Here is a 57671-nt window from a genome sequence, read left to right as displayed (position 1 = left end):
ACTCCGCCTTTCCCAATTGATGCGGATATTACAGTAAAAGACGAACTTCGCCTGAAATATCGTTTTCTTGATTTAAGACGTCCAAATATCCAGAAGAATCTTATGATGCGAAGCAAGGTAGCAACACTTACAAGACAGTTCCTTGCGAATGAGGGATTTTTAGAAATTGAGACTCCGATGCTTACAAGAAGTACGCCGGAGGGAGCAAGAGATTATCTTGTACCAAGTCGAGTGCATCCAGGTAGTTTTTATGCGCTTCCACAGTCTCCACAGCTTTTTAAGCAGTTGTTAATGTGTTCCGGTTATGATCGCTATTTTCAGCTTGCAAGATGTTTCCGAGATGAAGATTTACGTGCGGATCGTCAGCCGGAGTTTACACAGGTTGATATGGAATTATCTTTTGTAGATGTAGATGATGTTATTGATGTGAATGAAAGACTGCTTGCATATTTATTCAAATTATGTCTGAATGTAGAAGTGACTCTTCCAATTCAGCGCATGACATGGCAGGATGCAATGGATTACTATGGATCTGATAAACCAGATCTTCGCTTTGACATGAAGATTCAGGATGTATCCAAACTTGTAAAAGACTGTGGATTTGGTGTGTTCTCCGGTGCGATCAAAGATGGTGGTATGGTTCGCGGACTTTGTGCAAAAGGACTTGGAGATGTTTCTAGTAAGAAGATGAAACATATCGAGAAGACAGCAAAAGACTACGGTGCAAAAGGATTAGCATATATTCAGCTCAAATCAGATGGAACAGTAAAATGCCCATTCTCTAAATTTATGTCTGAAGAAGAGCTTCAGTCACTTATTCAGGCTATGGGTGGTGAAACCGGTGATTTATTAGTATTTGCAGCAGACAAATTTAAAGTAGTATGTGATGTACTCGGTGCACTTCGTCTGAAGTTTGCAGAGGAACTGAATCTTCTTGATAAATCAGATTATCGTTTTGTGTGGATTACAGAATTCCCATTACTGGAGTGGTCAGAGGAAGAAAATCGCTATACTGCAATGCACCATCCATTCACTATGCCAATGGAAGAAGATTTAGATATGATTGACACAGAACCAGGAAAAGTACGTGCAAAAGCATATGATATTGTTTTAAATGGTACAGAAATCGGCGGCGGCAGTGTCAGAATTCATCAGAATGATATTCAGGAAAAAATGTTTGAATGTCTTGGAATTTCTAAAGAACAGGCACAGGAAAAGTTTGGATTCCTTTTAGAAGCATTTAAATATGGTGTTCCACCGCATGCAGGACTTGCATATGGTCTTGACCGCCTTGTAATGCTTATGACAAAAGAAGATAGTATCAGAGACGTTATTGCATTCCCTAAGGTGAAGGATGCTTCCTGTCTGCTTACAGATGCGCCAAATACAGTAGATGATAAGCAGTTAGAGGAACTTTGTCTCGAAATTGAGATTCCGGAAAAGGAATAATAATTTCGTCTGATAGACTGACAGACGAACCCCAGAAATAAAAAAATCCCTATTTGTGACTTTCGTCGCGGCGTGTTGAATGTTCGCTTAAGCGTTCGCATCCAATAATTGCTCCCGGGTTACAAATAGGGATTCTTTTATTTCTTTTTTTTAATGATTTGGTTACAGAAGACTACAATAAGGTTAATTGCTGGTGTGGAAAGATGGATTTCAAGGGTAGCGGCCTTCCAAAAACATTGGAAGAATATATCAGATTTATAGAGTTTGAAATGGATTTTCTAGAAAAAAGAAATTGTAGAATTAAAGAATTTTGTGGGAACGAAAGATGAATTAAGACAGTGTGAAAATGTAAATAAAAACATAGAATGATTCAGAATTATGAGAGTAGCGTTAGCTATGAAGTAATTCTCGCGCCATTATAGAATAGATATAATATCCGGCGCTTTTTGCAAAAAAGAAAAAATATTAAAAAAAAGCTTGACGTAATTATGTTGTTGTGATAAGATAATATACATTGCACATGAGAACACATTGATTTGAAAGAAATCGGAAAGAAAATCTTCAGATAAATGAAAAAAGTTCTTGACAAGATAAAACATGTGTGATAAGATATAAAAGTTGCACGACATAAAAGAACAACTTCTTCTGAAAGAGATAGAAGAAGAAAGTAAGATGGCTTCGAAAAAGAAGTTGAAAAAACTTGAAAAAAGTTCTTGACAAACAAAAGTCGATGTGATAAAATATAAAAGCTTTCGCATGAAAGCAAAACCTTGATAACTGAATAACAAAACAACCTTGAACGTTAATTCAAATTTCATTCGGGTTTTCCTGAGAGTGATGTCTGCAGGAAAGTCCATGGAACAGAACGAAAGTTCAAAACCTAAATAAACAGTAAAGACAGGAAAAGAACCAGTGGTTCTGGACCTGGATCTGACATCTTAAACATTTTATTTGAGAGTTTGATCCTGGCTCAGGATGAACGCTGGCGGCGTGCCTAACACATGCAAGTCGAACGAAGCACCTTTTAAGATTCTTCGGATGATTGATCGGTGACTGAGTGGCGGACGGGTGAGTAACGCGTGGGTAACCTGCCCTGTACAGGGGGATAACAGTTGGAAACGGCTGCTAATACCGCATAAGCGCACGAGAGGACATCCTTTCGTGTGAAAAACTCCGGTGGTACAGGATGGGCCCGCGTCTGATTAGCTGGTTGGCAGGGTAACGGCCTACCAAGGCGACGATCAGTAGCCGGTCTGAGAGGATGAACGGCCACATTGGAACTGAGACACGGTCCAAACTCCTACGGGAGGCAGCAGTGGGGAATATTGCACAATGGGGGAAACCCTGATGCAGCAACGCCGCGTGAGTGAAGAAGTATTTCGGTATGTAAAGCTCTATCAGCAGGGAAGATAATGACGGTACCTGACTAAGAAGCTCCGGCTAAATACGTGCCAGCAGCCGCGGTAATACGTATGGAGCAAGCGTTATCCGGATTTACTGGGTGTAAAGGGTGCGTAGGTGGCAGTGCAAGTCAGATGTGAAAGGCCGGGGCTCAACCCCGGAGCTGCATTTGAAACTGCATAGCTAGAGTACAGGAGAGGCAGGCGGAATTCCTAGTGTAGCGGTGAAATGCGTAGATATTAGGAGGAACACCAGTGGCGAAGGCGGCCTGCTGGACTGTTACTGACACTGAGGCACGAAAGCGTGGGGAGCAAACAGGATTAGATACCCTGGTAGTCCACGCCGTAAACGATGAATACTAGGTGTCGGGGCCGTATAGGCTTCGGTGCCGTCGCAAACGCAGTAAGTATTCCACCTGGGGAGTACGTTCGCAAGAATGAAACTCAAAGGAATTGACGGGGACCCGCACAAGCGGTGGAGCATGTGGTTTAATTCGAAGCAACGCGAAGAACCTTACCAGGTCTTGACATCCTTCTGACCACTCCGTAATGGGAGTCTTCCTTCGGGACAGAAGAGACAGGTGGTGCATGGTTGTCGTCAGCTCGTGTCGTGAGATGTTGGGTTAAGTCCCGCAACGAGCGCAACCCCTATCTTCAGTAGCCAGCAGGTAAGGCTGGGCACTCTGGAGAGACTGCCAGGGATAACCTGGAGGAAGGTGGGGACGACGTCAAATCATCATGCCCCTTATGATCTGGGCGACACACGTGCTACAATGGCGGTCACAAAGTGAGGCAAACCCGCGAGGGGGAGCAAACCACAAAAAGGCCGTCCCAGTTCGGACTGTAGTCTGCAACCCGACTACACGAAGCTGGAATCGCTAGTAATCGCGAATCAGAATGTCGCGGTGAATACGTTCCCGGGTCTTGTACACACCGCCCGTCACACCATGGGAGTCGGAAATGCCCGAAGCCAGTGACCCAACCTTTTGGAGGGAGCTGTCGAAGGTGGAGCCGGTAACTGGGGTGAAGTCGTAACAAGGTAGCCGTATCGGAAGGTGCGGCTGGATCACCTCCTTTCTAAGGAAGACAAGTAGAGAGTTGTTTTGTTATTCAGTTATCAAGTGAAAACTTGATACGGTATTTCCGGTGGCGATGCGCTCAGGGGACACACCCGTTCCCATCCCGAACACGATGGTTAAGACCTGAGCGGCCGATGGTACTATGCTGGAGACGGCATGGGAGAGCAGGTGGTTGCCGGATTCCCTTGGGGGATTAGCTCAGTTGGGAGAGCGCCTGCCTTGCAAGCAGGAGGTCACGAGTTCGAATCTCGTATTCTCCACTTGGTGTCGAGAATAGACATCATTTATATGTACCTTGAAAACTACACACAGAGAAGTTTTTCTTTAAAAGAAAAGCGACATCAGATTTCTATGATAAGAAAGAATTGAGACTAAATCAATTCTCCCAATAGCAAGTCGAAAGACAAAATATGAGTTTTAACTCATACGCCGAATGTTCTCTACGCTAGGAAGAACAGGAGGCAGCCATTTCTTAGGAAATGGACATACAAAGGTCAAGCGAAGAAGGGCGCAGGGCGGATGCCTTGGCACTGAGAGCCGATGAAAGACGTGATAAGCTGCGATAAGCTTCGGGGAGGAGCAAATATCCTTTGATCCGGAGATCTCTGAATGGGGAAACCCGGCTGTATGGACTACAGTCATCCATAAGTGAATCCATAGCTTATGGAAGGGAACCCGGGGAACTGAAACATCTAAGTACCCGGAGGAAGAGAAAGAAACATCGATTCCGTAAGTAGCGGCGAGCGAACGCGGAAGAGCCCAAACCGTGATGCGTGCATCGCGGGGTTCGGACTGCATAAGGGATTCAGTAATGACAGGAGAACGGCTTTGGAACAGCCGGCCGGAGAGGGTGAGAGCCCCGTATCCAAAGTCAGAGCTGGCCTGGCAGGATCCAGAGTACCACGGGACACGGGAAACCCTGTGGGAACGAGCGGAGACCACTCCGTAAGGCTAAATACTACTCAGTGACCGATAGCGTATAGTACTGTGAAGGAAAGGTGAAAAGAACCCCGGGAGGGGAGTGAAAGAGAACCTGAAACCCTGTGTCTACAAGCTGTGGAAGTACTTCTTAGGTACGACCGCGTACTTTTTGTAGAACGGTCCGGCGAGCTGCGGGTACTGGCAAGGTTAAGTACTTAAGGTACGGAGCCGTAGGGAAACCAAGTCTTAATAGGGCGAATCAGTCAGTACGTGCAGGCCCGAAACCGGGTGACCTATCCATGTCCAGGTTGAAGCCGCCGTAAAAGGCGATGGAGGACCGAACCCACATCCGTTGAAAAGGGTGGGGATGAGGTGTGGATAGCGGAGAAATTCCAATCGAACCCGGAGATAGCTGGTTCTCCTCGAAATAGCTTTAGGGCTAGCCTCATACAAGTCTGCCGGAGGTAGAGCACTGAATTTCCGCGGGGGCGTCAAAGCCTACCAAAGAATATCAAACTCCGAATGCCGGACAGATGGTGTATGGGAGTCAGACTGTACGAGATAAGTTGGACAGTCAAAAGGGAAAGAGCCCAGACCGCCGGCTAAGGTCCCAAAGTGGGTGTTAAGTGGAAAAGGATGTGGGATCTCTAAGACAACCAGGATGTTGGCTCAGAAGCAGCCATTCATTAAAAGAGTGCGTAACAGCTCACTGGTCGAGAGGTCCTGCGCCGAAAATGTCCGGGGCTGAAACACCACACCGAAGCCGCGGAACTCGTAAGAGTTGGTAGAGGAGCATTCTTAGGGGAGGGAAGCATTACCGGAAGGGGATGTGGACTGCTAAGAAGAGAGAATGCCGGAATGAGTAGCGAGAGCAAGGTGGGAATCCTTGCGGCCGAATATCCAAGGTTTCCAGAGTAAAGCTGATCTGCTCTGGGTAAGTCGGGGCCTAAGGAGAGGCAGAGATGCGTATCCGATGGACAGCAGGTAAAAGATTCCTGCACCCCTTGTTATCAGAACTGCGGGGACACGGGAAGGGAAGCAGAGCCGGGAATGGAAAGCCCGGTGCAAGCGAAGTAGTCGCAGGATTGGAAAATCCGTCCTGCATAAGACAAAGGCGTGATGCGGAGCGAAACAAAAGTAGCGAAGCTGCGGCCCCTTCCTGTCGAGAAAAGCCGCTATCGTGTAGCAAGGGCCCGTACCGTAAACCGACACAGGTGGATGAGGAGAGGATCCTAAGGCCGGCGGGAGAAGTGTTGTTAAGGAACTCGGCAAAATGACTCCGTAACTTCGGGAGAAGGAGTGCTGCGAAAGCAGCCGCAGAGAAATGGCCCAAGCAACTGTTTAGCAAAAACACAGGTCTATGCGAAACCGAAAGGTGAGGTATATGGGCTGACGCCTGCCCGGTGCTGGAAGGTTAAGGGGAGAGCTTAGCGCAAGCGAAGGTTTGAACTTAAGCCCCAGTAAACGGCGGCCGTAACTATAACGGTCCTAAGGTAGCGAAATTCCTTGTCGGGTAAGTTCCGACCCGCACGAAAGGCGTAATGATTTGGGCACTGTCTCAACAACACACCCGGTGAAATTGAAATACCAGTGAAGATGCTGGTTACCCGCGCCAGGACGGAAAGACCCCATGGAGCTTTACTCCAGCCTGATACTGGGATTCGGTATTGCATGTACAGGATAGGTGGGAGGCTAAGAACTTATGGCGCCAGCTGTAAGGGAGCCATTGTTGGGATACCACCCCTGCAGTACTGGGTTTCTAACCTGCGCCCGTGACCCGGGCGGGGGACAATGTCAGGCGGGGAGTTTGACTGGGGCGGTCGCCTCCGAAAGGGTATCGGAGGCGCTCAAAGGTCTCCTCAGGATGGTTGGAAACCATCCAGAGAGTGCAAAGGCAGAAGGAGGCTTGACTGCGACACCGACGGGTGGAGCAGGTACGAAAGTAGGACTTAGTGATCCGGTGGCATAACGTGGGATTGCCATCGCTCAACGGATAAAAGCTACCCTGGGGATAACAGGCTTATCACTCCCAAGAGTTCACATCGACGGAGTGGTTTGGCACCTCGATGTCGGCTCATCGCATCCTGGAGCTGGAGCAGGTTCCAAGGGTTGGGCTGTTCGCCCATTAAAGCGGTACGCGAGCTGGGTTCAGAACGTCGTGAGACAGTTCGGTCCCTATCCGGCGCGGGCGCAGGATATCTGAGAGGAGCTGTCCTTAGTACGAGAGGACCGGGATGGACCGTCCGCTGGTGGACCGGTTGTCATGCCAATGGCACGGCCGGGTAGCCAAGACGGGAAGGGATAAACGCTGAAGGCATCTAAGCGTGAAGCCCCCCTCAAGATGAGATATCCAGACTCGAAAGAGTGAGAGACCCCTTAGAGACGATGAGGTAGATAGGGCAGAGATGGAAGCACAGTGATGTGTGGAGTTGACTGTTACTAATCGGTCGAGAGCTTGACCTTAGAAAGTTATTGGAATAGAAAAAAGATAGTTTGTGTGTAGTTTTGAAGGTACATACCTTAAAATTAAATATAGGGGATTGGTCAAATGGTATGATAGGGGTCTCCAAAACCTTTGGTGGGAGTTCGATTCTCTCATCCCCTGTACATTTAGGAGCTTGAACACCTTTAAAAGGTATTCAAGCTCTTTTATTTTGCCCGAAAAGGGTAAGATACCACTGAAGGTACCAAAGTTGGTACCCTGAGAAAATCCAGACAAAAAGAAATTGCACGTTAGAGATTTCTTCCCTCTGCGTGATTGCAAATTAGAACATTTCTTAAGATAAAAGTTTATGGTATACTTAATTCAACAAATTGGAATTTGGGATGATGTCGGTAACGGCATCCAAGGATCTTTGTAATATTTCTATTAAGAAGGAGAATATTTATGAAACTTAATCGTTTTGAAGTTGTGACAGGAAGGTATATTGAAGAAATTCCAGGTCAATCCCGTATTGGATATGCAATGAGTGATGCAACAGACTTTTATGATATGATTGAATGGTCAAAAAAAGGTGGGTATCAAGGTTCAACTATTTCTTTTTATGATTACAATAATGGTAAAGTTTATGAACCATTTCAAAAACAAAGAAATGTGTTATATGGAACTCCTATTTGTTTAAAGAAATCTTTTTGGTTTTTACAGGGAGATTATAATAGTGGGAAAATTACTCTTTTCAAATATTATCCAGATCAAATCCCAGAGATGATTACACAACTTAATATAGAAGATGTGGATCTTTATAATCTACGTATTATTGGAGAGGATGTTTACATTGTAAGTGAGGATGAGGAATTTGTCAGCTATTATCCGGAAAGTTTTAGATTTTCCAAGGGTGTTAATGAAAGTGTAAGTATGATAGCAGACCAAAAAGTATATCTTTCTGCCTGGGTAGAAGAAGGCTGGGACGATGAAAATGATTGTGAAACCGAAGAATATAACTATTATGAAAAAGTAGTAGAGAGAGACTTTAAAGGGAATTTATTATCAGAGAAGCTTGGTTCTTTACAGCAACACTCAGATGGAACATGGTGGATAGCATGAAAATTGGCGCATAGAAATATCCCTGATAAAAATTAAAATTAGCGACAATAATAAAAGTTAAAAGGTCAGAAAAGAAATAATTAAACAAGATAATTTTATCAATTTTATAAATAATATCTTTAACAAGCCAAGTACAGAAATTCACTACTTTTAGGTGGTAGGGAGTTGGCATCAGTAGAAGGAGGAGCAAAATTTATGTGTACAGCAGCAACATACAAAACGCAGGATTTTTATTTTGGCAGGACATTAGATTATGAATTCTCATATGGAGATGAGATAACTATAACACCACGAAATTATCCGTTTTATTTCAGACATATGGGAGAAGTAATATCCCATTATGCAATAATTGGAATGGCACATGTAGCTGGAGATTATCCATTATATTATGACGCAGTTAATGAGAAAGGACTTGCAATGGCAGGCCTTAACTTTGTAGGAAATGCAGTCTATCAAGAAGCAGAAGAAGGCAGAGAAAATGTTGCACAGTTCGAATTTATTCCATGGATTTTAAGTAAGTGCGCATCTGTAAAAGAAACAAGAGAAGTTTTAAATAAAATCAATCTTGTAGGTACCCCTTTTAGTGAACAACTTCCATCTGCACAGCTTCACTGGATCATTGCCGATGAAAATGAGGCAATCACTGTAGAATGTATGAAAGATGGTATGCATATTTATGATAATCCAGTAGGAGTTCTTACAAATAACCCTCCATTTGAACAGCAAATGTTCCAGTTAAATAATTATGTAGGCCTCTCCCCAAAACAGCCGGAAAATCGTTTCTCTGATAAACTAAACTTTAATGCATATAGTAGAGGAATGGGTGCATTAGGGCTTCCAGGAGATTTATCTTCAGCTTCCCGTTTTGCAAAAGTAGCTTTCACTAAAATGAATTCATTCTCTGGAACATCTGAAAAAGAAAGTGTCAGTCAGTTTTTTCATATTCTTGGATCAGTAGATCAGCAGAGAGGCTGCTGTGAAGTTGCCGATGGAAAGTTCGAAATTACACTCTACACATCCTGCTGTAATACAAATAAGGGAATTTATTATTATACAACTTATGAAAATCATCAGATATCTGCAGTAGATATGTTTGGAGAAAATCTTAATGAAAAAGAATTGATAAAATATCCGCTTATCAAAGGAGAGCAGATTTACTGGCAAAATTAAATCTTTGTTACTTTTAGACTTTAATTCCATGGAAAGCCATAACATTCTGGAGAATTCCCATTCTTACCAGCTGTGGATTTAGATTAGACAGAAAAAAGAAAAAATGCCTTATCCCAGATGCGGCATTTTTTCTTTTTTCGTCTACAACAAATCTACAAATAAAGATTATTCTGGGACGAATTCAGCAATCTGGTCGAGCATATTTATTTTTATTTTTCCCTTTTTTCCATCTACTTTTGCAAATGGGATTACTTCATATTTTGCCTTTTCCATGCACTTACCAGGGTCGTCTGCCGGTTCTTCGTTGAGAAAGATTTTTTCAGCTCCACCACTTAACTGGCGCTTAATATTTTTTACCATGAGACGGTCATAACGCTCACAGGCTTTTTCTGCTTTTTTCTGGTTTTCAGGGTCTGAGAAATATTTTTTTGTCCATTCTTCTAAGTTTGCAATTTCAATCATCTTGTACACTTCTCCTTTGATTTTTATGTCTGATTATCTTTTATTATAAGATAAATTTTACAGACAATATAGGAATAATACCATTTATTTATAGAAATATTACAGATTCTATTGTGAATCATGGAAAGACAAAAAATCAGTGTCATATTTCCCTATTTTATGAAAGGATTATCCAAGAGTGAACGGAATTGGTTTGCTATAATGAGAATAATTATTGATATTGTAGAAAACTGTGCTGGAATGTTTTTTAACATACTCTGGAGCAGGAGTACTGCGAATTGGGATAATTGCGATGAATAGGAAAACTTGTTAGGAAAATTTCATGAAAGAATGAAAGGAAAATCAGGAGGAGGTTATATAATGTCAGATAAGATTTGCAGCAGTGCGGATAAGGTGCTAGAGGTATTTTTAGAGAATGCACCGATGGATACTTCACATCATCGTATGGTGAAGCAGCAGAATAAGTGTGGATATGGATTACAGGGAGTATGTTGTAGATTATGTTCGAATGGCCCATGTCGTTTATCACCGGCGAAACCAAAAGGTGTATGTGGAGCAGATGCAGATACCATTGCCTGCAGGAATTTTTTAAGACAGGTGGCTGCTGGTTCAGGATGTTATACGCATGTTGTAGAGAATACGGCAAGAAGATTGAAGGAGATGGCACAGGAATTACAGGCGGAAGGCAAGAAACCAAAATATAAGGACTCTGTTGCGAAGCTTGCAAAGATTTTACAGATTAACTGTTGTGGTAACTGTGGACCGGACTGTCATAACAGTTGTGCGAAGACGGCAGAGATGATTGCAGATGCAGTTCTTGCAGATATCAGAAAACCGTATGATGAGAAGATGACACTCATGAAGAATATTGCTCTTCCAAAGCGTTATGAACTGTGGGAGAAGCTTGGTATTTTACCGGGTGGAGCAAAAGACGAGATTTTTAATGCGGTTGTAAAGACATCGACAAACTTGAATTCAGATCCGATGGATATGCTGTTGCAGTGCTTACGTTTAGGTATTTCTACAGGTAATTACGGACTGATTCTTACAAACTTGATGAATGATATTATTATGGGACCACCGCAAATCAGTATGGATCCGGTAGGTTTTCGTATTATTGATCCAGAATATATAAATATTATGATTACAGGACATCAGCAGTCAATGTTTACAGATTTAGAAGAAAAATTAGAATCAGAAATTGTACAAAAGTCTGCCGAGCTTGTTGGTGCAAAGGGAATCCGTATTGTAGGCTGTACTTGTGTGGGGCAGGATTACCAGGCACGTTCCGGCTGCTATAAAGATGTATACTGCGGACATGCAGGTAATAACTATACAAGTGAAGCGGTATTAATGACTGGCTGTGTGGATTTGGTTGTTTCTGAATTTAACTGTACGATTCCGGGAATCGAGCCAATCTGTGATCAGTTAGATATTAAGATGCTCTGTCTTGACGATGTGGCAAAGAAGGCAAATGCACAGTTATTGCCATATACTGCAGAAGAAAAAGAAAAGATTACAAGTCAGATTATCGCAGATGCTCTATGTGGATTTAAGAACAGAAAAGAAAAGTTATATGGAACAGCTCCAGCAGAAGGAGAAAAGCGTGTCAATGTCATGGCACAGCATGGTTTTGACAAGTCCATTACCGGTTTATCAGAAGATACTTTAGTAGCTGCCTTAGGTGGTACTTTACAGCCGCTCATTGATGCGATTGTTTCAGGAAAAATTAAAGGAATTGCGGCAGTTGTCGGATGTTCTAATTTAAGAGCAAAAGGACATGATGTATTTACAGTAGAACTTGCCAAAGAATTAATTAAGAAAGACATTCTTGTATTATCAGCAGGCTGTACTTGTGGTGGTTTAGAAAACTGTGGACTTATGACGATGGATGCAGTAGAACTTTGTGGGGAAGGATTGAAAGAAATATGTACAGCACTTGGTGTTCCGCCGGTTCTTAATTTCGGACCATGCCTTGCAATCGGACGAATTGAGATGGCTGCCTGTGCTTTAGCAAAAGAACTTAATGTAGATCTGCCACAGCTTCCAGTTGTTATAAGTGCACCGCAGTGGCTTGAAGAGCAGGCGTTAGCAGATGGAGCATATGCTCTTGCACTTGGATTCCCTCTTCACCTGGCATTATCACCATTTGTTACAGGAAGCCAGGTTGCGGTAAATGTCCTTACAGAAGGATTGAAAGATTTAACCGGAGGACAGCTTATTATTGAAACAGAGGTAGATGCCGCAGCACAGAAGTTTGAGGATATCATTAAAGAAAAAAGAGCAGGTCTTGGAATTGATAATGGAATCAATAAAGGAGGAGATGCTATATGCTAATGAATCGAACGACTCCTTTTATGGTTCCGGTAGATGATGCGAATCCTGCGATTATCAAAAATGAAGCATTATGTAGTGAATGTGGACATTGCTTTGCAGTTTGTGAAGAAGAGATCGGGGTAGCAGCAAAATATTTATTAAACCAAAGGGAGGCTTATCAATGTATTGGCTGTGGACAGTGTAGTGCATCCTGTCCGGAAAAAGCAATTACTGGACGTCCTCATTATAAGATTGTGAAAGAACTGATCCAAGATCCGGAAAAGATCGTTGTTTTTTCTACTTCCCCATCTGTCAGAGTTGGTTTTGCGGACGGCTTTGGAAAAGAGCCAGGAACATTTGCACAAGATGAGATGGTAGGTGCATTGCGTGCGCTTGGAGCAGATTATGTATTTGATGTTACATTTTCTGCGGATCTTACGATTATGGAAGAAGGCTCTGAACTTTTGTCTAGAATTTTAAAGGGGACCGGACCACTTCCTCAGTTTACCAGCTGCTGTCCAGCCTGGGTAAAATACATGGAGAATTTTCATCCAGATAAAACAAAACATCTTTCTTCTGCAAAAAGTCCGATCGGAATGCAGGGAGCAGTAATTAAAACATATTTTGCACATAAAAAACATATTGATCCGGAAAAGATTATTTCTGTAGCAGTGACACCTTGTACAGCGAAAAAGGCAGAAATAGCAAGAGAAGAGTTATGTGATGCGGGAAAGCTTCTTAATATAGAAGAAATGCGTGACAATGATTATGTTATTACAACAAAAGAGCTGGTACAGTGGTGTAAAGAGGAAGGAATGGATTTAGAGAAAATCACTCCTTCAAAGTATGACAGTGTATTAGGAGAAGGAACTGGAGCCGGAATGATTTTCGGAAATACCGGTGGTGTAATGGAGGCAGCACTTCGAACAGTTTACAGAGTTCTAGAAGGGAAAGAGGCACCGGCAGATTTTTATCAGCTTCGTCCGGTAAGAGGATTAAATAACCGAAAAGAAGCGGAAGTGACGATTGCAGGAAAGAATCTCAGAGTTTGTATTCTGTATGGAACAGCGGCTGCGGAAGAATTTTTGGCAGAAGATATGAGTGGATATCATTTTGTAGAAGTTATGACATGTCCGGGAGGCTGTATCAGTGGAGCAGGACAGCCAGATTGTGGAAGTGTTCCGGTATCAGATGCTGTAAGAAAAAAGAGAATCGCATCATTATACCAGGCTGATGAACGGGCGCAATACAGAAATTCCATGGATAATCCGGAAATTGGAATGATATATAATGAATTTTTCAAAGAACCATTGAGTCTTTTATCTGAAACACTTTTACACACCACATATAAGAGTGAGTAAGAAAAAAGAGTGCAAAATAGTTCAAAAATGAGGATTAAATTTTCCAACTAAAAAAACGGTGCGAAATGAGAAATTCTTGCCTATATTTTCTTGGCAATGATACCAATTTGTTTCATATCGACAGATGTAATTCGTTGCTGTTGCAATAAAATGTGACAGCAACGTTTCTTTTTGTTGTGCAAACTGTATAAATGTAAAAAATATCCGATTGATAATTGCCACATACTGACACGGATATTCCTAATTATTGATTATTTTTTACTGTATAATGCAAGACAGATGAAAGCTCAGTAGTGGTTGATTTACAGGATTTATAGGATAATTTTTTGAGTTATCATCTCTCAAACATTTTCATTGCACATTTTTATGTGTCAGTAAGAAGGAGGAAAATTGTAATGATTGCAAAAGGATTTACAGAACCAACCGCACGTATCAAAGCCTTAAAAGCAGAAGTTGTTAACGCAGTACCTGAAGTAGAGCCATATAGAGCCGTACTTATTACAGAGTCTTACAAAGAGACAGAAGGTATGCCAGCAGTTATGAGAAGAGCAAAAGCTAACGAAAAGATTTTTAATAATCTTCCAGTTGTAATTCGTGATAACGAATTAATCGTAGGTGCTCTTTCCGTAAAACCTCGTTCTACAAACCTTTGCCCAGAGTTCTCATTTGACTGGGTAGAAAAAGAGTTTAAGACAATGGCAACTCGTATGTGTGACCCATTCGTAATTACTGAAGAAACAGCAGATATCCTTCACGAAGTATTTAAATACTGGAAGGGTAAAACTACCAGCGAATTAGCTACTTCCTACATGAGCCAGGATTGTCTTGACTGCCAGGCTGGTGGAGTATTCACAGTTGGTAACTACTACTTTGGTGGCATTGGACACGTGTGTGTTGATTACGGTAAAGTATTAAAAATCGGTTTCAAGGGTGTTATTGCAGAAGTAGTTGAAGCAATGAACAAACTTGATGTAAATGATCCGGAATATCTGCAGAAGAGAGCATTCTATGAAGCAGTTATTATTTCTTACAATGCAGCAATCAATTTTGCAAAGAGATACAGCAAAAAAGCGGCTGAGATGGCGGCTACATGTACAGATCCAGTGAGAAAAGCTGAATTACTTCAGATTTCCAAGAACTGTGATCGTGTTCCTGAAAGCGGAGCTACAAACTTCTATGAAGCTTGTCAGTCTTTCTGGTTTGTACAGGCATTAGTACAGATCGAAGCGAATGGACATTCCATTTCTCCAGGACGTTTTGACCAGTATATGTGGCCATATTTAGAAGCAGACAAGAACATTTCTAAAGAATTCGCTCAGGAATTACTTGACTGTCTCTTTGTATTATTAAACCATGTAAACAAAACTCGTGATGATGTATCTGATCAGGCATTCGCAGGATACGCAGTATTCCAGAACTTTGGTGTTGGTGGACAGACAGAAGATGGTCTTGATGCTACAAACCCAGTTTCTTATATGTGTATGGATGCAGCAGCACATGTTAGATTACCTGCACCATCATTCTCCGTTCGTATTCATAACCAGACACCGGATGAATTCTTATTAAGAGCTTGTGAACTTGCAAGACTTGGTACTGGTGTTCCAGCTATGTACAATGATGAAGCAATCATTCCTGCATTATGTAACAGAGGATTAACTCTTGCAGATGCTCGTAATTACTGTATCATCGGTTGTGTAGAGCCTCAGTGTCCACACAAGACAGACGGATGGCATGATGCAGCATTCTTTAACGTTGCTAAGGTATTTGATATCGCTATTCATGGTGGTAAGAATCGTGATGGCAAACAGTTAGGACCTGTTACAAAACCTATGCCAGAATGGAAGTCCATGGATGATTTATATGAATCATACGAGACTCAGATCGAGTACTTTGTATCTAAATTAGTTGAGGCAGATAATGCTGTTGATATCGCTCATAAAGAAAGAGCACCATTACCATTCATGTCCGCATTAGTTGATGACTGTATTGGAAGAGGTAAAACAGTTATGGAAGGTGGAGCAATCTACAACTTCACAGGACCTCAGGCATTTGGTAACGTAGATACAGGTGATGCTATCTACTGTATCAAGAAACATGTATTTGAAGATAAAGACTTAACAATGCAGCAGATTTACGATGCTATGGAAAATAACTTCGGTGCTGAACTTGGTGCTGGATGTTACGATGGACCATTCGTAAGATTAAGTACAGATTCCGCTGATTCCGCTGCAGCAGCTATGGAAAGTGTTTCCGTATCCGCAGAGGATAACATGGAATCCATCATTAATGCTGTTGTTCAGAAAATTCTTGCAGAAAAAGGATCTAACTTAAGCATGAGCGTTGATACAAAATCTGCAGCTTGTGGAAGCTGCTGTAGTGATTCTCAGAGAGCTGAATACGACAGAATCAGACATATCCTCGATGCAACACCTTGCTTCGGTAACGATATTGATGAAGTTGATATGTGCGCTCGTAAAGCTACACAGGTTTACTCTCACGAAGTTGAGAAATACAAAAACCCACGTGGAGGCCAGTATCAGGCAGGATGTTACCCAGTATCTGCTAACGTATTATTTGGTAAAGATGTACAGGCTCTTCCAGATGGACGTTACAGCAACGCACCTCTTGCAGATGGTGTTTCCCCTCGTCAGGGTCATGACGTTAAGGGACCTACAGCTGCAGGTAACTCCGTAGCTAAACTTGACCAGTTAAATATCTCCAATGGTACATTATACAACCAGAAATTCTTACCTTCTGCAGTAGCAGGTGATCAGGGACTTCTGAACTTCGCAGCAGTTGTTCGTAACTACTTCGATAAGAAGGGTATGCATGTACAGTTTAACGTAATCGATAAAGAGACATTACTTGATGCTCAGGCACATCCAGAAAACTACAAAGACTTAGTAGTACGTGTAGCTGGATACTCCGCTCATTGGACAGTACTTGCTAAAGAAGTTCAGGATGATATCATTGCTCGTACAGAACAGAGTTTCTAAAATAATAAATTTTTGAAATAATCTGGAGGAAGTACCTATGAGTAATATGGAACCAAGCTGCGATACAAGTAAAAAAGGGCTTGTCTTTAATATACAGAGATTCTCTGTAAATGACGGTCCGGGTGTAAGAACGATTGCCTTTTTAAATGGCTGTCCTCTTCGCTGCAAATGGTGTTGTAACCCCGAATCGCAGGAATTAAAACCAGTCGTTATGTTTAAAGCACAGAATTGTGTTGGCTGTGGAAATTGTGAGGTTGTGTGTCCAACTGGTGCTTCTAATTTGAACTTTCCAGGAAAAATTGATCATACAAAATGTATTGCATGTGGTAAATGTATTGATGTCTGCTATCACAGAGCCCTTGAAATGTCCGGTAAATGGATGACAGTAGAGGAACTGATGGGAGAACTTTACAAAGACCGCGTTATTTACAGAAAGTCCGGAGGCGGAATTACCGTCTCCGGAGGTGAAGCGATGGTACAGCATGAATTTCTTTTAGAGCTGTTAAAGGCTTGTAAGGCATTCGGCTGGACTACTGCGATTGAAACAACCGGTATGGCTTCGCCGGAAGTAATCGAAAAGATTATTCCTTGGCTCGATGTTGTTATGATGGATATCAAACATATTGACCCGGAAGTACACAAAGAGTATACTGGAGTAAATAACGAGGCGATACTAAAGAATGCATTACTGATTTCCAGTCTTGCTAAAAAGATGATCATTCGTGTTCCGGTTATTCCGGGATTTAACGCAAGCCCGAATGTAATTGCGGCAATTGCGAAGTTTACTACCTATCTTCATAATGTAAATGAGTTACATCTTTTGCCTTATCATGATCTTGGAAGTAATAAATACGGAATGCTTGGCAAGGAATATGAGCTTGCCGGAGTAAAGAAACCGGAAAACGAATTCATGGAAGAATTAAAAGCAATAGTAGAAAAAGAAGGATTAACCTGTAAAATCGGAGGCTGATCGATACAGGCAATCCGAGGTATCCCTTATACATACCGAAAGGTACAGGAGGTCAAGATGAATAAAGACATAACATTATTAACTTCTGAATCTGTTACAGAGGGACATCCGGATAAAATGTGCGATATGATTTCCGACGCTTTGCTGGATGCCTATTTAAAAGAAGATCCATCTGCCCATGTGGCACTGGAGACAATGGCTTCTGAAGACACTGTCTTCATTGCTGGAGAAGTTGCTTCTTTCGCAAAGGTTGATGTTAAAAATAAGGCAAGAGAGATTATCTGTGAAATAGGTTATGACAGTAAAGAAAAAGGAATAGACGGAAACGAATGTCTAATTCTTACTAACATCGGTGTACAGTCACCTGATATCGCACAGGGCGTTACCCAGTGTAACGGAACCATTGGAGCGGGAGATCAGGGAATGATGTATGGATATGCCTGTGATGATACAGAGGAACTTATGCCACTGTCTATCTCACTGGCACATAAACTCAGCAAACGACTTACGCAGGTAAGAAAAGAAGGACTCCTTCCATACCTCTATCCAGATGGAAAGTCACAGGTTACAGTAGCATATAATAACCAGGGGGAAATCCTTGGAATTACAGATGTTGTAATTTCTGCACAACATAATGCAGAAGTTTCTGTACAAAAGCTTCGAATGGATATTGAGGAGCATGTTATAAAAGAAGTAATTCCGAAAGAATTACTTTTACCGGATGTAAAGATACATATTAATCCTACAGGACGATTCGTAGTAGGTGGTCCTGCCGGAGATGTAGGTCTTACCGGAAGAAAGATTATTGTAGATACTTATGGTGGAATCGCCAGACATGGTGGCGGAGCATTCTCAGGTAAGGACCCAACAAAGGTTGACCGTTCCGCAGCTTATATGGCAAGATATGCCGCAAAGAATGTGGTAGCTGCCGGATTTTGCAAAAAGTGTGAGGTGAATCTCGCATATGCAATCGGTGTGCCACAGCCAGTATCTATAAAGATAGATACTTTTGGTACAGAAGAATTACCAAAAGAAATTATTGAAGACACTATAAAAGAAGTATTTGATTTCAGTGTGGCAGGTATTATCAATAACCTATCTCTCACTAAGGTTACATATAAGCCAGTCGCAGCATATGGACACTTCGGAAGAACAGAACTTGATCTCCCATGGGAACGGTTAGATAAGGTTACTGTTCTCCAGGAAAAAGCAGTTGCCCGTATGGCGGAAGAAATCTGTAAAAACCGTTAAACATTTAAATACAACAATCATTACACTTTTTAATAATTTATTATCTGTTCAGAACATTGTGAGTATTACTTTTACAATAGAAGTTCGGATAAAAAGTATACTACTTGGGGTCATTCAAGCGCATAATTGTTCTGAGTAATCGGTCTCAACACTCTCACAAATAGATTATAAAAAACAATAATAAGCTTGATCCACATAAAGGGGGCTGTCGCAGGAGTGACAGTCCCCTGATTTAATTTTTGGAACAACAGATGGTAGTAAGAATATAGATATATAGCATCTGTTCTGTATCACTGCACTCTTAATGCTCAGACCGCATTAAGAGCTTGTTCCAAAGTCACAGATGCTATATATTCCGCTTCTTACTCCCTATGTGTTGGCTACAGTAGATAATTAAATCAGGGGAATTTGTTGAGTGTGGTCTTGACGGCAGGAGTACATGAAGCAAAAGGAGCCAATGCTTTTGAAGAAAGTAGAGAATATTCATCTTGCATAAATGATAATTAATAGTTAAAATATAATTATATGATAGAAGTAAGTAACTATGCAGGTAAAAGCATTATGATGTAGATGCAGGTTTGCAAAGTGGTTGTGAATATTACTATTATAATTTTAGAAGGAGGATTTTTAAAATGGTAAGAAAAGCAAATATCGTTCAGAAACAGGAACTTGGTGGGGGAAAAGGTTGTGCAGAGGTACACGAAATCGTTCCGGAAAAAGATTTATACGGACATGGAAAACTGTATGCTAAAGTTGTATTAAAACCAAATTCCAGCGTAGGCTGGCATCGTCATGTTGGAGAGACAGAGCCATATTATATTTTAGAGGGAGAGGGAATCTTTGTGGACGATGACGGAAGCCGCACAAAAGTAGGCCCTGGAGATGTATGTACAATCCTTCCAGGACAGTGTCACGCAATCGAGAATGCATCATCATGCAAAGATTTAGCATTTATGGCATTAATTCATAAGGACTGATTCGTTTGAGGTTTTGTTAAGACAGACGAACCCCTGAAGAGAACCAATACCCTATATTTGTGACTCTATCGCTGTGGGTTGAATGTTCGCTATACGGCTCACATTCAATCCTCGCTCTAAGGCCACAAATATAGGGTATTGGTTCTCTTCGGGGGTTCTGTCTTTGATAAAAACAGGAAAGTAAAATCCACAACAAAAATTATCCTAATGGCCTGGCTATGAGGCATAAACAACCAGAAAAACGAGAAATCTGTATCTCTTAGATACGGACTTCTCGTTTTTCGTCTGTCTCATATTACAAGAGGGGTAATTACTTGTTGGATTTTGTTCTCGCTATCACAAATAAATAATCAAGAAAATTACATGTAAATGCAATATATTTTCCTATGATTGAGAAATAGCACAAAAAAAACAGTTTATTTTTTGGGTAAAAATGATAAAATATATATAAAGTAGGGTTTGGTGTAAAGAAAGTAAAAATTTTTGTCTTTATTTTTACAATTTAAATATCCCTTTGGAGGTGAATATGGAAGTAGAGAAGAAGAGTGGCAGAGGGAAAAAGGAAGTTAGTCTGATCGGCTTATTTGGAAAACAGTTTCTAGAAGAAATGCAGAATAAGCTGGCAGAAGCAACAGGAGTTTCTTTTTTTATTATTGATTATAAAGGAGAGCCAGTTACAAAGGGAGAAAAGGAAGAAAAGTTTTGTAAGGAAAGAAAGAAGGAAGATGAAAAGTGTAGTGAATGTCAGATTAGCAGGGCATTTGCTGCAGCGAAGAGTGCGATTAAAAACTGTACACATATTTTTACCTGTCCAAATGGGTTTGTACATATGGCAATTCCGATTATTGTAAACAACCAGTACATTGGAGCAATGGTTGGAGGTCCGATTCGATGTGAAGAAAAAGCATTAAAAGAGAGTGAATTGGGAGATAACGAGAAAGAACGAAAACAGTTTTTAGAAAAACTAGGCGAACAAAAAGAATATCAGAGTATTCCTGCTTTTACAGAAAAACGGATTGCAGCAATTGCGGATATGGTATTCCTTTTATTTAAAGAAATGGGAGAAAAGGAAACGGTAGCAATTCGGTTAGGTGCATTAGAGCATAAAGAAGTACATCTTTCAGATATTCGTAAAAAGAATAAATTGTTAGAAGATAAGGTGAACAGGCTTGAATATGAGGTATTAAAAGGAAAGCTGCCGAAACAGTTTATGCTTAATCTTTTAACAACGATTTCTAGTTTTTCTATCATTGAAAATGCAAATAGAACGGAAAATATTATAGCGGAAATGGCAGGAGTGTTACGATATTATCTGGATAATACATCAGAGATTATTTCATTATCAGAAGAGTTAAAGCAGATTGAATTATATCTGGATGTTTTAAGACAACAATATGATGATCGGTTAGAATATCGTGTGTATTGTCAGGAAGAAGTGGAAAAGCAAAAGATTCCGATTGTCGGACTTTTCCCATTTGTAGAACAATTGGTTGATTTTGGTGTCTTTTCAGGACATTTTAGAGGAACTGTATATATTGATGCGGAGAAAAAAGAAGAGTATTGCCAGATTGTATTGCAGTTAGAAAGTTCCGGTTTATCAATGGGACATTTTGGAGCAGATATTACAGATAGTAATTTTGTTCAGATGAAGGAAGCGGATACCAGAAAGAGATATGCAAAAGAATTTGGTAAAGATTTTGAAATAACTGTAGATCCGAATGTAGTAACGGTGAAAATCCCATTTCAGAAAATAAAGTAAGGAGGTAGCCATGGTAAATATTTTATTGATTGATCAAGAACCGTTATTTCAACAGGCTTTTTCAAAAATGATTACGGAAACGGAAGATTGTCAGCTTGTCGGAATTGCGGAAAATAGTAAAGAAGCATTTGAAATCATAAGCCGCTATCATCCGCAGGTTATATTTTGTGATGTGGTTCTTGGTATGGAGAATGGTATTGCAGTCTGCAGTCTTATTAAAGAGCACTTTCCGGAAATTGTAACGTATATTTTATCAAATTATTGTAATTTTCGCATGATTCGCCGTTCAATGGATGCAGGAGTGGAAGAATATTTAAATAAGCCCATATCTAGAACGAAGCTTTTAGAACTAGTAAAGAAACAGAATGGTCTTGGGCAGAATGAAGAGGAAAATGTTCAGCAGGAAGCCTTGTTTGCAGCAATAGAGCAAAAAGATTATAAGAAGGCGTATGATACAGCAAAGGAACTGGTAGAATGTTTGTTTGAAGAATGTGACAGAAGAGAGCGTAGAAGTAAACTGTCCATGCTGGAATCCAGCCTGTTTTATATGATACCAGGAATGGATAATATTCAGAAAAATTATTATTTACAAAAGTATGAGATTACAGTCAAGGTTCTGACAAAGAGTACGCTTTGCTATTACTGGCTGATTCAGATTATAACAGAAGTATTTCGTCAGCTTTGTACAATGAAGTATGCACATATGAATAAGGTATTCCAGTATATAGAGAATAATAAGAACAATGAGATTTCTCTCTCTGAATTAGCAGAAGAGGCAGGAATTAGCAGTGGATATCTAAGTCGTATTTTTAAAAAATATTATAAGATCAGTGTGGTAGATTATATTCACCTTCGTAAGTTGTTGCAGGCTAAATATTATATGGCAACAAGCGAGATGAATATTTCAGATATTTCTTTCTTGCTTGGATACAGTGAAGCGGGATATTTTTGCAAAATATTTAAAAAATATGAAGGACAGACACCGTCAGCATTTCATAAAAATTCACAAATTTTGACTTCGCAGGCAGGATAATTTCATAAAAATATAGCAGGGATTCCGTATAACATACAGGAATCTCTGCCATAGAATCAGGGGCTGTTTTTACGACAGCCCCTTTAGTTTCTACAAATAAATAATTAAATAAATGATTAAAGTCCAATGCACCAGAAGTCTTTTTGGAACAGATCATCACCGCTCTTATCTCGGAAAACAGGATGAAAATCGAAATTGACAGCACCTACTGGTATTTTTCTATCAACGGCTTTGCAGATACGGGCAACACCTTCATTTCCGAAAGCACCGCATAAATCAATAGCAGCGCAACCTTTTTCTAACATCTCCTGTGCTACGGTTTCTGCCTGACTATAATCTGCACAACCTACAGAGTACAGAATGATTTTTTTAGATTCAATAACAGAACGGTCTTTTTTTGGATTGCAACCTTCATTAAGAAAAATGAAAGCCACTTTAAATTTTTCTTCGTTTAAGCTTAATTTTTTCCCCATTTTATCAACGCCTTATCTAATATTTCCATTGCTTTTTTGCCATCGTTGGCAGTGATCAGTTCTATATTATGTTGTCGGATTGTTTTATAAGTTTCTAATAAAAGGTCAATATCTGTTGTAATTTTATCTAATGTAATTACAACTATTACATCAAGATTATCTGCTACTACATCTGTCATCATGCGTTTAAAGCCAGGTCGTTCAAGATTATCTGATGGATAGTCACCAAGATCCGTATAGTTAACAAATTCGTTGTCTTCGCCGTAAATACCTTTTGCACGATTCATGCATTTCATACCATCGGCAATCATGCCTTTTACATAAGTCTGAGAACAGACAGGACAGCCGCCTCTAAGATGCTGATGGTTATAAATTCCGATACGCATACTCTTTTCCCTCCAGTACATTTTATTATATTCATTGTAGCAGATGTATGAAAAATTACAGGGAAGATACGGGAACAATTATTGGAAATTATGAAAGTCAAAAAGGGGTAACAGTATATTTCCATAGAAAGAACGTGATACTCCCATAAAAAACAATACAAAAATGCTAAAATGAAACTGAAATAGTATGTAAAGGAGGAGCATATGGAACGTAGAGAACTAGAGAAACAGATTATTGAAAAAGAATGGCTCATGTTTCAAAAGGTACAGGACGTGAATGGCAGAGCATCCTGCCAGGATGACTGGACTACTTTTCTGATTATGCGTATTAGCCAGTTTGAAGGCTGGGATATGAATGTATTAGAAAGTTATTATGATGACATTGAGCAGGCGGAAGCACAGGAGAGAAATCTTATCATGGAGAAATATGCCTATATGATGGAGGAGACAGATCCAGTCTATTTCCTGTCCATTAAGGGGATGCTTCCGGAGATTTCAGAAGAGAAACAGTTGATGGCTGAAAAAATCACTTCTATTTACATGGAGTGGGAGAAAGAAGCAGATATTAAATATCCGAATATCAGAAGGCATGGCAGACCGGCAGAAGGAATCGGTGTAGACGGAACAGTAAGTGTTAGAAATTATTTAAAGTGTGAGCTTTATACGTATTCTGTAAAAACACTGGCACTTTTTATTTTGTCAATCGAACATAATCCGGAATATAACCGTTATCTTGCTACAATGCAGAAGATGGTACAGGCATATGGATATTCTTCTTTAGAAGAAGCAGAGAAGGCAATGGCATGATTTCAGACGGGTGTAACTGGCACAGGGAGATAATTGTATATGTCAATGTGTCAGTATACCGGGAGATAAGAAGGGAGAATTGACATGCAGAAAATATTGTTACTGGCAGGAGATTTTACAGAAGATTATGAGACTATGGTGCCATTTCAGGCATTATCTATGCTCGGATATCAGGTAGATGCTGTTTGCCCGGATAAAAAAGAAGGCGAATTTATCAAAACAGCAATTCATGATTTTGAAGGAGACCAGACTTATACAGAAAAGCCGGGACATCTTTTTAAATTAACGAAAACATTCGATGAAGTAGATTTTGATGATTATGTTGGATTATTTATTACCGGCGGACGTTCTCCAGAATATATCAGGATGAATCATAAAGTAATTTCTCTTGTGAAATGTTTTGTAAGAAGTGGGAAACCGGTAGCGGCAATTTGTCATGCGGCGCAGGTACTGACTGCAGCAGATGTTGTGTGTGGAAGAAAGCTTACCTGCTATCCGGCTTTAGCAGCTGAGGTGAAATTAGCAGGAGGAAACTATATTGAAGTTGCTCCGGATGAGGCAGTGGTGGACTGTAATCTTATTACTTCTCCGGCATGGCCAGGAAATACGGCAATTTTAAGAGAGTTTGTAAAAGCTTTAGGTTGTGAGTTCGTTTTTAGATCATAAGGAAATAAATATTATAGATTATGATGGATTTTTGTTTTGAATAGTTATTACAGGAGGTATAGATATGGGATCTCTTTTAGAAGAAATGCATAAGATGCGTTTAAAAGAAAAAATTGAAGAGTTAGAAAAGACAGGAGGTAATCCACATGTAGAAGATCATGGACTTGGAGGAGTCTATCGTTGTAAGGTATGCGGATATATTTTTGATGAAAACAGAGAAGGAAGACCATTTACAACACTTTCTCATTGTCCAATCTGTCATGTAGGACAGCAGCAGTTTGAAAAGATAGAGTGAATGCCTATGAAACTAGAGCGCTTAAATGAACTTTTAAAAAAGCTTGTGCAGATGGAGGATGCCGAAGAGAATCTTGAAATGGTTCCGCTTTATGAGGAAGCGTTAGAACTTTCAAAAGAGATTTATGGAGAGCATAATTTAAAAACCCTGGAAATTTATAATAATTATGGAGGACATCTTCGGAATCTTGGACTTTATGAAAAGGCAGAATATATTTTACGAAAAGCAGTAGTCTGTGCAAAAATTGTGCGGGGAAAAGAGCATCCCGATTATGCGACAACGCTTGTTAATCTTGCCAATTTACTTCGAATGATGAAACAGTGGCAGGAAAGCGAATCTCTTTTTTATCAGGCGCTGGCTCTCTATAAAATAACAATTGGAGAAGAACATTTTATTTATGCCGGAACGATGAATAATTTGGGACTTCTTTATTATGAGATGGGAAATCTTGAAAGAGCAAAGGAATGTTTAGAACACAGCCTTCATATTTTAGAAGGCAAAGAGGAGTATATCATTCCTTATGCAACAACCCTGCATAATCTTGTTGATATTTACAAGAAAGAAGGGGAGATTTTCAAGGCAGAACATACTTTAAAACAAGAAATAGAGATTTACAGACAGCAGCACTATGAAGGAACGGTTCTTTATGCAGCAGCGCTGAATTCTCTTGGAATTTTATACTGTGAAAAGGAACAGTATGAGAAGGCAAAAGCTGTGATGACTGAAAGTGTGGAAATTACGAAAAAACATCTCGGAGAGGCAAGTGATGCCTATAAAACCAGTGTGAAAAATCTGGAAATGATTCATGAGAAACTGCAGGAAAAAAAGATGCAGAAAAATCATGAAATTTTACAGGAAACATTAAAGGGTATGACTTCTGCCGCCTGTGCATCAGAAAGCAATCTGAACTGTGAGAAAGGTTCTGAAGAACGGAACCATACAATAGATAAAGATACGGAAAAAGGATTTGTAAAGGGACTTGATTTGTGCAGAGAGTATTTTAATCAAGTATGTTATCCTCTTTTAGAAAGAGAATTTTCAAATTTCCTTCCGCGTATGGCAGCAGGACTAATTGGAGAAGGTTCAGAGTGTTATGGATTTGATGATGAGATATCAAGAGATCATGATTTTGGACCATCTTTCCAGATTTATATTCCGCAAGAAGATATGCCGATTTATGGAGAACGGTTAAAACAAAGACTCAATACACTTCCAAAAACTTTCCAGGGCTTTGGTGCAAGAATCGAAAGCCAGTATGGAGATGGCAGAGTCGGTGTTTTTTCTATTGAAGATTTTTACAGAAAATTTATTGCAGCGGAAGGGGTGCCGGAAACACTTTCTCATTGGAGACAGATTCCGGAGAATGCACTTTCAACCGTAACTAATGGAGAAGTTTTCTTTGATCATTACGGAAAGTTTACAAAGATTCGCGAGGAACTTCAAAAAGGCTATCCGGAAGATATCCGGTTAAAGAAGATTGCTGCCCGCCTTATGAAAATGGCGCAGAGCGGTCAATATAATTTTCCTCGTTGTAATAAACGAAAGGAATATGTAGCCTCTCGTCTTGCCCTGAGTGAATTTATGTCCGTTTCGATGTCTCTCGTGTATTTATTGAATCATTCATACAGACCATATTATAAATGGGTACATCGGGGATTGTTATCTTTGCCGATTCTTGGAAAGACAGCGTATGATAAGATGCAGAGATTGTCTGTTTTATCTCTGGAAAAAGATTACAAAGAAATGGAATGGATCATAGAAGAATTTTGTGTGGACTGCGTGAAAGAGTTAAAAACACAGGGATTAACTTCTTCTTCTGAAGCATTTTTGCTGATGCAGGGTCCTGAAGTATTAAAAAGAATTAAAGAACCAGCTCTAAGAAATAGTAACCCATGGGTTGAATAACATGTTCTTTTTTATCATATAGTTTTTTTTATCATATACTGATAAAAAAGGAATCATGGCTATGGGAATGACAAATGTAGGAAATTTGTTAGAGTTGAGAAGAATTTACAGCCGTGGTATTACCGGAAAAGGTATTACTACGGCTGTTTTAGATACAGGAATTTATGCACATCCGGATTTCTTTATTCCAAGGAACAAAATAGTATATTTTCAGGATTTTATAAGAAATCGAAAGGGACCTTTTGATGATAACGGACATGGGACTCATGTCAGTGGCATTATCGCATCCGGAGGAAGGCTTGGAGATGGGAGCGGAATAGGAGTAGCCCCGGAAAGTGGAATAGTGATGTTAAAAGTACTTGAAAAAGATGGCAGCGGTAAAATAAAAAATATGCTAAAAGGAATGGAATGGATTCTTTTAAATCATGAAAAATATGGAATTCGGATCGTAAATATTTCTGTCGGTATGCCTGTGAAAAATATAGAAAATCCGGAAGAAGAGGAACTTGTAAAAAAAGTAGAGCAATTGTGGAACACAGGACTTGTTGTCGTTGTAGCAGCAGGAAATGACGGACCGGCACCATATACGATTACAAGTCCGGGCACAAGCCGTAAGGTAATTACTGTGGGAACAGGAAAAGAAGCAGGGGGAGATTATTCCGGACAGGGACCGGTTCCGGGAACCTGCGTTTGCAAGCCGGATATTATTGCTCCGGCGATTAATATTTTAAGCTGTGATAATCATGGGAAAAATTATAAAAGAAGAAGTGGGACTTCCATGGCAACACCGATTGTATCAGGAACCGTAGCCCTTTTATTATCAAATGAACCATGGCTTTCTAACAGAGATGTAAAAATACGCCTGATGCAAAGTGCGCTCGATTGTGGTATGGCAAAAAGCCGGCAGGGATGGGGGCTGTTAAATCCTGAAGGAATATTGAGGATTTAATCAGAAGGCAGCTCTGCTATAAAACGACAAAAAAATATCAGTATATATAATAAAAACAAGAATGTAGTACTAAAAAATACGTTTGAAATTCACAAAAAAATAAATAGAAAACGGAAATTTACAGTATTATTTCATAAAAGAATCTTTTCCGCTAAATGGAGAACTGTTATAATAATAACAGTAAAAATTATAAAGCACACTCAGTAAAGGAGAAGGGAATCATGGCAAACTGTATTACACTTAACCAGACATCTTATCATGGAGCAGGAGCAATCCAGTCTATACCAGATGAAGTAAAGGCACATGGACTCACCAAAGCATTTGTATGTTCTGATCCGGATTTAATTAAGTTTGGAGTAACAAAGAAAGTAACAGATGTATTAGAAGCTGCTGAATTAGAATATGAGATTTATTCTAATATTAAACCAAACCCAACAATCGAAAATGTGCAGACAGGTGTAGCTGCATTTAAAGAATCCGGAGCAGATTACTTTATCGCAATCGGTGGCGGATCTTCCATGGATACAGCCAAAGCCATTGGAGTAATCATTAATAACCCTGATTTTGAAGATGTAAGAAGCTTAGAAGGAGTAGCCCCTACTACAAAACCAACAGTACCGATTATTGCAGTACCAACAACAGCAGGAACAGCAGCAGAGGTAACAATTAACTATGTTATCAAAGATGATGAAAAACAGCGTAAATTTGTTTGCGTAGATCCAAAAGATATCCCTGTCGTTGCTATCGTTGACCCTGATATGATGAGCAGTATGCCATATGGACTTACAGCATCAACAGGTATGGATGCTCTGACACATGCGATTGAAGGTTACATCACAAAAGGTGCATGGGAAATGACAGATATGTTCCATATTAAAGCAATCGAAGTAATTTCAAGAAGTCTTCGAGCTGCCTGTGAAAATGATCCTAAGGGAAGAGAAGACATGGCTCTTGGACAGTATATTGCCGGAATGGGATTCTCTAACGTAGGACTTGGTATCGTTCATTCTATGGCTCATGCATTAGGTGCTGTATATGATACACCTCATGGTGTTGCCAATGCTATCCTTCTTCCTACTGTTATGGCATATAATGCAGATGCAACAGGAACAAAATATAAAGATATCGCTATTGCTATGGGTGTAGAAGGCGTAGAAGATATGACACAGGAAGAATACAGAAAAGCAGCAGTAGATGCAGTGGCTCAGCTTTCTAAAGATGTAAAGATTCCTCAGGACTTAAAAGAAATCGTAAAAGAAGAAGACTTAGACTTCCTTGTAGATTCTGCTTACAATGATGCATGTGCCCCTGGAAATCCAAAGGATGCAAGTAAAGAAGATATCAAAGCATTATATCAATCATTAATGTAATAATTCCTAATTTGATGAACTAAAGAAACGAAAAGCAGAAACTTTATATAGAATAAAATGTGAAGATAGTCGCGGCATAGAAAATGCCTGACAGGCATTTTTAATTGCTCCGACATCACATTTTTATTCTATATAAAGTTTCTGCTTTTCTGTTCTTTGGCGCCAGATGAAATTAGGATTTTGGGTGGGAAAAAAGGGGTTTTCCCAGAAGAATGCGTCAATCCCTTAGGCTTTAATTCTCCGGAAAGTCATAACCTTCTGGAGAACTCCATTCTCGCCAGACTGTAGATTTAGATAGCCAGAAAAAAGAAAAAAATAAGATATTCCAGATGCGGCTTGGGAGCGTGTTTAAGATGCGGACGAGCATCTTAAACACAGCGACTACAGAGCAGATGGGATATCTTATTTTTTTCTTTTTTCGTCTACTACCAAATCTACAAATCAGTATTTTTTTGTGGGAGTTCCAGGTAATTGAGTATTCCTACATAGATTCCATATGCAAATTGATATGGGTTATCAATCATTCGCTGATTATCTTCGTAGTTAGTTATGTATCCGAGTTCCACAAGAACTGCCGGCATTTTTGTATTTTTTAAGACATAGAGAGAAGGTCTGGTGAACACACCATTATATTTGGTGCTTGTTCTCCGCACAATTTCGGATACAATGTTTTGGGCGAGGTACCATGCGGCAGAATTAGCAGAAGAAACGTAAGCTTCGGTGCCGTTAATATCTGGGTTTTCGCTGGCATTTGCATGAATACTGATAAAGTAATCTGCTTTCCAGGTGTTTGCCTGTGTCACCCGTTCTTTTAAGCTGCTTGTATTGCTGTAACCTAAGGTGGTTTGTGGTGTTGGACGGGAAAGGCGGGCCGTAAAACGATAGTCTTCTGATAAAATATCAAAGAGAAAGTGCCCCACCTGGTAGGTGATATCCTGTTCTCGTATTCCAAAACCTTCTGCACCTGCATTGATTCCCTCCGGATTATGTCCTTGATCGATATAAATTTTGATTGCCAAATGATTTCTCCATTTTTCTTTTAATATATTCCTGAGTAAGCTGAAAAATTCCTCTGTAAGAAATTCTGAGCTATAAAAAAGAAGGGATTTATGGTATAGTAAGGGAAATACAAAGTAGGAGTATTATATTATGAGTAATCAGGAAGATAAATTTGATTTTTCGGATTTTGAAGATCTGGGAAGTAAGATTCAAAAAACAATTGATACGGCAACTGCAGAAGTTTTAAAACAGGCAGGTAATGTAAAGGAGGAGGCTTTAAAGCAGGTAGATAAGGCAAAGGAAGAAGCATCCAGGCAGATGGACAAGGCAAAGGAAGAGGCATCCAGACAGATGGATAAAGCCAGAGAAAGTGCAACAAGACAGTTTGATAAAGCAAAAGAGGGTGCAGCAAGACAGTTTGACAGATTTTATGGAGGTCAGAATGAACAGGCATATGTAGATGTGGGGCATGGAAGAAGAGTCATATCAGGAAAGCTCAGGAAGAATCCGGGACTGTATAGTGGACCAGCAGAGATTGCGATAGGAGTGGCAGGGCTTGCAGGTTTTGGAGGAGCCGGTATTGGGCTGGGAGTTACGACCCTCGTAGGTGCGATGGCGACGAATCTGGCGATTGCTTCGGCGGCGATTTTTGTTCCATTTGCGGTAATAAGTGCGGTACTGTTTGGAAAAGGTATCTTTAGCAGCAGCAGAGCCAGAAGAGTGAAACAGTATTCTCAAATCTGGATGGGAAAGCAGTATGTTATGATTGATGATATTGAGAGTAAAGTACGCTGGAACAGAAAGAAGATAATGAAGGATCTTCATTATCTGACAAAGAAAGATCTGATTATCGGGGCGCAGTTAGATGAAGGGGAAACTTGTTTGCTGCTTACGGATGAATCGAAAAGCCAATACGAGAATGCCATGAATGCGAAGAGAGTCAGAGAAGAGGAAGAGGAAAGAAAAAGAGCGTTAGAAGAGGCTATGGAGAATGCTTCTTTTGAGCAAAAAGAGATTTATAGAATAAAGAAAGAGGGGCAGGATTATTTAAAGCAATTGGCAGATATCAAAGCGCAAATAAAATCTCTGGATGTAGTAGTAAAGATTTCGCATATGGAAGTTCTTGCGGCAAGGATTTTTGTCTGTGCTTCTGAACATCCGGAAAGCATTTCGCGGACAGATAAGTTGTTTAAATATTATTTTCCATCGGTGATGAAGCTTCTTAATGTGTATGAAGATATGGAAAAACAGCCGATTCAGGGAGAGAATATTCAGAAATCAAAAAGAGAGATAGAAGAATCTTTAGATACGATAAATCAGGCTTTGGAAAAGTTATTTGACGAAATGTTTCAAAATGTAGCAATGGATATTTCGTCAGATATCCAGGTTTTGGAAGTAATGCTTAAGCAGGATGGATTAACTGAAGATGAACTGCATGCAGATAAGACAGAACCGATGTTAAAGTTTTAAAAATTTTCAGAAAGGAAAAGCCGTTTATGTTTAGCGGCAGGAGGAGCAGGATATGGGCATGGAGATGAGCAGTATTGAAGAAATGTTAAAAGAAGGAGCTACTCTTACATTAGAGCCGGAGACAGCACCAGAACTTCCGGTGGAGGAGGCAAAACCGATTCCTAAGGTGTATGAGGAGGAACAGTATCTTACTGATGACGAGAAAAAACAGGTAGAGTCTTTTGTAAAGCAGATTCGATTAGATGATTCGAATGCTATTTTACAGTATGGCTCAGGTACACAGAAAAAAATGTCAGCATTTTCAGAAGGAACGCTTGAAAAAGTTCGTTCTAAAGATCTTGGAGAAGTTGGAGAACTGTTAAACGGCGTAGTTGTAGAGCTTAAAGGTTTTGATGAAGAAGAAGAAAAGGGAATTAAGGGATTTTTTAAGAAAAAGATTTCCAAGGCTCAGACATTGAAACTTCGTTACAGTAAGATAGAAGGCAATATCGATGAGATCTGTGAGAAGCTGGAAGGGCATCAGGTACAGCTTTTAAAAGACAGTGCAATGCTTGATCAGTTATATGAATTAAATAAAGTATATTTTCGTGAACTGACAATGTATATTCTTGCAGGAAAGAAGAAACTTGAAGAGGAAGAGAATGAGGTCATTCCTGCATTAAGAAAAAAAGCAGAGTTAAGTGGAAGGCAGGAAGATGCACAGGAGGTTAATGACCGCGAAGCATTGTGCAACCGTTTTGACAAAAAGATTCATGATCTGGAGCTTACAAGAATGGTATCTTTACAGATGGCACCACAGATTCGTATGGTACAGTCAAGTGATGTGGAAATGTCAGAAAAGATACAGTCTACTTTGGTGAATACGATTCCTCTCTGGAAGAGTCAGATGATTATCGCTCTTGGAGTAGAACATTCCAGAGCGGCAGCAGAAGCACAGCGTAAAGTATCTGATCTTACGAATGACCTTTTGAAGAAGAATGCAGAGAAGCTGAAAGTAGCTACTGTTGAGACGGCTAAAGAAAGTGAGAGAGGTATCGTTGATATGGAAACACTCGTGGCAACGAATGAAAGCCTTATGAGTACGATTGACGAGGTAATGCATATCCAGCAGGAGGGACGCCAAAAAAGAAGAGAGGCAGAAAGTAAACTTATGCAGCTTGAGGATGAATTGAAAAATAAAATGCTTAATCCGAGAGGGTAATTTGTTTGGATTATGTCCAAAAGGTCATGATTTATTTTTTGACGTACAGTAAAATGCGAATATTTTAATAATAAATATATTCTTTTCTTGTTGTATATTACGGTTTTATTAAAAAATATTGCAAAAGTCACATTTTAGACACATTCAGCGTTTATAATGAGCCTCAGTTAAAGTAATGCGTGATTATAAATATGGAGGTCAAAACATGCTGAACAAGATGAAACGTGTCGCAGCTGGTTTACTTACTGCTGTTTTTCTTTTAAATATATCTGCTGTACCGGGAGTGAATAATGTGACACAGGTTGAGGCGGCAAGCCTTGTGAAAAAGGGAAAGGTAAATACTAAAAAGTTAAATATTCGTGTAAAGAAGAGCATGAAGTCAAAACGAATTACTGTTTTACATAAAGGAGACAGAGTAAAGCTTCTTTCTAACAATTCCAAGTGGGTTGCAGTAGAAGTGAATGGTATGGTTGGTTATACACAGGGAAGATACATTTCTGTAAAGAATGGTGGAACTGCCTCAGATACTACAGTAACTAAGGGAGAGAGTGTTGTTAATTATGCACTGAAGTTTGTTGGTAATCCATACAGATGGGGTGGAACAAGTCTTACTCGTGGTGCTGACTGCTCTGGATTCGTTATGAGTGTTTACAGACATTTTGGAAAGTCTCTTCCACATTCTTCTTATGCACAGAGACGTGTAGGAAGAAGAGTAGGAAGTTTAAGTAAAGCAAAACCGGGAGATATCATTTGCTACAGTGGTCATGTAGCAATCTACATGGGTAATAATAAAGTTGTCCATGCAAGTAATCCAAGAGATGGTATCAAGATTACAAAAGGTGCAGCTTACCGTTCTATCGTAACAATTCGAAGAGTATTTTAATCTTCATACATAAAATGATTAAAAGGTTCCGTCGCAGTAACGGTCTAACGACCGTAACTGCGACGGACTTTTTTTGCGCATTTTCAGCAGAATCTGCTTGCTTTGCCACAGACAGGGGAAACAAAAACAGCTTTTGGCATCGGGCGTGGCGAATGGCGGGGATTCTTGTATTTGCAATGGAATCGGATTCCGAAGATTTATGAAAAAAGCGTGGATGCCTATGGTATAAAGAGCAGATGCTTTGCAGGTTTTGTGTCACGAAACTTGAGAACGAACCCGCCACCGAGCGCGTTGTCTGAGCGGCAGCGAGTTTAGCGCGAATGGCGTTTCCATAAACGTTCGAAAGTTGAGTATCAAAACGCAAGTCGTCTGCGATTATGCCATAGGTCCCACGCTTGTTCATAAAAATATGGCAGCGATTCCATGCAATGCATGAATCCCTGCCATAGGGTAGGGCTGTTTTTGGTGCGACAGCCCCTTTGTACATCATAAAATTTATTCGTAAATATCTATGTAACTTTTTGGATTGTAAAAAGCCTCTTCATTACATCGATAAATCCGCCGCTCCTTATCAAAGGAATCAGGAATATCTCCTTTGAATAAACCATCCCGGAAAGGAATTTCCTGAAAGAATATAGTGTCCGGGCGGGATTTGCCGTTATCGCCTAAGACATAACGAATGCGTTCGATATCGCCATCAAACCATTTTTCTAAAAGAGGAACAAGCTGTTCTCTAAATATCCGGCAAAGAGAGATAAAGGAGTCTTTATCCGGAGATTGAAGGAAAAAGCCTTCTCCTAATTGGTAGTCTGCGCCTAAAAAGTAGGAAAGACGCATATTAAGTGTTGTCATAAGGCGCTGAAGGGATATTCCTTCAATACGCATACCATGAAGAATTTCCGGTTCTGGTGATACAGGACGGATAAAGAAGTCGTGATCAATTGCGCCGGTAATTGTATCTTCACATACAATAGAGTCACAGGTGGCTACAATGTAAAGGTTAGAAGGAAGACGAAACTTTTCTTTGGAAAGAGGCAAAGTTACAGCTGTTTCACTACTGGTTCCCTCCCGGCGGTTTTCGCGTAAGAGAACGGCAGTTTCTCTGAAAAGATGCATCCAGTTTAAGTCCACTTCTTCCATCATAATAACATATCGTCCGTCAGCACATTGGTTAGCAAATTTTTTGAAGATACCGTCTTCTGTAAATGGACCACATTTTCGTTCAATGAAGCCATCATAGCCATCACTGTTGATATCTGGATAAGAAATATGTAAAATGCGGCCTTCATCAACATATTGCTGATAATGTTCGAGTACGTCAGGAACAGGCTCAATATTCATCATATTAGAATCTTTTCCCTCAATGATACCTACAGCAGTCATAATTGCCTGATGGAACTTTCCTGTTTTTACAGGCCCCTTAATTAAGGTGTTTTTTGGATAAAGGCGGAAGCTTTGATCTTTTCGGTCCGGATGTGTGGAAGCAATCGCGTTGTCCGGATAAGGCCAGACAGACTCAGGAGTGATAGAAACAGATGCAGCGATGGGAATTCCGGCACCCGTAGAACTTCCAGAAGACGTAGAAGATGCAGAGGCATTACTGTTTCTATTGTCAGTTATTCGGTTGGTTCCGGCGCCTGTAACAGAGGCAGTGCCAGTAGAGTAATTGCCGGTTTTTCTTGCAGGAACTTCATCATCGTCCGCTTCCAAAGCGGCCTTATTTACGAAAGAAGAAACTTCATCTTCGTGATCAGAGCTAATGTCAGAAGAAATACCCTGAGTGGATTCGTTCTCGTAAGTTCTCTCATCGGAAGAAGAGGTTGTTCCGTAACCCTGTATTGCTTTGGTGATAAAATCGGTGGAGGCAGGTGTTCCGCCCTCTTTATAAATAACTTGTGGTCCTGGAACATCGGAGGCAGGACGATAGGTTAGCTTTGAACCAAGTGCGGCAGCAAGAGGATCTTCTGAGGAAGCGGAAGCTGTGATATCCTCACTGTTTTCGATGGCAGGGTAGTAGTTCTGGCAGATATCGGTATAGTAGGAAGCAAAAATCTCTAAGGAAGTAGAAAAGAGTCCTACGATATCTTCCTCAGACCTGGTTTTAAAGTCATCATAATGATAGAGAACAGATGCCTTTATCTTGTCCCCGAAAGGAGCAAGATCCGAGGCTTCTGCCGGAACAAGTGTTACCTGAAACGGTGCCGCAGTCATGAGAGTAAGCATATTGCATTTATCATGGATATCAAGCATAACTTCTTCATCAGAAACACAAGGAAGATTCAGGGAAACTTCAATATTCAGTTTATCCTCATCTAATACAGTACGAATGCCGATAAAAGCATTGTGCCCGGCATAGGATGGAATATATAAAGAATCCTGAAGTATGCCAGCAATTACACTGGATTGCGGAAGATACCAGTCAGCTTTTGACGCATAAATAAAATTTGGATATTCTTTTAAAATAGCTTCACTTATTTTGTGAAATGTTTCAGCGGCATCTTCACCATCTGCACGAAGAGAAATCGCTTTGTCAGAAGTATCATCCGGAGAAAATACAGTTCCTCCTTGTCTTGACAAATAGGCAGCCATACGAACAAACCCATTTGCGTTGGTCAGTTCAACATAAGATTCATCGACAAGATGTGCATATTCATGCTCGATAAAGTCAGTTAACTTTGTGAGCTTCATATAGCCAAGAATGGAGTAGATGTATGCATTATAATCCACTTCTTCAGGGTCAGGACGTTCCCTCTCTCCTTCAAACTCTCCAGGAAAAGATACACGATAATATTTATAAATATCTCTCAAATAATTAAAGCGATGTCCACGTTCATCGGCGTTACAAATCTGAGTGATGGTGTTCGCATTGACATCCTGTCCATATACTTTCTGAGAACGGGTCTGTACTTCGTATTGCATCAGTAGGATGTCATCAGAACTGATGCCGGGATTGCAGTAATACTTTTCGTAAAGAAGAACGGCAGCAGCAATCCATACAGCATCTTCCTGACTGTAACGTATCTGTAAGCTTCGTTCCACATCGTTCATAAAGGCATAGTATGCCTCTTCTAGTTCTGGGTATAATGCTCCGATGGCTTCTGTTAATTCCGGATGCATTTTCAGCTCTAAAGTTTTAGCATCCGTATTTTTACCCCAGAAAAAGAGATACCACCAATATTCATTCCCTTCATAATCGACTTCAGGATTCATACTGTTTGCCTCACCAAGAAGCTGTCCGGCAGCATTAAGCTGTGAAAGAAGATCTTCCTGAGTGCGGTTACTTTCAAAAGAAAGCTGAAGAAGTGTTGCGGCATGATTAAAAGAAGAGTAAATCTGTTTGAGCAGAGAGATATTGTTCTCATCAAGCTGTCCTGAATTTAAAATATTTGTCCATTGTTCAGTTGTATAGCGGCTTTTGGACTGATAATCTGCTTCGTACTCATAATCACGCTGTCGTTGTTTGTCCGTAATCATAGCTGTTGTCCTTTCTGATAGAAAAACTAAAAATTATAAAGAAAATCCGGATAATATTCCTTGTGGAGATTATCCGGATGTCAGGGTGGTAAATACTGCTTACACTTCAGAAGACGTTTCTTCGCTTTCAGAAGTGTGCCGTTCAATCTTTAAATAAACAATTTCCACCCGGTTTTTATCCATTTTTTTGATTGAATAGAGATAGTTTCCCTCTTTAACCGTTTCCCCCTCTTTTGGAAGATGATCAAGAAGTTCGATCATATGACCTCCAATGGAATCGTAATCGTCCGATTCAATCTCTGTACCGAGAACATCATTTAAATCGTCAAGCTTAGTACTTCCTTCGATTTCGTATTCATCGGTACCGATACAGCGGATAGCATCTGTTTCTGCATCATCAAATTCATCCTTAATATCACCTACGATCTCTTCGATAAGGTCTTCTAAGGTGACGAGCCCGGCAGTAGAGCCATATTCATCAAGAACAATGGCAAAACTGATAGAGTTATTACGCATCTCTTCCATTAAGGTAGAAGTCTTTTGATATTCATAAGTAAAGAATGGTTCTCTCAACACCTTATATATGTCAAATACTTCATTTCGGTGAGTTTCCCTGTAAAAAAATAAATCCTTTAAATTAAGGATACCAATAACATTATCCTTGCTTTCTTCATAAACTGGGAGTCTGGAATACTGTTCTGCTAAAAAGATTTCAACCAGTTCATCATAGGACATATCAACAGAAGCAAAGGCAACATCAATACGCGGAAGCATGATATCCTTCGCTACAGAATCACCAAAATCGAATACATTATTAATAAGTTCTTTTTCTTCTTTTTCAATTACGCCACTTTCCTGACTGACATCCACGATTGTCCGGAGTTCTAACTCGGTCATGGTCTGTCCACTTCCGGGCTTAATTCCAAATAATCTGCATAAAAGCCCACTGAAAAGATTAACCACATAGATTACCGGAGTAAGGATTGTTGTAATCGTATAAATAATTCCGGAATAAACAAGGGCCATGCTTTCATTCTTCATAGTCGCGATTGTTTTTGGAGTAATCTCACCGAAAATTAAAATAAGAAAGGTAAGAATTCCTGTTGCGATACCAACGAAAGTGCTGCTGCTCTTTCCAAGACCTGCCTGTGTGGCAAGACTCATTGCCAGCGTAGTGGTCAGAGAAGAAGCAGTAAGGTTTACAATATTATTACCAATTAAAATGGCACTTAACATCTTCTCTGGTTTCTCTATCATAGAAAGCACTCTGGCAGCTTTTTTGTTGCCCTGATTGGCAAGCGCTCGCATCCGGTGTTTGTTTACCGTAGTAAGGGCTGTTTCTGCAGAAGAAAAAAAAGCAGAAAGCAGTAATAGTATTAACAGAATAATAATCTGGCGTATGGAACTGGGGTCCAAGACATCATCTCCTTTAAAAAATATATTTGTATTATTATATTTTATAAAGGTTGTATTGTCAATCGTGGTGTAAAAATAATCCCCCTCTTTTAACGACTTCTTGCTTGTCGTTTTCGTTAAGTTAGCTCAATAAATATTGTGTTTTATCCATTTTTCTTTTATAATTAAAAACAGGTGATAATGAAGAAGGGAGAGGGAACGTATTGAAGCAATATCTTTTATTTGATCTGGACGGAACGCTGACAGATCCGATGGTGGGAATTACCTCCTCTGTTCAATATGCATTAGAGAAGTTTGGGATTCATGTACGGTATCTGAAAGAGCTGATTCCGTTTATTGGACCGCCGCTTGCAGAATCATTTCAGAAATTTTATGGGTTTTCGAAAGAGGATGCGGAGAGGGCAATACAATATTACAGAGAATATTATGCGCCGAAGGGAATATTTGAAAATGAAGTTTATGAGGGTATTCCGGAGATGCTTGCGCATTTAACAGAAGCAGGGTTTACTCTCCTTGTAGCGACATCAAAACCAACTGTTTTTGCAAGGAAAGTTCTGAAGCATTTTGGTATGGAGGATTATTTTTCTTTTGTAGGAGGAAGTGAATTGGATGGTTCACGTACAAAAAAGGCAGAAGTTATTTCTTACATACTAAAAACCTGTGAAATCAGAGCGAAAGAAGCCATCATGATTGGTGACAGAAGGCATGATATAGAGGGCGGGAAAGCTTGTGGATTAGAATCTGTCGGAGTGCTTTATGGTTATGGAACAGAGCAGGAATTAACAGAAGCCGGAGCAGATCATATAATAAGGACGGTGGCAGAGTTAGAGGATTATCTTAGAAATCAGGGAGAGAATCCAGCGAAACTGACATGGTATGACCGTTTAAAAGGACGGACGGAAGAAGGAAAGGAAACAGATATGATTCGATTTGGAATGATTGGAACGGGGAAGATTGCAGAGAAGTTCTGGCAGGCAAACCGTTATGGAAAAGATTTTGAACTGACTGCGGTATATTCAAGAACATTGGAAAGAGCAAAACAGTTTGGTTTTCAGAAGGGGCAGCTGCAATATTTTGATGATTTAGAGGCTTTTGCAAACAGTGACTGTATTGATGCAGTTTATGTGGCGAGTCCGAACGGTTGTCATTATGAGCAGGTTATGACTTTGTTAAAAGCAGGTAAGCATGTACTTTGTGAAAAGCCAATGGCATCTAATTTAAAAGAAGCACAGGAAATGTTTGCAGAAGCGGAGAAGCAGAACCTGATTCTTTTAGAGGGAATGCGTTCTATTTATGCCCCGTCTTTTCAGAAGATGATTCCGTATATGGAGACACTTGGGACGATTCGAAGGGCTACGCTGCAGTACTGTCAGTATTCTTCAAGATATGATAATTACAAAAGAGGAATTGTGGAGAATGCATTTAAGCCAGAATTATCGAATGGGGCATTGATGGATATTGGTGTTTACGTTGTATCTTGCATGATTCGTCTTTTTGGAGCGCCTAAGGCAATCAAAGCTTCTGGGATTAAGTTGCATAATGGTGTAGATGGGGCAGGAACAATACTCATGGAATATCCGGATATGATTGGAGAGGCGATTTATTCTAAGATTACAGACTCAGCAATGCCAAGTCAGATTCAGGGTGAAGATGCTTCTATGCTCGTACAGGAAATTGAAAATGTAAAGGATTTACGCATTGTAAGAAAAGGCGTAGTGCAATCGATACATTTTGAACAGTCGGATAATATATTGAATTATGAGACACAGGAATTTATTAAGATGATAAAAACAGGTATGGGATGGAAGAAGTCAAAAGAGATTACTTTGGAGACCATGAAGGTTTTAGATGAGGCAAGAAAACAACTGCATATAGTATTTCCGGCGGATAAGAAACCGAAGGAAAAGAAAAAATAAATATAAAAAAGACCGCAAAAGAGAAGGAGAAAAGTCATGGCAGGTCAGACAGAATTTTTACAGGCAATCCAGGAATTAGAGCGTCTTGGAGAAACGAATGGAAATCAATTGTCAATGGAGGAGATCAATGCGTATTTTTCTGATATGAAGTTGGAAGAGAAACAGCTTGATTTTATCTGTAATTATTTTGAATCTCATCAGATTTATATTACAAATCGTATTGAGAGACAGGAAGAAGAAATCGGAGATGAAGAACTTCCGAATAAAGAAGATCCGATGGATGCGGAGATTGTTGCTTTTTATTTAAAAGAGATGGAAAAGGCAAAACAATTATCCGGAGAGCAGGAAATGGTTATTGCAAGAAAGCTTGTAAGCGGAGATGATAATGCGAGAAATCTTCTTATAGAAGCGAATCTTTCCAAGGCAGTACAGATTGCGAAAGAATATGAAGGAAGAGGTCTTCTTTTAAGTGATCTGATTCAGGAAAGTAATATTGGATTGATGGTAGCGGTGAATGAATTTGAACCGGATATAGACAGAGATTTTCAAATGTTTTGTGAGAAAATGATTCGTAAGCATTTAGAAGAAACATTAGAAGAATATAATGCGTCCACCCGTTCAGCAGTGAAGATGGCAAACCGCGTTAATGAGATGAATGATATTGCGACAGCATTTGCCAGAGAATATGAAAGAGAAGCAAAACCGTCAGAAATTGCAGAAAGAATGGGAATTACTGAAGAGGAAGTGCGAGAACTGATGAAAGTATCGTTAGATGCGATCGCAGTATTAGATCAATCGAAATAAATAATATAATAATTTAGGATTCTCAACATATAATGTAACTATCCGGAGATAGATAAATCTCAGGAATTGTACCACATATGCGATAAGTGGGTATTATAATATTTATAATAAAAAGAGGAAAAAAGATGAGATATGAAGAAGAACTGATTGATGAGGTCAGAGAGAAAAATGATATAGTCGATGTGATTTCCTCTTACGTTTCATTAAAAAAGCGAGGTTCAAACTATGTAGGACTTTGCCCCTTCCATAATGAAAAGACCCCATCCTTCTCTGTTAGCAGGGACAAGCAGATGTATTATTGTTTTGGCTGTGGACAGGGTGGGAATGTCTATACATTTCTTATGGAATATAACCGTCTTTCCTTTGTGGAGGCGTTGCAGGAACTGGCAAAAAGAGCAGGAGTAGAACTTCCGGAAAGGGAACAGACAGCAGAGGAAAAACAGCAGGCAGATGCCAGGTTAACGCTACGGGATATGAATAAAGAAGCGGCGGTCTATTTTCATTATCTTTTAAAAAGTAAGAGAGGAACACAGGCGCTTGTTTATCTGAAGGATCGAGGCTTGAGTGATGAGATGATCAATCAATTTGGCCTTGGTTATGCAGATATTTACCGAGATGATCTGTATCAGTATTTGAAAGCAAAGGGATTTTCGGATTATCAGATGAAGGAATCTTCTCTTGTTAATATTGATACGGTCAAAGGGAACTATGATAAGTTTTTTAACAGGGTCATTTTTCCGATAATGGACATTAACCAAAGAGTGATTGGATTTGGTGGTCGTGTGATGGGAGAGGGGGAACCAAAGTATCTAAATTCCAGAGAAACTATTTTGTTTGATAAAGGAAGGAACTTATATGGGTTAAATTATGCGAAACGTTCAAGAAGTAAGTCACTTATTTTGTGTGAAGGATATATGGATGTCATTTCCCTTCATCAGGCAGGATTTACAAATGCGGTCGCACCTCTTGGAACAGCATTTACACCGAATCAGGCAATGCTTTTAAAAAGGTATACCAATGAGGTTATTTTATCCTTTGACAGTGATGGAGCTGGAGTGAAAGCGGCACTCAGGGCATTACCGATTTTGCGGGAAAATGGTCTTCGTGGCCGGGTGTTGTCAATGAAGCCGTATAAAGATCCGGATGAATTGATTAAGGCAGAAGGACAGGAAGGTTATCAGAAAAGAATAGAGGAAGCTGAGTCAGGCCGGATGTTTGAGTTGCTTGTCTTATATGGACAGTACAATCAGCAGGATCCGGAAAGCCGGACAGAGTTTATTCATGAAATAGCAAAGAAACTGGCGCAGATTGAAGAGCCGTTAGAGAGACAGACATATCTGGCATCCGCAGCGAATCGTTTTATGATAAGAAAGAATGATCTTGAAAATCTGGTCAACCGTTATGGGCTTGGCTATCAGTATGAAAAGGTAAATGAGCAGTATAAGACTCCGCCGGAAACGGAAGAACGGCGGCAGGAAAAAAAGAAAAGTAATAAAAACCAGCCGCAAAGACTTCTGCTTACCTGGCTTGTAGAACATCCGGAAATGTATCAGTATATCCGGGCTTATATCGGAGCCGATGATTTTATCGAGCCATTATATCATTCAGTAGCAATTATGTTGTTTGAACAGTTAGACAACGAAGAGAAAATAAATCCTGCGGCAATCTTAAGTCGTTTTACGGACGCAGAAGAACAAAAAGAAATCGCAGCAATTTTTAATACACATTTAAAATACGGACTTTCCTCCGAAGATGAAGATAAAGCGCTCTCAGATGTGGTGCGTAAAGTGAAGCTTGCAAGCATAGAGGATGAAATGGTTCATACCAGTGATATTGTGCGCTGGCAGGAACTTTTATCACTTAAAAATAAAATGCAGAAATTTAGTATAAGCCGGTCATAAACCGGGTTATACTAAGAGTACAGGTATAATGTATTCGCGGAGTATTCATTGCGCTTGATTTTATGCACTTGCTTTTATAAGAAGATTCCGAGGGCACATATATAATGATTTGGAGGGTTTATTTTGGGCAGGAAAGAACAGATTTTTGGCAGCCAGATGAATTGTCTGCTTGAGAGAGCAAAGAAGCAGAAAAATGTAGTGGAACTTCAGGAGATAAAAGAAGTTTTTCAGAAGGGTTCACTGACACCGGCACAGTTAGAAGGGATTGTTTCTTATCTTGAAGAAAGAAAAATCGATGTACTGACCATGTCTGAAATAGATTCTGATGAGATAGAACAAAGTGATGTGTTTCCAGAAGAAGTGGAGAAGGAATACGAAGCAAAAAGAGAGGATGAATCGGAGATTTTACACTCTGAAAGAGGAAGTGCAGAAGATCCGGTTCGCATGTATTTAAAAGAAATCGGAAGAATTCCTTTGCTAAGTTCTGAAGAGGAAATTGAGCTTGCCAAGCGTATGGAAATGGGAGACGAGGAAGCAAAAAAGAAATTGTCTGAAGCGAATCTTCGCCTCACCGTAAGCATTGCCAAACGCTATTCCGGAAGAGGAATGCAGTTCCTTGATTTGATACAGGAAGGAAATCTTGGTCTAATTAAAGCCGTAGAGAAGTTTGATTATCGTAAAGGATATAAATTTTCGACATATGCTACATGGTGGTTACGACTAGTTACTGCATAACAAAAACTAAAAAAATATAATATCCTCCACAAATTCGTTGGGGGATATTTTTATTTCTTTTACAATGCTTTTCCAAAACACCTGCTTACCTTGTTCGTCTAACTGCATATACATATCTTTCCAACCGTCAGGAAATCTGCTTTGTATTTTTTTCTTAGTTTCTAGTTCTTCCGTTGCGGCGGTCTGGGATAGTTCTTTTAATTCATTTGATATAGCCTCATATCTTTCGTCATAGTATTCTTCTGTTATCCTGCCTTTTTCAAACATCTTGTTGATTCTTCCCAACTCACTGGATAATTTTTTCTTTCTTTTTTCCACATCGTTTCCGGCTGCCTTCACACGACCTTCTGCCCTTAATACGTCTGACTGTATTTTTTCTTCGATGTGGTTAAGCATATATGTTTCTAATTTTGGTTCAGATCGCGTGTATGTTTTATGCTTTTTCGCGGCAGATCGAGGGCATTGATACACTTTATACCTCTTTTCTTTCTTGGCCATCGTGCGCCCAGAAAATTTATAACCGCAAATCGGGCAACGTATCAGCCCAGAGAAAATATAAATCCGCCTTTTGCAATCTACCCAACTTTTTTGGCTGGATACCTCTTTAATTCTTTGCGCCTGTTCCTCTGTTATGTATGGCTCGCAGTAGTTCTTTACACCGTACATTTCCCCATGGTACGCCGGGCTGGACATAATTTTTACTATCCTATTTCTAGTCCTTATAAAATCAGGGTATTTGCTCAAAATATAGTCGGCGGTACCCCATTTGGAAAACGTCTGGAAATAATGCTCAAACATATCCTCGATCATTCCACACGTCTTTTCGTCTTTTACAATCTTTTTCCCTTCTACGCGATAACCTACCGGCACTTTTCCACCTATATACTCTTTGTTCTGGCGTTTAAACTCCATAACAGACCGTATTTTTTCGCTATCCCTGTCAGCCTCTGCCTGCGCTACAGATAACATGATGTTAACTTTAAAAATTCCCTGACTTGTTTCTGTCTCGTAATCCTCCCAGATAGCCCGCCAAGGCACTTTACACGCATCAAGGACACTTTGTACCTCGTAGTACCCCGCAACGGCTCTAAACCACCTGTCAAGGCGTGTAAAGAGTATTATATCAATTTCATGTTTCTTGCAATCCTCAAGTAACTGTAAGAGGGCAGGGCGTTTTGTGTATTTTTTACGTGCAGATATGCCGGCATCGTTATAAACGCCAGCAACCGTATAACCTTGCTCATCACAATATTTTTCAAGTGCATCTATCTGTGAATCAACGGACAATCCGCTGTTTTTCTGCTCTTGCGTGCTTACTCGCACGTATAAAGCGGCTCTTTTCATTTATTCCCCTTCCTGCCTTCGTACCTCCGGGGCGGGTGCTGCCAATTATAGCTGCTAAGTCTATCTATTAGCTTTTTTCTTCTTGGTTTCCCATTGTTTGGGATAATGTTCTGCGTACCATTCCAAAAATGGACCATGCATTTTTTCTTCCGCCTCTTTTCTTGCAGCAATGGCGTCTTTTTTATTACTATAATAACCAAAAAAATAATTTTGCCCTTGAAACATCATTGCTGCATACCATTTTTGCTTTCGCTTATTGTAGTATACCCCAGTAGTTCCGGACGTATTATTTTTTCTGACTCCTTGTGTGAGATCGGTCACTAACGTGCCCTCCACCAAATAGGGGTTGTCAAAAAAACCTTTATGGCACTTTCTGCAAGAGCGAGTATTTCCACTCTTCAAATTATTAGATTTTACGCTGACGGTATTCCCACAATCACATCTACAAAGCCATTTTCCGTCCTTATCATAATCAATAACAGTCAGCGAGCCGAATCTTTTCCCGCGAATGTCTTTTTTGAATTTTTGCCCGCACACTTGACACCTGGTAGTGTCTTTTAAGTGTGAGCTACTCAGTATCTGCTCGCACCCGCATCGAATGCATTTACACCGATATATTTTGTTCCCGAGGTATTCGACAGCTTGCATATCACCGCGGGTTACCCCTACCAACGATCTCCTTGACATGTTATTTCCTCCTAAAAGATATATAAAACTTCTGCATCCTCCATGATGATGTCACCATCGTTGATGTCATATTCTACGCGATCTGAGCCAAGAACAACAAATTTCTCCTCTGGAAGGCAGCAAGGATATTCTTTTTTAAATCTTTCAATGGTCTTCTTGATGACCTCAAGATTTCCCTCATCGCTGTCCATGTCGTCAAAAAGGATGGCTCTTGCGGACGTTCCTTCCGCCTCCTCTGGCTCTGTCTGATATGTTGATAAATCGTTCTCAACGTCCCAGTAAAAGGAGTTGCGGGCGATGTCGCCGACTTTATAATCTTCATCGGCACAGGTTCTTCTAATTCCAAAACTATCATAGCTGCTATTTTTGATCGCTTCTAAAACTTTCATTTTTCTTCCTCCTTTTTAGTAAACTACACACTCTTTAGCTACAACTGCTCTAAGATTTTTAAGCTGAGATACCCATACTTTCTTAGCTGGATTCCATTTTGCATCAAAAATGTATTTGATGTGTTTTTTTACTTCGAAAGTTTCTCCAGATATTTCTCCGTTCTCAAGATTGATTGTTAAGTCGCGACCGCTAAACATAACGTTAACTACTTCTGGCATTTCCTTAGCCAATACTGCCTGTTTCGCTTCTCTCCATGCATCTCTTAAGCAAGCACTGAAACTCATTCTAGGATATCTTTTCTTTGTTTCCCATGCGTTTTTCATAATGTTTGATAAGTTGTATCTTTTAACTGTTTTTTTCATTTCTTTGTATCTCCTCTCTTGATTTAATCTTATTGTACACGATAATGTCTATTATGTCAAGAGAAAAATACACGAAAATGTATTATTTTTTATATTCCACGATATCGCACACCTGACAGTCTAATTTCTCACACAAATACATAATTGTATCTATATTCACGTTTCTGTCGTGCCGCAGCTTGTTGACCAGTGCCGGGGAAAGATTAAAACTTTCCTTATCTAATAGGTTAGAACGCTTTAACCCTCTGCGTTCTAGCGTGTCCCATAAATTACTATATGAGATACTACCTTTATATATGTTACTTCTTTTTCTTGATCGTGTTTCCATTTTGAAACCTCCTTTAATCGTTATAAATATATAGTACATTATTTTGAAATAAATATCAAGAAAAAAATAATATATTTTCGTGTATTTTTCTCTTGACATAATAGTCACTATCGTGTATAATGTGAGTAAATCAAGAGAGGAGATACAAAGAAATGAAAAAATACAATTTATCAAACATTATGAAAAGAGCATGGGAGTTAGTTAAAAAGGCAGGTCTTTGCATCTCCGAAGGATTAAAAAAAGCATGGAAGGAAGCAAAACATATGGGAGAAATCACAAAAGGTTCCGTAAAACAGATCGCATGGGCACAGGACATTAAAGACGGCGTAATCAAAGCATTAAATCTCAGTCTGAAGCTCAACAAAGAAAGTGAAAACAATTACTTAGTTTCAATCAGAGAAAAAAATCTGGTTGACATCGAAAAAGTAAACGAGGCTAAATGGTTTATTAATCTTTTCTTAACTGCTAAAGAAAATTACAAGGCTGAAATTTGTTTTGGAAACTATATGACAAAAGAAGAATTAGCCGAAGATTATGCTAGTCTTGTAAGTTCTAAATTAATGGAAACTTTTTAATAAGGAGGAGAAAAAATGATAGAAGGAGCAGAAAGAGTAAAAAAAGAAATGTTGGATTTTTTGAAGAAAAATGAATCTACAGGAACTGCAAAAGAGGACTTTTACGAACTCAAAGAGAAAACAGAACAAGCTTTCTTTGTATCACTCGCGCTAGATCTGCGAGAAAGACGTGCTAAACTTTGGAAGCAAGGAAGACATGACGAAGTAGATTCGTGGGCACTGTCAAAAATTCACGAAGCATTAGTCTCTGACAGAAAAACCGAAGTGAGAAAGATAACGGACATAGTGGAAAAGAACACTCATGCCGCCTTAAGAGAACGATTCCCTGATTTGTATGATTTTTTGTACGCCTGCAATGACGAGGAAACAGAAAATAAACAAAGAGTGCATGAATTACACAAACTAGGATACACGGCAGAAAAATTGTGGGAAATGCCGCATGAGGATGTGGGAGAAGATTATTTGCAGATGCTATTAGACACAGAAAAAAGAGGCTGAAAACAGCCTCCTTCTCCATTAACTTAATAGTTAATAAAATAGTTTCTACTCACACGCATATACAATATGCGGACAACTATATTATAGCAAAATATTATCACAAAGTCAAATAAATACTTGCCGCGGAGGTACGAAGGCAGGAAGAACGAAAGCACTTGTTTCGACAGGTGCTTTTTATTATTTTGAGGAAAAAGAAAAGAGAGAAGAATTGGCTCTCCCCTCTTGTTGGTTGTCCTATCAGTGGACTAATTATTTTAAATTAATAGTTATCTTCTTATCTGTCCAGAACGAAGCACTATATTCTAAAATTACTTTCTTTGCATCTTTTGGCATTTCGTAGTATGCTGTAAAGCTTACGTTCTTTCCCGGAGACAAATTAGTGTTAACAAAATCACTGTTTCCTATGTATTGCTGTTCGCAAGCTGAATTGTCCGCATAGCATTCGCAATCAGATACAGACACATATTTGTCACCTTTTTCTGCAACATTTTCGCAAGTAAAGTCTACAGCTACATATTCGCATCCATCTTTCGGAGTAAAGTATTCTCCTGCATCATATCCAAATTCAGCCTTTTTAGCAGTTACTTTTAAACCGTCATTCTCAAAAGATTCACCAACCTTTACGCTGTCTTTCTCTTTTGCTTCTTCCTTTTTAGCAGTTTCTTTCTTAGCCGCTGTTGTTGCTGTAGTACTCTTTGTCTGAGGATCAGTGGAAGAACTGCTATCGTCACCACTACCCATTGCCATGCCTAAAACAGCCAGAACGATGATAATGATAACTACCCATTTCAGCTTGCCGCCCTGTTTCTTCCGGCAATGAGGACACACTTTAGCTTTTGCGTCAATTTCTTCTTTGCAATGCTTACAAACTTTAGTTTTTTCCTTGCTCATATTTTCTGCTCCTTTTTTATTATTACCATAGTGCAAATATTAGCAAAATGGTTTGTTGTAAATAAATTATACAATAAATAAAATGATTTGTCATTATAAAACTGAATAAATCTGCATATTTTCTTTAACAAAAACATAAAAATATTATAACAAAAACTCTTGATAAGTCAGAACGAATGTTCTATAATTAAGCGTGAGAGGATGTGAAGCGATGTATAAAGACAAATTAATTGAACTGATTGAAAATTGTAACGACGAACATTTTTGTAAATTTGTTTTTGCGTTTGCAAACAAATTAAAAAAGGAGTGGGGGTGCTAGTCCCCACACCTTAGTTATTCCTCTGTTATTCTGTCAATGTAGCCGTAAACTTTATATTTGCGGCTACATTCCATACGTAGTATTTTTTCTGCGTATCCTAATAACTCAAAGTCCATTGCTATCTCGGCAAGTAATTCGGCGTTTTCTACTGTTGCGTTTTCTTCCCAACCCATTAACTCTGGCTGACTAACACCTAAAGCTTTCGCAAACAGCTCAATTTTTGATTGTTGCAAATCAACTTCTCCTTTTTCGATTTTGGCAATAGATGAGCGGCTCGTGTACCCTGTTTTCTTTGCTAGTTCATCTTGAGACATTCCGATTTGTACACGACGTTCCTTGATGTTCTTGTATAATTGTATCATTTTTCCTCCTTTCTACGATTATCAATATAGCATAGGTGTGAAAATAAATCAACATTTTTATTTAAAAGTGTTGACACAAATTCAACAACGTGGTATAGTAAGAGCGTGAAAGGAAATCACGCAAACAAAAAAAGAAAGGGGTGATACCTTGGCAGACGTTAAGGCACTTAGAAAAAAGATAGAAGATTCTGGAATGAGTATTTCTTTCGTAGCTAGAAAAATGGGCATGACTAGAGAGTCTTTCTATAACAGAATGAATAAACCTGATTTTAGAGCTTCGGAAATTGTAGCATTAACAAATATTCTTAGGTTGACTAAGAAAGAAAGGGACGATATTTTTTTTAACTAAAATGTTGAATTTAATTCAACAAGAAAGAAGGCGAATAGATGAAAAATATTCAAATCTTCGAAAACAATGAGTTCGGTTCAATTCGGACTCAGATAATTAATGACGAACCGTACTTCTGCTTAGCGGATGTTTGCCACGCATTGGGCCTTGAACAACCTAGCAGAGTCAAATCAAGGTTAAAACCCGATGGGGTTACTACTGGTATGGTCATCGACAGTGTAGGAAGAAAACAAAATGCAAACTTTGTGAACGAACTTAATCTTTACAAAGTAATCTTCCAGAGCCGCAAAGAAAGTGCAGAACGCTTTACCGACTGGGTAGCCGGAGAGGTTCTCCCATCCATCAGAAAGACAGGGAGCTACCAGAAACAGTTATCTCCTCAAGAAATGATGCGTATTCAGTTGGGCATGATAGACGACCACGAAGACCGTATTAAGAGCCTTGAGAGCAACATGGTGATTGACTACGGTCAACAGCAAACCTTGCGACAGCACGTCAATAAGGCAGTCCTGAACGCACTAGGCGGAAAAGATACAGAAGCATATGCATATATCAGTAAAGTTGTATTCGCAGAGTGTAACAGAGATTTGCAAGACAGATTTAAAGTTAACAGCCGGAACAACATCCCTCGTAAACGATATGAGGAGGCTATTGACTATGTAGACAACTGGGAACCGAAAACAAATACAAAGTTGAGAATTGACGAGTATAACCGTCAACAGAGATTTGAGGTGTAGGAGGTAAAAAATGAAGGTTATGTACATTTTACTGACCATCATGTCAGTAGCGTTGGTTATCTGGATCTTGTCCAGTTGGGTTGTGTGGTAACACATACCGCCGGAAAAGATTATAGCAATTATAATTTTTTCGTGATGTTAGGGGGTGAATAAAAAAATGAATGAGCCTCCAAGAAAAGAGTATGTTATTAGATTACTCTACACCCTTTTAGGACGACAGCAGGGCGTAGAGTATGACAAAGTGTTTTACACTGATAAGGACGGCGTAGAACACGAAGTAAAAAAGGAAGAGCCCTACCATTAAGCTCTCGCCAAATAAAACATAACTAGATTTTACAAAAGACTTGGCAATTTGTCAAGATAGGAGGTAGACATGGCATATATCGTTATTCAAGATTGGATGATATCAGATTTACAGTTAAAGGGGAATGAACTCCTCACATATGCCCTTATTTACGGCTTTTCGCAGGATGGCGAATCAGAATTTAAGGGGTCATTGAAATATATTTCCGAATTTCTTGGCGTGTCAAAAAGAACTGCACAAAGAAGCATTGAAAATCTTGTAGACCGAGGAATAGTTGAAAAGAGAGTAGAGGAGATTAGCGGCGTGAAATTTAACCGCTATATGGCCCATAAAGAAGCTGACACCCCTATAGACAAAATGACCATGGGGTATAGTCAAAATGACCATGGGGGTATAGTCAAAATGACCATGGGGTATAGTCAAAATGACCATGGGGGTATAGTCAAAATGACCACCAATAATACTAATATATATAATGCTAATAATAATACTAGTAATAATACTAAAGATAAAGATACGCCCGCGAGATACTTTGACGACGAGGAGCTAAACAATAAGTTTATGGAATTTCTTTCCATGCGGAAGAAGATTAGAAAACCAGTCCGAACAGATAGAGCCTTGAAAGCATTACTTAAAAAGTTACATGAATTATCTGGCGGTGATGTTGGACTGATGAAACAGATTATAGACCAGTCATTGGATAAAGAGTGGCTAGGGCTTTTCGAGCTGAAGACAGGTAACGACAACACGAAGAACATTAACGACCGACTATACGGAGACATACAGCACTGGGCAGCACAGAAAGAACAGGAGGGAGGCGGAATGTATGACGATTTCGGAGTTTTCTAAAATCGTGGCCGCACTAAAAACCGTCTACACGGCTCCGGGATTTGTTCCCAACGAACAGGCATTAGACATGTGGTACCGCCTGGTAGGCAAAAATAACGACTACCAGACAATAAGCGTAGCGGCACAGATGTACATGACAACAGGCAAGTTCCCGCCTACACCGGCAGACATTTTGGAGTGTGCCAGCAAACTCAAGGCAGAAAGCAGCTACCTGAGCGAGCAGGAAGCATGGGCAACAGTGGCAAAGGCGTGCAGTAATGGGATTTACGGTTACAGAGAGGAGTTTGACAAACTGCCTCCTACGTTGCAAAAGGCAGTAGGAACGCCACAGACGCTCCATGACTGGGCGGTAGTAGATTCAGCGGACTTTCAGACGGTCATACAGTCAAACTTCCTCAGAAGCTACAGAGCGGCGTTAGAAGCACAAAAGGAGATAGACAAGTACCCACCAAAACTGCAAGAAATGATAAGAGCGGCGGGGACGATAGAGCGAAAAGAAACAGTACCAGAACTACCCACACTGGGAGAAATAGTTGGGCGGTTAGAGCAGGATAATAAAAATTATACCCCGGAACAATGTGAAGGAGCGTTAGGGGATTGGATAGCAGGAAAGAAAGAGAGGCTAGGTTATGGATGTAATGATTAATGCAACCGGATTTCAGGCGAAGAAATACGACAACGAAGTGACAGGGAAAGTAGTGATTCCGGCGGAAGTCAGGGTCGATATCAAAGACAAAGAGGTAGCGCAGGGACTGCTTGAGCTGTTTAGGCTGGGCGTTGAAAGAAGCAACGATATGAAAAAGATAGAGGCATACGCCAGAGGCTACAACGAACTGAGCAAGGCTATTAAAGAGGCATGGGAGACAGGAAATGGAACGAGGATTTGACCCGGCTAGAGAGTACTTAAAAACACAGCACCTTGAGGCAGAATATGAGTGCAGAACAGCACACAAAGCAATCAAACGAGGTGCGGAAAGTTACAACGAATATGAGAGATACGAGGAGGAATTAGAGCAATGACACTATATGAGATTGACAGTGCAATTATGGACTGCGTAGACGAGGAGACAGGAGAAATTATCGACCTTGAAAAACTTGAGGCTCTCAACATCGAGAGAGACAAAAAGGTGGAGGGAATCGCACTGGCGGTGAAAAATTATGCCGCAGAAGCAAAGGCAATCAAAGAGGAGGAAGAAAAGCTTGCGAAACGCCGTAGAAGTTGCGAGAACGCCGCACAGAGGTGCAAAGACTATCTGTCCCATGCTCTTGATGGTGAAAAGCTCAAGACGGCAAGAGTCAGCGTGTCATACAGAAATAGCGAGTCTGTAACCATTGACGACTTAGGCAGCCTGACAGAGGAATACATCAGGATTCCAGAGCCGCAGGCGGACAAGGCAGCAATTAAAAAGGCGATTAAAGCCGGGAAAGAGGTCGCAGGAGCGCACATTGAGACATCAAAAAGCGTGATTGTGAGGTAAGAAAGATGGGAGATATTCACAAAAAGTTGCAAAAAATTCAGTGCCGCCTCAAAACACCTAAGTCTCGATGGAGCAAATTCGGGAAATACTGGTACCGTAGCCTAGAAGATATTTACGAAGCGGCAAAGCCGTTACTAGACGAACAAGGATTGCTTTTGATTCTGGAAGATAAAATTGTCATAATAGGCGGCAGAATCTATGTCAAAGCAACAGCAATTTTACAAGATGTAGAAGATGGAGGAGCGATTAGTACCACTGCATACGCCAGAGAAGAAGAAAACAGAAAGGGGATGGATTCCTCACAAATTACGGGAGCAACGTCAAGCTACGCTAGGAAATACGCATTAAGCAGTTTGTTTCTTCTAGACGACAGCAAAGATGCAGATACAGACGAATACAAAGGAAATGAGACCGTATCAGAACAGGAGGCAAAAAAATTATGCAGCCTGATGCGAAAGAAAGGCATGACAGAACAGGAAATCACAGAATGGGGGAATAACATGGGACTGAAATCATTTTATGAAATTACACGCAGACAGTATGTTGAAACCTTGAAAGTACTGGGATTGGAATAGCATGGATCTAACTGGAAAAATAAAAAACTTAGCGGTGGATTATTTTAGCAAAAAGATAACAGTTACCCTGGAAATCAACGAGGCGGAGCGGTTTATAAAGGGCGTGGACGAACTGAAAAAGTTGGAAAAATTGTCCATAATAATTAAACCGTTCCGCAAGAAAAGAAGCCTGTCGGCAAACGCCTATTTCCACGTCCTGGTCACCAAAATAGCGGAGAAAGCCGGAACGAGCAAGGCAGAAGCTAAAAATTTGATGATAGGCAGATACGGACAGCCGGAGTTGATAAAAGGAGACATAGCAGTTTTAAAAACTAACGTCCCAACCGACATCATGTACAAAAAAGAGGACGTTCACACAGTTGCGATCGGACGGCGGCTAGAAAAAGGCAAAGAGGTAGTGTTTTACAGGCTCATGAGAGGCTCACATACCTACGACAGCCGGGAAATGAGCGAGCTAATCAAAGGCACGATGCAAGAAGCGGGAGACTTAGGAATTGAAACGCTAACACCAAGAGAGCTGGAACAAATAATAGGAAAATGGAAGCCAAGAAAGGAAGAAGAGAAATGAAAAAATTTGAATTAACAACAGAAACTATTACAAACGTAGATGGAAAAAAATTATTTAGAATTAAGGCATTAATTGATTTTGGAGACGTGAAAGCCGGAGAGCTTGGCGGATACGTAGAGAAAGAAGAAAATGTATCGCAAGACGGCGATGCGTGGGTTTCCGGCAATGCAGAGGTTTCCGGAGATGCAGAGGTGCGTGACAATGCGTGGGTTTCCGACAATGCAAAGGTGCGTGACAATGCAAAGGTTTCCGGCAATGCATGGGTGCGCGGCGATGCGTGGGTTTCCGACAATGCATGGGTGCGCGGCAATGCAGAGGTTTCCGGAGATGCAGAGGTGCGTGACAATGCGTGGGTTTCCGACAATGCATGGGTGCGCGGCGATGCGTGGGTTTCCGGCAATGCATGGGTGCGCGGCGATGCGTGGGTTTCCGACAATGCAAAGGTGTCCGGAGATGCAGAGGTGCGTGACAATGCAGATTATACATTAGTACAGGGATTCGGGACAAAATTCCGCTGCACAACTTTTTACAGGAGCAAAAATAAAAAAATAATGGTTAATTGTGGGTGCTTCCATGGAGATTTAGAAGGATTTAGAAAACAGGTAAAAGAAACACGAAGCGGAAAAATAGCAAAAGAATACCTAATGATTGCCGATTTAATGGAATATCATTTTGCAAGCGAGGATTCTGGCGATGAATAGCGTACTACAAACGAAAAAAGAGTGTTTTTTCTGCAAAACGACTAGAAATCTGCATAGACATCACGTCTTATATGGCAGTAGCAACAGAAAACAAGCCGAAAAGTATGGCTTCACAGTTTATTTGTGTTTGAATCATCATACCAACGGCGGCGAGGCGATACATCGCAATCCCAACGGACCGCTAGACAGGTATCTCAAAGAGCTGGCGCAGAAGTATTGGGAGGAGAACAACGGAACGAGGGAAGAATTTATCAAAACATTTGGGAGGAATTATCTGTGAATAAGTTCAGAAATAAAAAGATTTTTACGACAGCCGGAAAGTTTGACAGCAAGAGAGAAATGCATCGCTATTTAGAGCTGGCGGCGATGCAAGAAGCGGGAGAAATTACAGGATTAGAGCGACAGCCGAGATACATCCTTGTAGGTAGCCAGAAACGAGAGGATGGCACTACAGAACGCCCTGTATCATATACAGCAGATTTCCGCTACACAGACAAAGAGGGCAAGATTGTTGTCGAGGACGTAAAATCCCCACGCACAAGAAAAAATCCGGAATATATCATCAAGAGAAAGCTGATGCTTGAGAGGTACGGTATCACGATCAAAGAGGTGGAGTGATGGAAAAAACGGATTCAGAAGCAAGAAAAGCGGCGGAAACGCTCAAAAAATATTGCAACCAGCATGAATATTGCGAAAACTGTATTTTTGCAGAAGAATATGTATGCAGTTTGCTAAACATTGTACCATGCAGATGGAAAAGCTGGACACCCTCCAAGGGTTAAGGATAGATACATATTACACGCAACACGTTAACGGTTCCATGTGGAGCTATATGCCATTGATTCCTCCGGATTTATTCCGGAGGGGAAAGGGAAGAAAATGCCATACGGTCTGAAAGATGAAGATTTTGATAAAATACAAAACAAAGTAGCGAAAAAACTATATGAAATACCAAGCCTTGAACGAGCCGCATTCTTGGTGGAATGCACAGAACAGGAACTAAGGGAAGCAATGACCGAACTACGCAAAATACCCAAATCAAAGGGGAAAATTGAAGCCGTAGAAAGGGAGTTGAGAAACAGAGGAAACAAAAACAAAAAAACAAAGTTTTTCCCAAGCGACTTGGCGGAAAAGAGATTTGCGAGGGAATGGACGAAAGCGTGCGAAAGAATAAGGAGGCATAAATGAACGATGGCACAACAAAACCAGACACCTACATGAGCATATCAGAAAAATTCATGCAAGGTAATATAAGCGAGGACGAATTTGTGGAGCGGTATAACCGATTGGTTGAGCAGGAAGCTGAAAAACACTGGGAACCGGTCGAACCACATGAGCATATTTAGGAGAGAAAATGAAGTTTATTGATTTTTTTGCCGGAATCGGAGGATTCCGCAGAGGCATGGAATTAGTGGGGCATGAATGCGTCGGGTTTTGCGAATTCGATAAATTTGCAACCGCAAGTTACACATCAATGCACCTGCTTACGCCAGAACAAAGAGAATATTTAAATGAAATGCCTTTAAAGCAACGGAGAAAAGAAATATTGAAGGAGGAATACAGGAATGGAGAATGGTACGCAAATGACATTAGAAGAGTATATGCCGGAGACATTCCAAAAGCAGATTGCTGGTGTTTTGGATTCCCATGTCAAGACATCTCAGTTGCAGGAAAACAACTTGGATTTCAAGGAAACCGTTCAAGCTTGTTTTTCAGAGTTATGTACCTTATCGGACAGCTCAAAGAAGAAGATAAACCCGCTTACCTTTTCATTGAGAACGTTAAAAATTTGCTTAGTGTTAATGGGGGATGGGATTTCGCCCGATTGCTCATTGAAATGGAACAGGGGGGGTATGATGCAGAATGGCAAGTGCTCAACTCCAGAGATTTTGGAGTGCCACAGAACCGAGAAAGGTGCTTCATTATCGGGCATCTTAGAGGGAGAAGTACCGCAAAAGTATTTCCTGTCGAAAGAGCAGACGGAGAAAATAGTATTCAAATAATAGGCCACAGGGA

Annotated in this window: 54 protein-coding genes, 2 tRNA genes, 3 rRNA genes and 1 pseudogene (2 of these 60 running past the window's edge); 47 read left to right on the top strand and 13 right to left on the bottom strand. The window is 40.1% G+C overall.

Annotation, left to right across the window (positions count from 1 at the left end):
* From aspS to bsh, 9 genes are all read left to right on the top strand, one after another.
* Positions 1-1449, top strand: the 3' portion of a protein-coding gene (aspS, locus tag EHLA_RS10845; protein WP_096240837.1) for an aspartate--tRNA ligase. It extends 345 nt beyond the left edge of the window; the window shows 1449 of its 1794 coding nt (coding positions 346-1794); its start codon lies beyond the left edge, outside the window; the stop codon is at positions 1447-1449.
* A gap of 104 nt (positions 1450-1553) precedes the next feature.
* Positions 1554-1778: a DUF6994 family protein gene (locus EHLA_RS17150; protein ID WP_420313767.1), complete on the top strand. Its 225-nt coding sequence runs from the start codon at positions 1554-1556 to the stop codon at positions 1776-1778.
* A 618-nt stretch (positions 1779-2396) separates the two neighbouring features.
* Positions 2397-3926, top strand: a 16S ribosomal RNA gene (locus EHLA_RS10840).
* A 65-nt stretch (positions 3927-3991) separates the two neighbouring features.
* Positions 3992-4109, top strand: a 5S ribosomal RNA gene (rrf, locus tag EHLA_RS10835).
* Between the two features lie 6 nt (positions 4110-4115).
* A tRNA-Ala gene (locus EHLA_RS10830) sits at positions 4116-4188 on the top strand.
* A gap of 232 nt (positions 4189-4420) precedes the next feature.
* Positions 4421-7312, top strand: a 23S ribosomal RNA gene (locus EHLA_RS10825).
* The 16S, 23S and 5S rRNA genes sit together here with 2 tRNA genes alongside, the layout of an rRNA operon.
* A gap of 71 nt (positions 7313-7383) precedes the next feature.
* A tRNA-Trp gene (locus EHLA_RS10820) sits at positions 7384-7454 on the top strand.
* Between the two features lie 282 nt (positions 7455-7736).
* A complete protein-coding gene (locus EHLA_RS10815; protein WP_096240836.1) occupies positions 7737-8393 on the top strand; it encodes a hypothetical protein in 657 nt (218 codons plus the stop codon).
* 195 nt (positions 8394-8588) lie between these two features.
* The gene (gene bsh, locus EHLA_RS10810; RefSeq protein ID WP_096240835.1) at positions 8589-9563 is read left to right on the top strand and encodes a choloylglycine hydrolase; all 975 of its coding nucleotides are present in this window, start codon (positions 8589-8591) and stop codon (positions 9561-9563) included.
* Between the two features lie 165 nt (positions 9564-9728).
* Here bsh and EHLA_RS10805 read toward each other — a convergent pair whose 3' ends face one another.
* Positions 9729-10025, bottom strand: a complete 297-nt coding sequence (locus tag EHLA_RS10805; RefSeq protein WP_096240834.1) for a hypothetical protein — start codon at positions 10023-10025, stop codon at positions 9729-9731.
* A gap of 360 nt (positions 10026-10385) precedes the next feature.
* Here EHLA_RS10805 and cooS point away from each other — a divergent pair, with 360 nt between their 5' ends.
* From cooS to EHLA_RS10765, 8 genes are all read left to right on the top strand, one after another.
* On the top strand, positions 10386-12362 hold the full coding sequence (cooS, locus tag EHLA_RS10800; RefSeq protein WP_162290861.1) for an anaerobic carbon-monoxide dehydrogenase catalytic subunit: 1977 nt from the start codon (positions 10386-10388) through the stop codon (positions 12360-12362).
* Complete coding sequence (locus tag EHLA_RS10795) at positions 12356-13702, top strand: [FeFe] hydrogenase, group A (RefSeq protein ID WP_096240832.1); 1347 nt, start codon at positions 12356-12358, stop codon at positions 13700-13702. Before cooS ends, EHLA_RS10795 begins: the two co-directional genes overlap by 7 nt.
* Positions 13703-14097: 395 nt before the next feature.
* Entirely contained in the window at positions 14098-16698 is a 2601-nt protein-coding gene (locus EHLA_RS10790; protein WP_096240831.1) for a glycyl radical protein, read from the top strand.
* A 37-nt stretch (positions 16699-16735) separates the two neighbouring features.
* Positions 16736-17668 carry a glycyl-radical enzyme activating protein gene (locus EHLA_RS10785; protein ID WP_330399994.1) on the top strand — a complete coding sequence of 311 codons (933 nt, stop codon included), beginning with the start codon at positions 16736-16738 and terminating at the stop codon, positions 17666-17668.
* A gap of 57 nt (positions 17669-17725) precedes the next feature.
* Positions 17726-18919: a methionine adenosyltransferase gene (gene metK / locus EHLA_RS10780; RefSeq protein WP_096240830.1), complete on the top strand. Its 1194-nt coding sequence runs from the start codon at positions 17726-17728 to the stop codon at positions 18917-18919.
* 632 nt (positions 18920-19551) lie between these two features.
* Positions 19552-19896 (top strand): cupin domain-containing protein, encoded by a 345-nt coding sequence (locus tag EHLA_RS10775; RefSeq protein ID WP_021907237.1) that lies wholly within the window; start codon positions 19552-19554, stop codon positions 19894-19896.
* A gap of 526 nt (positions 19897-20422) precedes the next feature.
* On the top strand, positions 20423-21655 hold the full coding sequence (locus EHLA_RS10770; protein ID WP_096240829.1) for a PocR ligand-binding domain-containing protein: 1233 nt from the start codon (positions 20423-20425) through the stop codon (positions 21653-21655).
* A 10-nt stretch (positions 21656-21665) separates the two neighbouring features.
* Positions 21666-22688 (top strand): helix-turn-helix domain-containing protein, encoded by a 1023-nt coding sequence (locus EHLA_RS10765; protein WP_021907239.1) that lies wholly within the window; start codon positions 21666-21668, stop codon positions 22686-22688.
* Positions 22689-22804: 116 nt separating this feature from the next.
* Here the strand turns inward: EHLA_RS10765 and EHLA_RS10760 are convergent, their stop codons facing one another.
* Together EHLA_RS10760 and EHLA_RS10755 are read right to left on the bottom strand one after the other, a co-directional pair.
* On the bottom strand, positions 22805-23161 hold the full coding sequence (locus EHLA_RS10760; RefSeq protein WP_021907241.1) for a DUF6506 family protein: 357 nt from the start codon (positions 23159-23161) through the stop codon (positions 22805-22807).
* A complete protein-coding gene (locus EHLA_RS10755; RefSeq protein WP_157908589.1) occupies positions 23146-23547 on the bottom strand; it encodes a recombinase family protein in 402 nt (133 codons plus the stop codon). The genes EHLA_RS10760 and EHLA_RS10755 overlap by 16 nt, the downstream gene beginning before the upstream one ends.
* A 204-nt stretch (positions 23548-23751) precedes the next feature.
* Here EHLA_RS10755 and EHLA_RS10750 point away from each other — a divergent pair, with 204 nt between their 5' ends.
* The 6 genes from EHLA_RS10750 to fucO all read left to right on the top strand — a co-directional run bounded on the left by EHLA_RS10750 (position 23752) and on the right by fucO (position 29539).
* Entirely contained in the window at positions 23752-24354 is a 603-nt protein-coding gene (locus tag EHLA_RS10750) for a DUF4125 family protein (protein WP_021907243.1), read from the top strand.
* Between the two features lie 84 nt (positions 24355-24438).
* Entirely contained in the window at positions 24439-25020 is a 582-nt protein-coding gene (locus tag EHLA_RS10745) for a DJ-1/PfpI family protein (RefSeq protein ID WP_021907244.1), read from the top strand.
* A gap of 64 nt (positions 25021-25084) precedes the next feature.
* Positions 25085-25315 (top strand): rubredoxin-like domain-containing protein, encoded by a 231-nt coding sequence (locus EHLA_RS10740; RefSeq protein WP_096240827.1) that lies wholly within the window; start codon positions 25085-25087, stop codon positions 25313-25315.
* A 6-nt stretch (positions 25316-25321) separates the two neighbouring features.
* The gene (locus tag EHLA_RS10735; protein ID WP_162290860.1) at positions 25322-27220 is read left to right on the top strand and encodes a tetratricopeptide repeat protein; all 1899 of its coding nucleotides are present in this window, start codon (positions 25322-25324) and stop codon (positions 27218-27220) included.
* A 61-nt stretch (positions 27221-27281) separates the two neighbouring features.
* Positions 27282-28169 carry a S8 family peptidase gene (locus EHLA_RS10730; RefSeq protein WP_021907247.1) on the top strand — a complete coding sequence of 296 codons (888 nt, stop codon included), beginning with the start codon at positions 27282-27284 and terminating at the stop codon, positions 28167-28169.
* Positions 28170-28390: 221 nt separating this feature from the next.
* The gene (gene fucO, locus EHLA_RS10725) at positions 28391-29539 is read left to right on the top strand and encodes a lactaldehyde reductase (protein WP_021907248.1); all 1149 of its coding nucleotides are present in this window, start codon (positions 28391-28393) and stop codon (positions 29537-29539) included.
* Between the two features lie 434 nt (positions 29540-29973).
* On the opposite strand, the gene EHLA_RS10720 is transcribed toward fucO, so the two are convergent.
* Complete coding sequence (locus EHLA_RS10720) at positions 29974-30558, bottom strand: N-acetylmuramoyl-L-alanine amidase family protein (RefSeq protein ID WP_021906949.1); 585 nt, start codon at positions 30556-30558, stop codon at positions 29974-29976.
* A 130-nt stretch (positions 30559-30688) separates the two neighbouring features.
* Here EHLA_RS10720 and EHLA_RS10715 point away from each other — a divergent pair, with 130 nt between their 5' ends.
* The 3 genes from EHLA_RS10715 (at position 30689) to EHLA_RS16380 (ending at position 34092) form a co-directional block, all read left to right on the top strand.
* The gene (locus EHLA_RS10715; protein WP_096240825.1) at positions 30689-32008 is read left to right on the top strand and encodes a 5-bromo-4-chloroindolyl phosphate hydrolysis family protein; all 1320 of its coding nucleotides are present in this window, start codon (positions 30689-30691) and stop codon (positions 32006-32008) included.
* 52 nt (positions 32009-32060) lie between these two features.
* Positions 32061-33209: a toxic anion resistance protein gene (locus EHLA_RS10710; RefSeq protein WP_021906947.1), complete on the top strand. Its 1149-nt coding sequence runs from the start codon at positions 32061-32063 to the stop codon at positions 33207-33209.
* 205 nt (positions 33210-33414) lie between these two features.
* On the top strand, positions 33415-34092 hold the full coding sequence (locus EHLA_RS16380; RefSeq protein ID WP_162290859.1) for a C40 family peptidase: 678 nt from the start codon (positions 33415-33417) through the stop codon (positions 34090-34092).
* A gap of 495 nt (positions 34093-34587) precedes the next feature.
* Here the strand turns inward: EHLA_RS16380 and EHLA_RS10695 are convergent, their stop codons facing one another.
* Together EHLA_RS10695 and EHLA_RS10690 are read right to left on the bottom strand one after the other, a co-directional pair.
* Positions 34588-37566, bottom strand: a complete 2979-nt coding sequence (locus tag EHLA_RS10695; protein WP_096240823.1) for a hypothetical protein — start codon at positions 37564-37566, stop codon at positions 34588-34590.
* 99 nt (positions 37567-37665) lie between these two features.
* A complete protein-coding gene (locus EHLA_RS10690; protein WP_154580531.1) occupies positions 37666-38982 on the bottom strand; it encodes an HlyC/CorC family transporter in 1317 nt (438 codons plus the stop codon).
* A gap of 203 nt (positions 38983-39185) precedes the next feature.
* On the opposite strand from EHLA_RS10690, the gene EHLA_RS16915 reads away from it, so the two are divergent.
* From EHLA_RS16915 to EHLA_RS10670, 4 genes and pseudogenes are all read left to right on the top strand, one after another.
* Positions 39186-40898, top strand: coding sequence for an HAD hydrolase-like protein (locus EHLA_RS16915; protein ID WP_096240821.1), 1713 nt, complete (start codon positions 39186-39188; stop codon positions 40896-40898).
* A gap of 36 nt (positions 40899-40934) precedes the next feature.
* Entirely contained in the window at positions 40935-41702 is a 768-nt protein-coding gene (locus tag EHLA_RS10680; protein ID WP_096240820.1) for a sigma-70 domain-containing protein, read from the top strand.
* 125 nt (positions 41703-41827) lie between these two features.
* Entirely contained in the window at positions 41828-43603 is a 1776-nt protein-coding gene (gene dnaG / locus EHLA_RS10675; RefSeq protein WP_096240819.1) for a DNA primase, read from the top strand.
* A gap of 156 nt (positions 43604-43759) precedes the next feature.
* Positions 43760-44323 (top strand): annotated as a pseudogene (locus EHLA_RS10670) (sigma-70 family RNA polymerase sigma factor); the annotation flags it as partial.
* Between the two features lie 21 nt (positions 44324-44344).
* On the opposite strand, the gene EHLA_RS10665 reads toward EHLA_RS10670, so the two are convergent.
* The 5 genes from EHLA_RS10665 to EHLA_RS10645 all read right to left on the bottom strand — a co-directional run bounded on the left by EHLA_RS10665 (position 44345) and on the right by EHLA_RS10645 (position 47449).
* Positions 44345-45682 (bottom strand): recombinase family protein, encoded by a 1338-nt coding sequence (locus EHLA_RS10665; RefSeq protein ID WP_096240818.1) that lies wholly within the window; start codon positions 45680-45682, stop codon positions 44345-44347.
* A gap of 60 nt (positions 45683-45742) precedes the next feature.
* A complete protein-coding gene (locus EHLA_RS16120) occupies positions 45743-46003 on the bottom strand; it encodes a hypothetical protein (protein ID WP_123864855.1) in 261 nt (86 codons plus the stop codon).
* Positions 46004-46380: 377 nt separating this feature from the next.
* Positions 46381-46758: a hypothetical protein gene (locus EHLA_RS10655; RefSeq protein ID WP_096240816.1), complete on the bottom strand. Its 378-nt coding sequence runs from the start codon at positions 46756-46758 to the stop codon at positions 46381-46383.
* Positions 46759-46773: 15 nt separating this feature from the next.
* A complete protein-coding gene (locus tag EHLA_RS10650) occupies positions 46774-47121 on the bottom strand; it encodes a hypothetical protein (RefSeq protein WP_096240815.1) in 348 nt (115 codons plus the stop codon).
* A gap of 82 nt (positions 47122-47203) precedes the next feature.
* Positions 47204-47449 carry a helix-turn-helix domain-containing protein gene (locus EHLA_RS10645; RefSeq protein WP_096240814.1) on the bottom strand — a complete coding sequence of 82 codons (246 nt, stop codon included), beginning with the start codon at positions 47447-47449 and terminating at the stop codon, positions 47204-47206.
* Positions 47450-47601: 152 nt separating this feature from the next.
* Between EHLA_RS10645 and EHLA_RS10640 the strand changes: the two genes are divergently transcribed.
* Together EHLA_RS10640 and EHLA_RS10635 are read left to right on the top strand one after the other, a co-directional pair.
* On the top strand, positions 47602-48024 hold the full coding sequence (locus tag EHLA_RS10640; protein ID WP_096240813.1) for a hypothetical protein: 423 nt from the start codon (positions 47602-47604) through the stop codon (positions 48022-48024).
* 15 nt (positions 48025-48039) lie between these two features.
* Positions 48040-48522 (top strand): hypothetical protein, encoded by a 483-nt coding sequence (locus tag EHLA_RS10635; RefSeq protein WP_096240812.1) that lies wholly within the window; start codon positions 48040-48042, stop codon positions 48520-48522.
* Positions 48523-48771: 249 nt separating this feature from the next.
* Here EHLA_RS10635 and EHLA_RS10630 read toward each other — a convergent pair whose 3' ends face one another.
* Entirely contained in the window at positions 48772-49413 is a 642-nt protein-coding gene (locus EHLA_RS10630) for a DUF4352 domain-containing protein (RefSeq protein ID WP_096240811.1), read from the bottom strand.
* Positions 49414-49746: 333 nt separating this feature from the next.
* Entirely contained in the window at positions 49747-50094 is a 348-nt protein-coding gene (locus EHLA_RS10625; protein WP_096240810.1) for a helix-turn-helix domain-containing protein, read from the bottom strand.
* 148 nt (positions 50095-50242) lie between these two features.
* Here EHLA_RS10625 and EHLA_RS10620 point away from each other — a divergent pair, with 148 nt between their 5' ends.
* The 15 genes from EHLA_RS10620 to dcm form a co-directional block, all read left to right on the top strand.
* The gene (locus tag EHLA_RS10620; protein ID WP_096240809.1) at positions 50243-50443 is read left to right on the top strand and encodes a toxin-antitoxin system, antitoxin component, Xre family protein; all 201 of its coding nucleotides are present in this window, start codon (positions 50243-50245) and stop codon (positions 50441-50443) included.
* Positions 50444-50481: 38 nt separating this feature from the next.
* Positions 50482-51180: an ORF6C domain-containing protein gene (locus EHLA_RS10615; protein ID WP_096240808.1), complete on the top strand. Its 699-nt coding sequence runs from the start codon at positions 50482-50484 to the stop codon at positions 51178-51180.
* Between the two features lie 373 nt (positions 51181-51553).
* The gene (locus EHLA_RS10610) at positions 51554-52333 is read left to right on the top strand and encodes a helix-turn-helix domain-containing protein (RefSeq protein ID WP_096240807.1); all 780 of its coding nucleotides are present in this window, start codon (positions 51554-51556) and stop codon (positions 52331-52333) included.
* Positions 52334-52400: 67 nt separating this feature from the next.
* Positions 52401-52979: a hypothetical protein gene (locus EHLA_RS10605; protein ID WP_416790376.1), complete on the top strand. Its 579-nt coding sequence runs from the start codon at positions 52401-52403 to the stop codon at positions 52977-52979.
* Entirely contained in the window at positions 52963-53220 is a 258-nt protein-coding gene (locus EHLA_RS10600) for a hypothetical protein (protein WP_096240805.1), read from the top strand. The genes EHLA_RS10605 and EHLA_RS10600 overlap by 17 nt, the downstream gene beginning before the upstream one ends.
* Positions 53204-53353 carry a hypothetical protein gene (locus EHLA_RS16280; protein ID WP_157908588.1) on the top strand — a complete coding sequence of 50 codons (150 nt, stop codon included), beginning with the start codon at positions 53204-53206 and terminating at the stop codon, positions 53351-53353. The genes EHLA_RS10600 and EHLA_RS16280 overlap by 17 nt, the downstream gene beginning before the upstream one ends.
* Positions 53350-53811 carry a siphovirus Gp157 family protein gene (locus EHLA_RS10595; RefSeq protein WP_096240804.1) on the top strand — a complete coding sequence of 154 codons (462 nt, stop codon included), beginning with the start codon at positions 53350-53352 and terminating at the stop codon, positions 53809-53811. The genes EHLA_RS16280 and EHLA_RS10595 overlap by 4 nt, the downstream gene beginning before the upstream one ends.
* A gap of 5 nt (positions 53812-53816) precedes the next feature.
* Positions 53817-54386, top strand: coding sequence for an ERF family protein (locus EHLA_RS10590; protein ID WP_096240803.1), 570 nt, complete (start codon positions 53817-53819; stop codon positions 54384-54386).
* A gap of 1 nt (position 54387) precedes the next feature.
* Positions 54388-54954, top strand: a complete 567-nt coding sequence (locus EHLA_RS10585; protein ID WP_096240802.1) for a hypothetical protein — start codon at positions 54388-54390, stop codon at positions 54952-54954.
* On the top strand, positions 54951-55655 hold the full coding sequence (locus tag EHLA_RS10580; protein WP_096240801.1) for a hypothetical protein: 705 nt from the start codon (positions 54951-54953) through the stop codon (positions 55653-55655). The genes EHLA_RS10585 and EHLA_RS10580 overlap by 4 nt, the downstream gene beginning before the upstream one ends.
* A 276-nt stretch (positions 55656-55931) precedes the next feature.
* Complete coding sequence (locus EHLA_RS10570; protein WP_096240799.1) at positions 55932-56273, top strand: DUF1064 domain-containing protein; 342 nt, start codon at positions 55932-55934, stop codon at positions 56271-56273.
* Complete coding sequence (locus EHLA_RS16275) at positions 56273-56437, top strand: hypothetical protein (RefSeq protein ID WP_157908587.1); 165 nt, start codon at positions 56273-56275, stop codon at positions 56435-56437. Before EHLA_RS10570 ends, EHLA_RS16275 begins: the two co-directional genes overlap by 1 nt.
* 97 nt (positions 56438-56534) lie before the next feature.
* Positions 56535-56843, top strand: coding sequence for a hypothetical protein (locus tag EHLA_RS10565; RefSeq protein ID WP_096240798.1), 309 nt, complete (start codon positions 56535-56537; stop codon positions 56841-56843).
* Positions 56840-57001, top strand: a complete 162-nt coding sequence (locus tag EHLA_RS16270; RefSeq protein ID WP_157908586.1) for a hypothetical protein — start codon at positions 56840-56842, stop codon at positions 56999-57001. Before EHLA_RS10565 ends, EHLA_RS16270 begins: the two co-directional genes overlap by 4 nt.
* A gap of 8 nt (positions 57002-57009) precedes the next feature.
* Positions 57010-57671, top strand: the 5' portion of a protein-coding gene (dcm, locus tag EHLA_RS10560) for a DNA (cytosine-5-)-methyltransferase (protein ID WP_096240797.1). 748 nt of this gene lie beyond the right edge of the window; only the first 662 of its 1410 coding nucleotides appear in the window; its start codon is at positions 57010-57012; its stop codon lies beyond the right edge, outside the window.

The sequence above is a fragment of the Anaerobutyricum hallii genome, assembly GCF_900209925.1.
In the GTDB taxonomy this organism is placed as follows: domain Bacteria; phylum Bacillota; class Clostridia; order Lachnospirales; family Lachnospiraceae; genus Anaerobutyricum; species Anaerobutyricum soehngenii.
Note: the sequence above shows the minus strand (reverse complement) of the source record. Positions and strands in the feature narration are given on the sequence as shown.

Coding starts and splice junctions, on each gene's coding strand:
- EHLA_RS10815 (WP_096240836.1), top strand. CDS start 7,737: ATGAAACTTAATCGTTTTGAAGTTGTGACAGGAAGGTATATTGAAGAA.
- bsh (WP_096240835.1), top strand. CDS start 8,589: ATGTGTACAGCAGCAACATACAAAACGCAGGATTTTTATTTTGGCAGG.
- EHLA_RS10805 (WP_096240834.1), bottom strand. CDS start 10,025: ATGATTGAAATTGCAAACTTAGAAGAATGGACAAAAAAATATTTCTCA.
- cooS (WP_162290861.1), top strand. CDS start 10,386: ATGTCAGATAAGATTTGCAGCAGTGCGGATAAGGTGCTAGAGGTATTT.
- EHLA_RS10795 (WP_096240832.1), top strand. CDS start 12,356: ATGCTAATGAATCGAACGACTCCTTTTATGGTTCCGGTAGATGATGCG.
- EHLA_RS10790 (WP_096240831.1), top strand. CDS start 14,098: ATGATTGCAAAAGGATTTACAGAACCAACCGCACGTATCAAAGCCTTA.
- EHLA_RS10785 (WP_330399994.1), top strand. CDS start 16,736: ATGAGTAATATGGAACCAAGCTGCGATACAAGTAAAAAAGGGCTTGTC.
- metK (WP_096240830.1), top strand. CDS start 17,726: ATGAATAAAGACATAACATTATTAACTTCTGAATCTGTTACAGAGGGA.
- EHLA_RS10775 (WP_021907237.1), top strand. CDS start 19,552: ATGGTAAGAAAAGCAAATATCGTTCAGAAACAGGAACTTGGTGGGGGA.
- EHLA_RS10770 (WP_096240829.1), top strand. CDS start 20,423: ATGGAAGTAGAGAAGAAGAGTGGCAGAGGGAAAAAGGAAGTTAGTCTG.
- EHLA_RS10765 (WP_021907239.1), top strand. CDS start 21,666: ATGGTAAATATTTTATTGATTGATCAAGAACCGTTATTTCAACAGGCT.
- EHLA_RS10760 (WP_021907241.1), bottom strand. CDS start 23,161: ATGGGGAAAAAATTAAGCTTAAACGAAGAAAAATTTAAAGTGGCTTTC.
- EHLA_RS10755 (WP_157908589.1), bottom strand. CDS start 23,547: ATGCGTATCGGAATTTATAACCATCAGCATCTTAGAGGCGGCTGTCCT.
- EHLA_RS10750 (WP_021907243.1), top strand. CDS start 23,752: ATGGAACGTAGAGAACTAGAGAAACAGATTATTGAAAAAGAATGGCTC.
- EHLA_RS10745 (WP_021907244.1), top strand. CDS start 24,439: ATGCAGAAAATATTGTTACTGGCAGGAGATTTTACAGAAGATTATGAG.
- EHLA_RS10740 (WP_096240827.1), top strand. CDS start 25,085: ATGGGATCTCTTTTAGAAGAAATGCATAAGATGCGTTTAAAAGAAAAA.
- EHLA_RS10735 (WP_162290860.1), top strand. CDS start 25,322: ATGAAACTAGAGCGCTTAAATGAACTTTTAAAAAAGCTTGTGCAGATG.
- EHLA_RS10730 (WP_021907247.1), top strand. CDS start 27,282: ATGGGAATGACAAATGTAGGAAATTTGTTAGAGTTGAGAAGAATTTAC.
- fucO (WP_021907248.1), top strand. CDS start 28,391: ATGGCAAACTGTATTACACTTAACCAGACATCTTATCATGGAGCAGGA.
- EHLA_RS10715 (WP_096240825.1), top strand. CDS start 30,689: ATGAGTAATCAGGAAGATAAATTTGATTTTTCGGATTTTGAAGATCTG.
- EHLA_RS10710 (WP_021906947.1), top strand. CDS start 32,061: ATGGGCATGGAGATGAGCAGTATTGAAGAAATGTTAAAAGAAGGAGCT.
- EHLA_RS16380 (WP_162290859.1), top strand. CDS start 33,415: ATGCTGAACAAGATGAAACGTGTCGCAGCTGGTTTACTTACTGCTGTT.
- EHLA_RS10695 (WP_096240823.1), bottom strand. CDS start 37,566: ATGATTACGGACAAACAACGACAGCGTGATTATGAGTACGAAGCAGAT.
- EHLA_RS10680 (WP_096240820.1), top strand. CDS start 40,935: ATGGCAGGTCAGACAGAATTTTTACAGGCAATCCAGGAATTAGAGCGT.
- dnaG (WP_096240819.1), top strand. CDS start 41,828: ATGAGATATGAAGAAGAACTGATTGATGAGGTCAGAGAGAAAAATGAT.
- EHLA_RS10665 (WP_096240818.1), bottom strand. CDS start 45,682: ATGAAAAGAGCCGCTTTATACGTGCGAGTAAGCACGCAAGAGCAGAAA.
- EHLA_RS10655 (WP_096240816.1), bottom strand. CDS start 46,758: ATGAAAGTTTTAGAAGCGATCAAAAATAGCAGCTATGATAGTTTTGGA.
- EHLA_RS10650 (WP_096240815.1), bottom strand. CDS start 47,121: ATGAAAAAAACAGTTAAAAGATACAACTTATCAAACATTATGAAAAAC.
- EHLA_RS10645 (WP_096240814.1), bottom strand. CDS start 47,449: ATGGAAACACGATCAAGAAAAAGAAGTAACATATATAAAGGTAGTATC.
- EHLA_RS10640 (WP_096240813.1), top strand. CDS start 47,602: ATGAAAAAATACAATTTATCAAACATTATGAAAAGAGCATGGGAGTTA.
- EHLA_RS10635 (WP_096240812.1), top strand. CDS start 48,040: ATGATAGAAGGAGCAGAAAGAGTAAAAAAAGAAATGTTGGATTTTTTG.
- EHLA_RS10630 (WP_096240811.1), bottom strand. CDS start 49,413: ATGAGCAAGGAAAAAACTAAAGTTTGTAAGCATTGCAAAGAAGAAATT.
- EHLA_RS10625 (WP_096240810.1), bottom strand. CDS start 50,094: ATGATACAATTATACAAGAACATCAAGGAACGTCGTGTACAAATCGGA.
- EHLA_RS10615 (WP_096240808.1), top strand. CDS start 50,482: ATGAAAAATATTCAAATCTTCGAAAACAATGAGTTCGGTTCAATTCGG.
- EHLA_RS10610 (WP_096240807.1), top strand. CDS start 51,554: ATGGCATATATCGTTATTCAAGATTGGATGATATCAGATTTACAGTTA.
- EHLA_RS10605 (WP_416790376.1), top strand. CDS start 52,401: ATGTGGTACCGCCTGGTAGGCAAAAATAACGACTACCAGACAATAAGC.
- EHLA_RS10600 (WP_096240805.1), top strand. CDS start 52,963: ATGGATGTAATGATTAATGCAACCGGATTTCAGGCGAAGAAATACGAC.
- EHLA_RS16280 (WP_157908588.1), top strand. CDS start 53,204: ATGGAACGAGGATTTGACCCGGCTAGAGAGTACTTAAAAACACAGCAC.
- EHLA_RS10595 (WP_096240804.1), top strand. CDS start 53,350: ATGACACTATATGAGATTGACAGTGCAATTATGGACTGCGTAGACGAG.
- EHLA_RS10590 (WP_096240803.1), top strand. CDS start 53,817: ATGGGAGATATTCACAAAAAGTTGCAAAAAATTCAGTGCCGCCTCAAA.
- EHLA_RS10585 (WP_096240802.1), top strand. CDS start 54,388: ATGGATCTAACTGGAAAAATAAAAAACTTAGCGGTGGATTATTTTAGC.
- EHLA_RS10580 (WP_096240801.1), top strand. CDS start 54,951: ATGAAAAAATTTGAATTAACAACAGAAACTATTACAAACGTAGATGGA.
- EHLA_RS16275 (WP_157908587.1), top strand. CDS start 56,273: ATGGAAAAAACGGATTCAGAAGCAAGAAAAGCGGCGGAAACGCTCAAA.
- EHLA_RS10565 (WP_096240798.1), top strand. CDS start 56,535: ATGCCATACGGTCTGAAAGATGAAGATTTTGATAAAATACAAAACAAA.
- EHLA_RS16270 (WP_157908586.1), top strand. CDS start 56,840: ATGAACGATGGCACAACAAAACCAGACACCTACATGAGCATATCAGAA.